The sequence below is a fragment of the Pseudomonas sp. NPDC087346 genome (assembly GCF_044744235.1).
Taxonomy (GTDB): Bacteria; Pseudomonadota; Gammaproteobacteria; order Pseudomonadales; family Pseudomonadaceae; genus Aquipseudomonas.
Map to the genome: position 1 here is coordinate 118,136 of NZ_JBIUXX010000001.1, position 57,671 is coordinate 175,806.

The 57,671-nt window shown below is 58.8% G+C and carries 48 protein-coding genes and 1 pseudogene (2 of these 49 running past the window's edge); 11 read left to right on the plus strand and 38 right to left on the minus strand.

Annotated features, from left to right (window positions below; all coding sequences use genetic code 11):
* From ACIOZM_RS00515 to ACIOZM_RS00670, 32 genes and pseudogenes are all read right to left on the minus strand, one after another.
* Positions 1-488: the 5' portion of a LysR substrate-binding domain-containing protein gene (locus ACIOZM_RS00515; RefSeq protein WP_401208166.1), read on the minus strand. It extends 487 nt beyond the left edge of the window; the window shows 488 of its 975 coding nt (coding positions 1-488); its start codon is at positions 486-488; its stop codon lies beyond the left edge, outside the window.
* Positions 481-1,461, minus strand: coding sequence for a LysR family transcriptional regulator (locus ACIOZM_RS00520; RefSeq protein WP_401208168.1), 981 nt, complete (start codon positions 1,459-1,461; stop codon positions 481-483). The genes ACIOZM_RS00515 and ACIOZM_RS00520 overlap by 8 nt, the downstream gene beginning before the upstream one ends.
* A 215-nt stretch (positions 1,462-1,676) precedes the next feature.
* Positions 1,677-2,420, minus strand: coding sequence for an SDR family NAD(P)-dependent oxidoreductase (locus ACIOZM_RS00525; RefSeq protein WP_401208171.1), 744 nt, complete (start codon positions 2,418-2,420; stop codon positions 1,677-1,679).
* A gap of 75 nt (positions 2,421-2,495) precedes the next feature.
* Positions 2,496-3,371, minus strand: a complete 876-nt coding sequence (locus ACIOZM_RS00530) for an SMP-30/gluconolactonase/LRE family protein (protein ID WP_401208174.1) — start codon at positions 3,369-3,371, stop codon at positions 2,496-2,498.
* A 75-nt stretch (positions 3,372-3,446) separates the two neighbouring features.
* On the minus strand, positions 3,447-3,938 hold the full coding sequence (locus tag ACIOZM_RS00535; protein ID WP_401208177.1) for a VOC family protein: 492 nt from the start codon (positions 3,936-3,938) through the stop codon (positions 3,447-3,449).
* A 19-nt stretch (positions 3,939-3,957) separates the two neighbouring features.
* Complete coding sequence (locus tag ACIOZM_RS00540) at positions 3,958-4,314, minus strand: DUF4286 family protein (RefSeq protein ID WP_017337777.1); 357 nt, start codon at positions 4,312-4,314, stop codon at positions 3,958-3,960.
* A gap of 123 nt (positions 4,315-4,437) precedes the next feature.
* A complete protein-coding gene (locus ACIOZM_RS00545) occupies positions 4,438-4,962 on the minus strand; it encodes a nuclear transport factor 2 family protein (RefSeq protein ID WP_017337776.1) in 525 nt (174 codons plus the stop codon).
* A 46-nt stretch (positions 4,963-5,008) separates the two neighbouring features.
* Complete coding sequence (locus tag ACIOZM_RS00550) at positions 5,009-5,482, minus strand: VOC family protein (RefSeq protein ID WP_401208181.1); 474 nt, start codon at positions 5,480-5,482, stop codon at positions 5,009-5,011.
* 44 nt (positions 5,483-5,526) lie between these two features.
* Complete coding sequence (locus ACIOZM_RS00555; RefSeq protein WP_401208184.1) at positions 5,527-8,001, minus strand: RND family transporter; 2,475 nt, start codon at positions 7,999-8,001, stop codon at positions 5,527-5,529.
* Between the two features lie 50 nt (positions 8,002-8,051).
* Positions 8,052-9,164, minus strand: coding sequence for a WD40/YVTN/BNR-like repeat-containing protein (locus ACIOZM_RS00560; RefSeq protein WP_401208187.1), 1,113 nt, complete (start codon positions 9,162-9,164; stop codon positions 8,052-8,054).
* 44 nt (positions 9,165-9,208) lie between these two features.
* Positions 9,209-10,576, minus strand: a complete 1,368-nt coding sequence (locus tag ACIOZM_RS00565) for a DUF1329 domain-containing protein (protein ID WP_401208190.1) — start codon at positions 10,574-10,576, stop codon at positions 9,209-9,211.
* Between the two features lie 12 nt (positions 10,577-10,588).
* Positions 10,589-12,232, minus strand: coding sequence for a DUF1302 domain-containing protein (locus tag ACIOZM_RS00570; protein WP_401208193.1), 1,644 nt, complete (start codon positions 12,230-12,232; stop codon positions 10,589-10,591).
* 643 nt (positions 12,233-12,875) lie between these two features.
* Positions 12,876-13,763: a LysR family transcriptional regulator gene (locus ACIOZM_RS00575; RefSeq protein ID WP_401208196.1), complete on the minus strand. Its 888-nt coding sequence runs from the start codon at positions 13,761-13,763 to the stop codon at positions 12,876-12,878.
* 16 nt (positions 13,764-13,779) lie between these two features.
* Entirely contained in the window at positions 13,780-14,394 is a 615-nt protein-coding gene (locus ACIOZM_RS00580; protein ID WP_401208199.1) for a glutathione S-transferase family protein, read from the minus strand.
* Between the two features lie 41 nt (positions 14,395-14,435).
* Positions 14,436-15,368 (minus strand): fumarylacetoacetate hydrolase family protein, encoded by a 933-nt coding sequence (locus ACIOZM_RS00585; RefSeq protein ID WP_401208201.1) that lies wholly within the window; start codon positions 15,366-15,368, stop codon positions 14,436-14,438.
* On the minus strand, positions 15,365-16,336 hold the full coding sequence (locus ACIOZM_RS00590; RefSeq protein ID WP_401208203.1) for a flavin reductase: 972 nt from the start codon (positions 16,334-16,336) through the stop codon (positions 15,365-15,367). The genes ACIOZM_RS00585 and ACIOZM_RS00590 overlap by 4 nt, the downstream gene beginning before the upstream one ends.
* 73 nt (positions 16,337-16,409) lie before the next feature.
* Complete coding sequence (locus tag ACIOZM_RS00595; RefSeq protein WP_134421489.1) at positions 16,410-17,429, minus strand: VOC family protein; 1,020 nt, start codon at positions 17,427-17,429, stop codon at positions 16,410-16,412.
* Positions 17,430-17,450: 21 nt separating this feature from the next.
* A complete protein-coding gene (locus tag ACIOZM_RS00600) occupies positions 17,451-17,987 on the minus strand; it encodes a carboxymuconolactone decarboxylase family protein (RefSeq protein WP_401208206.1) in 537 nt (178 codons plus the stop codon).
* Between the two features lie 73 nt (positions 17,988-18,060).
* Entirely contained in the window at positions 18,061-19,581 is a 1,521-nt protein-coding gene (locus tag ACIOZM_RS00605; RefSeq protein WP_401208209.1) for a 4-hydroxyphenylacetate 3-hydroxylase family protein, read from the minus strand.
* A 162-nt stretch (positions 19,582-19,743) separates the two neighbouring features.
* Positions 19,744-20,598, minus strand: a complete 855-nt coding sequence (locus tag ACIOZM_RS00610; RefSeq protein WP_401208211.1) for an HpcH/HpaI aldolase/citrate lyase family protein — start codon at positions 20,596-20,598, stop codon at positions 19,744-19,746.
* Positions 20,598-21,791, minus strand: coding sequence for a CaiB/BaiF CoA transferase family protein (locus ACIOZM_RS00615; RefSeq protein WP_401208214.1), 1,194 nt, complete (start codon positions 21,789-21,791; stop codon positions 20,598-20,600). The genes ACIOZM_RS00610 and ACIOZM_RS00615 overlap by 1 nt, the downstream gene beginning before the upstream one ends.
* Before the next feature lie 10 nt (positions 21,792-21,801).
* Positions 21,802-22,962, minus strand: a complete 1,161-nt coding sequence (locus tag ACIOZM_RS00620) for an acyl-CoA dehydrogenase family protein (protein ID WP_033037529.1) — start codon at positions 22,960-22,962, stop codon at positions 21,802-21,804.
* A 97-nt stretch (positions 22,963-23,059) separates the two neighbouring features.
* A complete protein-coding gene (locus ACIOZM_RS00625; protein WP_401208217.1) occupies positions 23,060-23,917 on the minus strand; it encodes a MaoC family dehydratase N-terminal domain-containing protein in 858 nt (285 codons plus the stop codon).
* A 14-nt stretch (positions 23,918-23,931) separates the two neighbouring features.
* Positions 23,932-25,692: a dihydrolipoyl dehydrogenase gene (gene lpdA / locus ACIOZM_RS00630; RefSeq protein ID WP_401208220.1), complete on the minus strand. Its 1,761-nt coding sequence runs from the start codon at positions 25,690-25,692 to the stop codon at positions 23,932-23,934.
* 10 nt (positions 25,693-25,702) lie between these two features.
* Complete coding sequence (locus tag ACIOZM_RS00635) at positions 25,703-26,989, minus strand: dihydrolipoyllysine-residue acetyltransferase (RefSeq protein WP_401208222.1); 1,287 nt, start codon at positions 26,987-26,989, stop codon at positions 25,703-25,705.
* 85 nt (positions 26,990-27,074) lie between these two features.
* Positions 27,075-29,765, minus strand: coding sequence for an alpha-ketoglutarate dehydrogenase (gene mdeB, locus ACIOZM_RS00640; protein WP_401208225.1), 2,691 nt, complete (start codon positions 29,763-29,765; stop codon positions 27,075-27,077).
* A 90-nt stretch (positions 29,766-29,855) separates the two neighbouring features.
* Positions 29,856-30,725: a methyl-accepting chemotaxis protein gene (locus ACIOZM_RS00645; RefSeq protein WP_401208618.1), complete on the minus strand. Its 870-nt coding sequence runs from the start codon at positions 30,723-30,725 to the stop codon at positions 29,856-29,858.
* Positions 30,720-31,790: pseudogene (locus ACIOZM_RS00650) on the minus strand (HAMP domain-containing protein); the annotation flags it as partial. The pseudogene ACIOZM_RS00650 and the gene ACIOZM_RS00645, both read right to left, overlap by 6 nt.
* A 275-nt stretch (positions 31,791-32,065) precedes the next feature.
* On the minus strand, positions 32,066-32,956 hold the full coding sequence (locus ACIOZM_RS00655) for an SDR family oxidoreductase (RefSeq protein WP_401208228.1): 891 nt from the start codon (positions 32,954-32,956) through the stop codon (positions 32,066-32,068).
* A gap of 104 nt (positions 32,957-33,060) precedes the next feature.
* A complete protein-coding gene (locus ACIOZM_RS00660; RefSeq protein ID WP_401208230.1) occupies positions 33,061-34,800 on the minus strand; it encodes a CocE/NonD family hydrolase in 1,740 nt (579 codons plus the stop codon).
* A 64-nt stretch (positions 34,801-34,864) separates the two neighbouring features.
* A complete protein-coding gene (locus ACIOZM_RS00665) occupies positions 34,865-36,334 on the minus strand; it encodes a carbohydrate porin (protein ID WP_401208232.1) in 1,470 nt (489 codons plus the stop codon).
* 91 nt (positions 36,335-36,425) lie between these two features.
* Positions 36,426-37,604, minus strand: coding sequence for an MFS transporter (locus ACIOZM_RS00670; RefSeq protein WP_401208235.1), 1,179 nt, complete (start codon positions 37,602-37,604; stop codon positions 36,426-36,428).
* Between the two features lie 251 nt (positions 37,605-37,855).
* Between ACIOZM_RS00670 and ACIOZM_RS00675 the strand changes: the two genes are divergently transcribed.
* Both ACIOZM_RS00675 and ACIOZM_RS00680 read left to right on the plus strand, forming a co-directional pair.
* Positions 37,856-38,626, plus strand: coding sequence for a class I SAM-dependent methyltransferase (locus tag ACIOZM_RS00675; RefSeq protein ID WP_401208238.1), 771 nt, complete (start codon positions 37,856-37,858; stop codon positions 38,624-38,626).
* A 102-nt stretch (positions 38,627-38,728) separates the two neighbouring features.
* Positions 38,729-39,862 (plus strand): aminotransferase class V-fold PLP-dependent enzyme, encoded by a 1,134-nt coding sequence (locus ACIOZM_RS00680; protein ID WP_401208240.1) that lies wholly within the window; start codon positions 38,729-38,731, stop codon positions 39,860-39,862.
* A 330-nt stretch (positions 39,863-40,192) separates the two neighbouring features.
* Here the strand turns inward: ACIOZM_RS00680 and ACIOZM_RS00685 are convergent, their stop codons facing one another.
* The gene (locus tag ACIOZM_RS00685) at positions 40,193-40,819 is read right to left on the minus strand and encodes a glutathione S-transferase family protein (RefSeq protein WP_401208243.1); all 627 of its coding nucleotides are present in this window, start codon (positions 40,817-40,819) and stop codon (positions 40,193-40,195) included.
* A gap of 109 nt (positions 40,820-40,928) precedes the next feature.
* Positions 40,929-41,828, minus strand: a complete 900-nt coding sequence (locus tag ACIOZM_RS00690) for a LysR family transcriptional regulator (protein ID WP_401208245.1) — start codon at positions 41,826-41,828, stop codon at positions 40,929-40,931.
* Positions 41,829-41,949: 121 nt separating this feature from the next.
* On the opposite strand from ACIOZM_RS00690, the gene ACIOZM_RS00695 reads away from it, so the two are divergent.
* The 7 genes from ACIOZM_RS00695 (at position 41,950) to ACIOZM_RS00725 (ending at position 51,992) form a co-directional block, all read left to right on the plus strand.
* Positions 41,950-42,558: an FMN-dependent NADH-azoreductase gene (locus tag ACIOZM_RS00695; RefSeq protein WP_401208247.1), complete on the plus strand. Its 609-nt coding sequence runs from the start codon at positions 41,950-41,952 to the stop codon at positions 42,556-42,558.
* A gap of 44 nt (positions 42,559-42,602) precedes the next feature.
* Positions 42,603-43,190 carry an NADPH-dependent F420 reductase gene (locus tag ACIOZM_RS00700; RefSeq protein ID WP_401208250.1) on the plus strand — a complete coding sequence of 196 codons (588 nt, stop codon included), beginning with the start codon at positions 42,603-42,605 and terminating at the stop codon, positions 43,188-43,190.
* A gap of 315 nt (positions 43,191-43,505) precedes the next feature.
* A complete protein-coding gene (locus ACIOZM_RS00705; RefSeq protein ID WP_401208253.1) occupies positions 43,506-44,048 on the plus strand; it encodes a DUF3833 domain-containing protein in 543 nt (180 codons plus the stop codon).
* A gap of 40 nt (positions 44,049-44,088) precedes the next feature.
* A complete protein-coding gene (locus ACIOZM_RS00710) occupies positions 44,089-45,627 on the plus strand; it encodes a cryptochrome/photolyase family protein (RefSeq protein WP_401208255.1) in 1,539 nt (512 codons plus the stop codon).
* Between the two features lie 175 nt (positions 45,628-45,802).
* Complete coding sequence (locus ACIOZM_RS00715; RefSeq protein WP_401208257.1) at positions 45,803-47,983, plus strand: ATP-binding protein; 2,181 nt, start codon at positions 45,803-45,805, stop codon at positions 47,981-47,983.
* Between the two features lie 211 nt (positions 47,984-48,194).
* Entirely contained in the window at positions 48,195-50,600 is a 2,406-nt protein-coding gene (locus ACIOZM_RS00720; protein WP_401208260.1) for a glucose/quinate/shikimate family membrane-bound PQQ-dependent dehydrogenase, read from the plus strand.
* A 93-nt stretch (positions 50,601-50,693) separates the two neighbouring features.
* On the plus strand, positions 50,694-51,992 hold the full coding sequence (locus ACIOZM_RS00725) for a carbohydrate porin (protein ID WP_401208263.1): 1,299 nt from the start codon (positions 50,694-50,696) through the stop codon (positions 51,990-51,992).
* Positions 51,993-52,036: 44 nt separating this feature from the next.
* On the opposite strand, the gene ACIOZM_RS00730 is transcribed toward ACIOZM_RS00725, so the two are convergent.
* The 3 genes from ACIOZM_RS00730 to ACIOZM_RS00740 form a co-directional block, all read right to left on the minus strand.
* Positions 52,037-52,696, minus strand: coding sequence for a dTMP kinase (locus ACIOZM_RS00730; RefSeq protein WP_401208266.1), 660 nt, complete (start codon positions 52,694-52,696; stop codon positions 52,037-52,039).
* Between the two features lie 99 nt (positions 52,697-52,795).
* Complete coding sequence (locus tag ACIOZM_RS00735) at positions 52,796-53,980, minus strand: DUF2252 domain-containing protein (RefSeq protein WP_401208268.1); 1,185 nt, start codon at positions 53,978-53,980, stop codon at positions 52,796-52,798.
* 54 nt (positions 53,981-54,034) lie between these two features.
* Positions 54,035-54,634 (minus strand): TetR/AcrR family transcriptional regulator, encoded by a 600-nt coding sequence (locus ACIOZM_RS00740; protein ID WP_401208270.1) that lies wholly within the window; start codon positions 54,632-54,634, stop codon positions 54,035-54,037.
* 203 nt (positions 54,635-54,837) lie between these two features.
* On the opposite strand from ACIOZM_RS00740, the gene ACIOZM_RS00745 reads away from it, so the two are divergent.
* Complete coding sequence (locus ACIOZM_RS00745) at positions 54,838-55,515, plus strand: type 1 glutamine amidotransferase domain-containing protein (RefSeq protein WP_401208273.1); 678 nt, start codon at positions 54,838-54,840, stop codon at positions 55,513-55,515.
* Positions 55,516-55,640: 125 nt separating this feature from the next.
* A complete protein-coding gene (locus tag ACIOZM_RS00750) occupies positions 55,641-56,765 on the plus strand; it encodes an alkene reductase (protein ID WP_401208276.1) in 1,125 nt (374 codons plus the stop codon).
* Positions 56,766-56,820: 55 nt separating this feature from the next.
* On the opposite strand, the gene ACIOZM_RS00755 is transcribed toward ACIOZM_RS00750, so the two are convergent.
* On the minus strand, positions 56,821-57,671 hold the 3' portion of the coding sequence (locus ACIOZM_RS00755) for an ATP-binding protein (RefSeq protein WP_401208278.1). It continues 481 nt past the right edge of the window; 851 of the gene's 1,332 nt are visible here — the last part of the coding sequence; its start codon lies off the right edge, out of view; the stop codon is at positions 56,821-56,823.

Consider the following 57,671-nt stretch of genomic DNA (forward strand, 5'->3'; position numbering starts at 1 on the left):
GTCGTGGACAGATCCGCCGGTGGCTGCGAAATCGATGGGATGATCGCAAAGTCGAGTTCGCCGGCCCGCACCATGTCGATCAGCATGTTACTCGGGGCGTCGATCACCGCGATTGAGGCATTGGGATTCTGCGACATCAGACGCAAATAGGCCGGCGCGAGCTGATAGGTCGCCAGTGTCGGTGTTACCCCGAAGCGAACTTCGCCGGGCAGGCCCTGCTCGAATGTATCCAGCGACCGCAGTGCCCTGGAATTGGCCGCCACCACTTCCAGACAATGCTGATAAAAGGAGGTGCCCGCAGCGGTAGGCTCTACACCTTTCAGTCGGTCAAACAGCTGCACGCCGAGCATTTCTTCGATCTGTTTGATGTGCTGGGATATGCCCGACTGAGTGGCGAACTCACGTGCTGCCGCCGCCGTGAATGATCGCGTCTCGTACACCGCCACGAACATTTGCATTTCCCGCAAACCGGGTAGCGAGTCATTCATGGCGCGATACCTCTTTGAAGTCTGCGTTTGACGACTGCTCGCCATGGGCGATACGGATCGGTATCGCGTTGATGTCTTCGGTAGCCTTCTTCAAAAACTCGATGAAGTTCTGGGCAATCATCGACAAGGGTTTGCGCGCCGGCTCTACCAGCAGCATTTCGTCCCAGAGAATCGGATCGGCCAGCGGGTTAAGCGTAAAACGCTTGCGCCGCAGATCGTCGGCGATAAACAGGCCAGAAATAATCGCCGCCCAGTGGCTGGAGCGCACCAGATCCATGGCGCCCAGCATGGACTCGAACCAGTTGAGGCGCTGCACGACTTGCACCTTGTGATCGATCAGGTACTGCTCCAGCAGCGGTCGTCGTCCGATCGGCAGCACCAGGTGCAAGTCCTTGATGTCGCTCAGACGCACCGGTTCGCAGTGCGGCAAGCCTGAGTCAGGTGAGGACACCAGAAACGCCGGTGTTCTGGTGAACAACGATGTACTCAGCCCGACCGCCCCGCCACCGCCGTCGTAAGACATGCGTTGCGTGATGGCGAAATCCAGCATGCCACGACGCACTGCGGTCGCAATCACGCTGCCTGCGCCTTCGGTAAGGTGCACGGAAACGTTGGGGTAAGCGGCTTCAAAAGCCAGCAGTGCGCGGCTGAATACCGAACGCGTCATGGTCGGGATCATGCCTATACGCAGCGAACCGTCCGACGGCTCTGCGCGATGACCGACTGCGTTGCAGGCGCTTTCGTGCTGACGTAGCAACTGCACACATTGCTGGTAATAGGCATGCCCGGCGGGCGTGGGAATAATCGTGCGGTCGCGGGCGAACAGCCGCACGCCCAATTGATTTTCCAACTGCCGAACATGCGCAGACACGCCGGACTGTCCCAGCCCTTCGCGGCTGGCAGCAACGGTGAAGGAGCCTTCCTCGTACACGGCAACAAACATGCGGATGTGCATCAGCTTGGGGAGCATCATGCGCGGAATCGTCTCTTATTATGCTTGCTGATCACCGCCAGCAATTTATAGGTGGCTCGTACTCTATCCATATCGGGAATGGCTTGCCAGCCCTGATCCAACCTCGATGAACAGGCGCAAAATCACAGGCTCCGGACAGGCGAAAAAAGGGGTTAACGAGGGAGACGACGGCAAGACTATGCTTGCCGATCGTCCATGAACCGAAAGATGACGGTTCAGCAGGTTTTCATCATGCCGCCATCGACAGCCAGCACCTGTCCCGTCACGAACTGTGCGTCCTCGCTGGTCAAAAACAGCATTGGCCCGACAATGTCGTTGGGCACCGCCATTCTCTTGAAGGCCTGTAAATTGACAATGCTATCGCGTACGACGTCGGGTATATGGCTGGTGCCGGGTGTCGCGGTCAGTGCGGGCGCGAGCGTATTGACGGTAATGAAGTCCTTGCCCAGATCATTCGCCAGTCCTCGGGTGAAGCCAATGATGCCCATCTTGCTTGCCATGTAATGACTGACGCCAACAGCGTTGGTGACAATCGATGTCGAAGAGACGTTGACGATGCGCCCCCAGCCATTAATACGCATCATCGGCACGAAGACTTTTGCGCTCAAAAACATACTGTCGAGATTGATCTCAAAAGTGCGCCGCCAGGTTTTGAATTCCAATTCATCAAAGTGCACATTGGGGTAGATCCCGGCGTTGTTGACCAGAATATCGCAGCGACCATAGTGGTTTTTGACGACCTCGCCGGCAGCGATCCAGTCGGCTTCCTGGCTGACATCACAATGAATGGCAATAGCTTGGCCGCCCGCCTCCTCAATCCGCTCGCGGGTTTGCGAAAGATCGGCGATGTCCAGCAGTGCCAGAGCGGCGCCACGTTGTGCCAGCTGAATCGCCAGTTCCTGGCCAATGCCCTTGGCAGCGCCCGAAACAACTGCGACGCGATTTTTATGGGTTCGCACGGTGTCTACCCCAAAGGTTAAAGGTTGTCGTTGCCCCGCCGCGCGCCACTATCGAGTAGCGCGGCAAGGTCAGGGTTAGCCACCAAAGCGCGGCTCTGGCAGCCCTTGCACCCCTAAACCACGCACGGCGAAAAGACTCCCGCGCATCATGTTGTCACCTGGATAGCGTGGCAACGGCGGCTTGGCCATCGAAGTGACAAACAACGTGTCCATGTCAGGCCCGCCAAAGTTGACGCTGGTGACTTTCTTTACCGGCATTTCGATGACCCGATCGAGGCTGCCGTCCGGCGCAAAGCGGCACAACTTTCCGGCGTAGACCTGAGCATTCCAAAGGTAGCCTTCGGAATCGACAGTCGAGCCGTCAGTGGCTGTCGCCTCGGTAAAGCCTGCTTTGGTGAAGGTGCGACGGTTGGCAATGCCGCCGGTTTCGAGGTCATAGTCATACGCCCAGATTTCACCGGAAAAAGTATCGGAGAAATAGAACGTCGAACCGTCGGGGCTCCAGCATGGCCCGTTGGAAATCGCGAAACCTGAATCGAGCGTATGCACCGACAGATCCGGGTCGATACGAAACAGCGTGCCATCGGCAAAGCCCTCGCGGGTGTCCATGCTGCCGACGATGAAACGCCCACGCGCGTCAACCTTGCCATCGTTCAAGCGGTTATGCGGCTTGCCAGCCTCGGGATTGACGATCAGCTGTGTCTCGCCCGTGTCGAAGTCGAGGAAGTGAAACCCCGAACCCAGCGCCACAATGGCGCCGCCATTACGACGCAGCGCCATCGATCCGATGGTGTCGGGCATTTCCCACGTACGCACCTCGCGCCCGTCAGCGGTGCAGCGATAAACGCGACCGCCGACCACGTCGATCCAGTACAGGCGCTGCTCCTGCACATCCCATACAGGGCCCTCACCGATGGTGGTTTTTACGTCCACCAGAACATCGATCTGCATGTTATCTCCTGGATTTTCCTGAACTGGAATGAGGCGATCCGACCCAAGCTGAACCGCGATATTGAACGGGGCTGCTTAAGCTTTTGGTGGTTCGGCAATGGTGATGAACACGCCGTAAGGGTCTTTGAAGCTGAACCAGGTCATGGTCAGGTTTTGCCCAGGCTTGCGGATGATGATGTCTTTGGGCGCGCAAACCACTTCGACACCTTCGTACGCGCTGATCTTTTCAAAGGCTTCGCGAGTGTTTTCAACCAGCAGTGCGAGACGGGTAATCCCGACCTGATTCATCAAGTCGTAAGGGCCATCGCCGATGATCGTTGCTGGTTTGGTGTACTCGATCAGGTTGATTTCGGTGGCGTGCTTGGCATCGGCACCTGCGGTGAGGATGTGATGGGCGTAAATGCTGATCTCATCTTCGGCGAAACCCAGCAGCGGGCCATCCGCTTCATCGGTTCTGGTTTCAAAGGTCGAAACAAAACCCAGTACATCGCGGTAGAACTTGAGAGCCTGATCAACGTCGGGGACGGTGATGCAAACGTGAAGCAGTTTTTTAACCAGTGCGTTCATGACTTTTACCGCCCTTTAATTAGCCGTTCCAGGTGTTAGTGAGGTCGTAACGCGTTGCCCATTGAACGTCATACACCTTGTCGCCCCAGGTCTTTGTCTTGTCTTCACCGGCTTCAATGCGCGACGGACTCTTCATCCAGTCTTCGAATTTTTCCTGGCTGTCGAATTCATAAATCGTCAGGTACGTCGGGCACGGCTGGGTGGTTACGCCGACGTGATAGGTCTCCTCGGCCAGTTTGAAGCGGCTGACTTTTCTCACGCAGTCGCCCTGCATCAACATCGGTACGTGCACGTCGTCGTACCAAACATTGAACTTGTCTTCGTCTTCCGCTGAGCAATTGATGCCCACTGTCCAGATAACGCTCTGGTCATTCATGATTAGTTCCCAATATAAAAAGTTGCTCTTCGCCAGAGCCCCACAATGGAATTTCGGGCAATAGAAACCCCAGACCACTTCCGTCAAACAATCGGAAGTGGATCCGTCGTTGCTATTAACTGATTACTTTTTGGCGATGGCTTCGAAGAACCGGACCTTGCCTTCTTCGCGATGACTGCGCAGCGTGTGGGTGGTCATCACCGGATGCTGTTCGTACGCGGGTTCAGGCACATTCGGGTTGCCTGTCCAGGAAATCAGCCGGCACACACGATTGCTGATGCGCCAGCCTTTGTCGGTGCGCACCAGAATATCGTCGTACCAGCCACGGCCAACCCAGTCAGGGCCACCCACTGCCGAATCACGGGACAGCAGCCAGTCACCGTAGGTCAGCGCGTAGGCTGTGTCGCCCTCCACGTGTACGCAGGAACCGGTCATGGTGTGCATGTGATTGGTCAGTGTTTCGTGAAAGTCCTTGAAGGCGAACTTCAGCGCACCGACCGACTTCCAGACGGCGCCGGCCGGCCCGAAATCAGCGTGGGCATCCTCGGTAAACACCTCGTCCAGCAAGTCCCAGGCGTGAGCGTCCAACGCGACGCCATACAGGTTGATGACATCAATAATTTCGGACTTGTCTTGTGTGACACTCATTTAAATTCTCCGATTTTTTCCGAGTAATAAATTCTACAAACACGGATTACTTGCAGTACTCAATCACTTCCAGAACGTTGTCGAACGGATCTTTGAACGTGAGGATCTTGAATTTACCGCCGGTTGGCGCGATCACCACTTGTGGCTCGCAGAGAAAAACGATGTCGCCGCGTGCCTTGAGCTTCTCATGAATGGCATCGGTGTCGTCTACACCAAACGCCATACGGTTGATGCCAGCGTGGTTCAGCGGCGCAGAAGTGTTTTTGTTGACCACGGTTTTTGGCTCGACGAATTCGATCAGGTCGATAACCGTGGCGTTGTCCTTGTCTTTGCCGACGAGGTGATCGGCATGGATTTCAATGATCTGGTTCGGGAAACCAAGGATTTCACCGGGTGCCCTTTCGTGTCGCAGTTTGCCGATGGACTCAAGGCCGAGCACGCCGCAGTAAAACTCAAGTGCAGCATCGATATCAGCAACGGTGATGCACACGTGAAACAGGCGATTGATATAGCGATCCATGGTGTTTCCTTATTGTTGGTGGTTTGAAAAGTCAGGTTGATGGGTTACGGCAGGCATCTTTCGAATACCGGCTTCTCGGGTTTGGTTGCGGATAAGGGTGCTGAGATCGCTGGCGGCGGTGTTTGATCGGTGACCTCGACGACGGCGCCGACGCGTGCGCCGGGCAGGAGAAAGCGCGCCAGTGCCGGGATCAGTACCAGAGCGCCAAGCATGTTCCACAAGAACATGAACGCAAGCAGCAGGCCCATATCGGCCTGGAACTTGATGCTGGAGAAATGCCAGGTCGCGACCGCTGCCGCCAGCGTGATACCGGTCAGCAATACCACCCGGCCAGTGAACTGCAGCGCCGTGGCGTAGGCTTGTTTCAACGTGGCTCCGGCACGCATTTGCGCAAGCGTCACGCTCAACACATACAGCGCGTAATCCACGCCGATGCCGACGCCAAGGGCGATCACCGGCAAGGTCGCCACTTTGACGCCCATGCCCAGCGCGACCATCAACGCTTCGGCGAGAATCGAGGTGAGCATCAGCGGCAGCATCGCGACCAGCACCGCTCGCCATGAGCGGAACGTCACAAAGCACAGCAGCGCCACGGCCCCGTACACCATGAACAACATCTGGTACCAGGCCTTGTGAACCACGATGTTGGTGGTCGCGTCGATCCCGGCGGAACCGGCCGCCAACAGGAAGGTGGCGTCCTTGTCATTGTTTTTGGCGGCGAAGCTTTCGACCAGGTCGACCACTTGCTGCAGGGTCTCGGCGCGGTGATCACGCAGGTAGGCGTACACCGTCAGCAGGTTGCATTCTTCGTTGTACAGCTCACGCGGTGCCCGGGCGGTGATAGTGTTGAGCATGCTTTGATTGCTCGACAGGTCGTACCACAGCGGACTGCCCTCGTTCATGCCGACCATCAGGCGCCGTTGCAGACGCGCAATCGACTGGGTGGATTCGACACCGGGAAGATCCATCAACGCCCATTCCAGTTGGTCGACCCGACGCAACACGTCGTACTGGCTGCAGTTGCCTTCGGAAGTCTTGACCATGATCGCGAAGAGATCATTGCTCGCGCCATAGTTAGTGGTCAGGTAGCTGACGTCGCGGTTGTAGCGCGAATCGGCTTGCAGCTCAGGAGCGCCAGGGTCGAGATCGCCGACCTTCAGTTGCGTGCCGACGGCCACGCCGACCACCGCGAGCACCGCCGCCGTGACGATCGCTGCCGTTGCACGACGGCCTTCGGTAAAGCGCACCAGCCAGATAAAGAACGCACTGCTCTCCCCGGCGGCGGTCGCCGATTCCCGGCGCACGGCGCGTTCGGCGGCTTTACGGCTGACACCGACGTAGCTCAACAACACCGGCAGCAGGATCAGGTTGGAAATCACCAGCACCAGCACGCCGAGGCTGGCGGCGATGGCCAGTTCGCGGATCACCGGAATGTCGATCATCAGCAGCACCGCGAAGCCAACGGCGTCCGCCAACAGAGCAGTCAGGCCCGCAAGGAACAGGCGGCGAAAGGTGAAACGTGCTGCGACATAGCGGTGCGTGCCACGACCGATGTCCTGCAGGATGCCGTTCATTTTCTGCGCGCCATGGCTGATGCCGATGGCGAAGATCAGAAACGGCACCAACATCGAGTACGGGTTCAGCGAGTAACCCAACAACGGCAGCAGCCCGAGTTGCCAGAGCACGCCGGTTACCGATGTGATCACCACCAGTGCGGTGCTGATCGCATCGCGGTTGTACAGGAACACCATTGCCGCGCAGATGATCAGTGCGATGAAGAAGAAGCCGATCACCTCCTGCATGCCATCCATGAGGTCGCCGGACAGCTTGGCAAACCCGGTGATGTGAATGGCCACCTCGTCACTGCTGTACTTGGCGCGCAATTGCTCCAGCTGCTTGGACAGCGCCGCGTAGTCCAGCGGTTTGCCGGCCGCGTCATGTTCCAGCAGCGGCACTTGAATCACCGTCGAGCCGCCATTGACCGCGACCAACTGGCCGATTTCGCCCGAGCGCTGCACGTTCATGCGCAACTCTTCGATCTTCGCCGGCGAGCCGTCGTAGTGCGCAGGGATCACCTGACCACCGTCCAGACCGTCTTCGGTCACCGCGGTCCAGCGCACGTTCGGCGTCCACAGCGATTTCATGAACGCGCGATCCACGCCCTGCAGGATGAACACGTCATCGTTGACCTGACGCAGCGTTTCCAGATAGTGCGCGTTGTAGATGTCGCCCTTGCGAGCCTCCACCGCGATGCGCACCGAGTTACCCAGGCCCGTCAGCTCTTTTTTGTGCTCCAGATAATTGGTGATGTACGGGTGGCCGGTCGGAATGGTCTTTTCGAAGCTGGCATTGAGCTTCAGGCTCAGCGCGCTGAAGCCCAACAGGACGGTGACCAGCACGCACAAACACAGCACCAGGATGCGATGGTTGAACACGGCGCGTTCGAGCGCATTGCCCGAGCGCGGATCAAAGTCTTCGAGCCGGCAAGCACCGGTCTCAGCAGGTTTCACTGTGGTCATGTCATTGGACTCTTATAAGGCGCGTCGAGTGAGCGTGCAGGTGGATGTCGTCAACCAAGCCGGGAGACTCCACCCATGCTGGTGGCCACCAGCCCACCGTCTGCGGCTTCGACCAGCGAGGTCAGCGGCAAGCGTCGCGGCAGTTGCTGTTCGGCAAAATGGACACCACCGTCGTGACTTCCAAGCACTCGCCCGCCCTGTGCCAACAGCATCACTCGGCCATCGCGCAGTTCAACGCTGGACAGAATCGTCAACGGCGCTGCCAGTTCGATAGCGTTCACGGTTGTACTCCCCGAGTCGATGCGGCACGCAGCCCCCAACAGCCCGGCGAAGACAAAACTCCCACCCCGCGTGGCCGTTGCGGTGAACAGGGTGCGTTCGGAAGGTGCCGCCAATGCCGTGAAGCTTGCGCCATCGTCGTCGCTACGCATCAGCACGCCCTGCTCGCCCGCCACCACCCAGGTCTTGGCGTGATGGGCAATCGTATACAGATGCATGCTCATGGGATTGGCCAGACGTTCGCGGCAAGGCGTCCAGGTCTTGCCGCCATCATCGGTGCTGGCGGCGAGGCCGAAGGCACCCACCACCATCCCGTGCAACGCATCGGCAAAACAGATCGACAGCAGTGGTTTGTCTGCACCGTCATCCACCAGACGCTGGGCCTGCTGGACGCGGTGTTCGCGATCGGCATTGGTATCGGGCAACGCCTGTGCCTGAACGAGACTGGCCTGTGCCAGGGCGATTCCATCGGTCTGAATGGACCAGTTCTCGCCACCGTCAGAGGTATGCAACACAACGCCACTGTGGCCAGCGATCCAGCCCTGACGGGCATCGACAAAACTCGCTGATGTCAGCGTCACACTCACCGGCACGCGGGCCTGGCGCCAATGTCGGCCGCCATCGTCGGACAGCACCACCATGCCGCGTTCGCCCACCGCCACCAAGCGGTCACCGGCCACCACTACGCGAGTCAGCACAGCCTGTGCTGCTCGTGGGGTCATGGTCGCCGGTTGGCCGAGCAGCCCAGGCATGGCTGCCGAAGCGAACGCTACCGTGGTAGAGGCCAGAGTCGGGGCCAACAACACTTGCAAACCCAGACCCAACCCCACCAGCAACAGCCCGCGACGGGATACGTCGACGCCTTCATTGTTATTGTTATTCATACCGGTCATCTCATCAGGTTCATCGTTCAAGCCAGATACAGTCTTTAGCGCACGCCCTCTCCAGACAGGGACTCAGGCGTGAAGATGCGGTCTGGCAACGTGGCCTTCAGGTCGACTTGTTTGTCACGCGGGAAATAGGCCGAGGCGAAGTAGCCGCCGCCGATCAGGTCGTACGACATATAGCCGGCGACGATGGTGCCGGGACCTGCCGGGAACACGGTTGGCAAGTTGTACGTCACCTTCCACAGTTGCCCCTGGGCATCCCAACGTTCGCCGGCGACTGCGATCCAGGTGTCTTCATCCAGATACACGCGCAAGCGCGGAATCACATGGCGTTGACCGGCCTTGAGCGTGCCCTCCACCACCCACACCCGATGCTGCTCGAAACGCACGAAGTCCGGGTTGACGGTCTTTTCAGACATCAGCTTGTCGAGCGACGGCGCCTGGTGATAGCTGTTGGTGTTGTACGGCACGTACATTTCTTTTTTGCCGACCAGCTTCCAGTCGTAACGTCCGATGGACGAGGAATAGACCTCGACTTCGTCGAAATTGAGGATGCCACCCGCCACCGGGCTCGGTACGTCGCAGCAGGTCAGCGGCAGACGACGGACGCGACGCTGGCCGGTCAGGTAGACCCAGGTTTTCGACTCGATGTCGTTGATGTTGACGCGTTGCAGCAGGATCTCACCGGCACGGATTGGCGGGCCGGATGTGTCAACCCGAACGACCTTGAAGTTGGAACCTGCGGCGTGCCATTTGTCCAGGTTGCTGTTCGGGTCGTAGTAAGGGAACGAGCTCTTGGCGATGTTCTGCGAGACCGGAATTACTTTGCCTTCCGGGGTCACGCGAGCGAGGCTGGGCGCTGTCTGGTAGCCGGGAGTCGTCCATCGCAGCAAGTGGTTCCAGATCGCTTCTTCACCATTCTTCGGAATCGGGAACGGGATGCCGCCGTAGACACCTTTCGGGAAAGGACCGAGTTCGCCGGACGGATCCATCGTCGCCCGAGTGGCGTTAGCGAAGGTGTTGTCGTAAACCCACTGCGGTGCCGCTGCGGTGCGCCGGGTCGGGAACACCTGAACGTTGAAGCTCGGGAACTGCTTCAAAAGGCCCAGGGTGCCCTCTGTCAGCTTGTCTTTGTACTGATCAGCATTCTGCGCGGTGATGGTCAGCAGCGGCTTATCCTTGGAAAACAGATCCGGAATCGCCGCTGAGTTGTACGCGTTGTCGACCGGATAGCCCCCTTCCCAAGGTGGAATCGTCCCGTCCTTGTTACCGGCACGCTCGGCGCCCAGCGGCGTCAGCGTGGTTTTCAGCTTGGCGGCTTCATCTGCCGAAACAGCGGCCTGGACAACCGGCGCCGTCAGCACGGCGCACGCCAGAGCCAGCAAGGTCATGCGATTGAAAATAGTCATTATTGTTTTCCCTTAGAAGGTGCGACGCAGCGAGACTGAGACGAAATCACGATCTTTCAAGGTTTGCGCGAAGGTGTACGTACCGTTGACGCTTGGGTCGGTCGAGGCATACGTGGCCGTGTTTTCGCCGCCGTAGTAATGGGTGTACGCCATCGTGAAATCCCACACCGTCAGGTAGTTGCCGGCCAGCGTGAAGGTCATGTCGCCGCCATTGTTCGGGCCCATGATCACCACGGGTGACTTGCCATGGTTGTAGCCAACCGTGAAGGATGGCGTGATATCCAGGCCGTCCAACACATTACGCTGAGGTATGGCATACAAGGCCCGCACCGCGGCTGCACGGCGATCCAGACCAGGATCCATCGCACTGCAATTGCTGGTGCAACTGGTCAGTTGGTTGTAGGCCACTTCCATGCTTAACGAGGGTTCGTCGGACATGAAGTTGCGTGGCATGCTCCAGATCATCGACACGTTGGCATGAGCCGAATTGCCGATGGCATAAAGCGCATGGTTGTTATTATCCGCCCCGGACGTACCCGCTTCCTGCGGCAGGCTGGTCAGCGGCGTGTCGCGACGCACGGAAAGCTCACCGGCAAAGTTAACCGTGTCCACGGTCGTGGTGGCACTGACACCGAACGCCTTGATGTCCTCGGGATACACCAATTGGTACGTCCCGAATCCCGCACCAGGAACGGCAGTGCGCTGAGTACGGGAATACACCACTGGGGTTTTGGCGTGGTAGCGGATCGCGTAGGCACCGAACTCCCAGTCGCCCAACTGTGTGCGCAAACCAAGACCGAACTGACCGTTATCCTTAGCCTTGATGTCTTGACCACGCGACAAGCCAACGCCCGGTAAACCCGGCGCAAAACGAATACGCTCGCCACCATCACCGATGAAGTCGTTGCCCGAAAAATAACTGCCAGCCGCTGGCAAGCGGGTAGCCTCCCAATCGTATTGGTAGTAACCCATCAGGGTCAGCGCTGGCGAGAACTGGATCTGGCCCGAGAACTGGCCCACCGGCCGGATGATTTCTTTAGTGGTCGAACCGGGTACCGAGGAGGCCTTGACCGCATCCACCGGAGACTGGGTGCCGGCGATGGCGTTGGAACCGAAGAACAGGCTCTCGCCCCACAGTACGGTGTGTTGGCCCAATCGACCACTGACTCGTGCGTCGCCGACATCGGTGCCACCAAACACGAAGGCATCGAGAATCTCGGCCTGGCGACCGTGCAGATCGCGGGTGTCGTGGGTGAAATGGTCACTCGGTACCGACAACGAGTTGTTGGTTGCAGGCGAGTTGTTATCGTTTTTCTGGTTATAAACGTCGTCGTACCAAGCCGCACCGCTCACACGCAGACCGTAATCGTCGTGAATGACCAGATCCATCTCGGACAACACATCGAGGCGGTTGGAAATCAGCCGGCCTTTCTTGAAGTTACGGTCACCATCGTCAGCGTTGAGCGCCGACGGTCCCTTGCCGCCACCAGGCGTGGCAGGAACGTTTTGAGTCAGCGTGTCGTCCTGATCCTTGAGACGCATCCCGGCAGAGTATTTGAATGTGTTGTCCCAGCGCAGTTTGATGTCAGGGTTACCCACATCAATCGGTGCGGCCAACGTCGAGCCTGCCGCCATCAGGCTGGTGGCAACCAGCATGGAGCGAAGACTCTGGCGATACAAAACGTCGTGCGGCACTGCAAATCTTATTTTTATTATTTGCATTTTTGCTACCTAGAGGGATTGTGTGACGCATGAACTCCGGTTGCTGATCTGCCCGATTACATGAACGTTGGCCAGTCACAGCGACCCACAAGAAAAACCTCCCATGAAGTTGTGGTACCGGTTGAATTCATGCACGGACAAATCATGTGCAGGCAACACAGAGTCTGGGTTTGAGATGGTTTTATTGTTCTCAGACCTGACGGTGTTTCTGTGTTGGCCCGAGTATATGCAGGCCCTTTTCGGCCTGAACAATGATAAAACCCGCTACACCGCAGCCAGAAAACTGATGGTGCAATGAAGGCGCGGATTCGTTAGGGGAAGGCACAAAAAGGCACGGCCGCGAGCGCCGTAAAGGCGCGAATACAAGAGGGAAAGACGCAGGAAATCTGTTCGGAATCTGGCAGGGATGGCAGGGATGGCAGGGATGGCAGAAATTGTGGCGAGGGGATTTATCCCCGTCCGGCTGCGAAGCAGTCGCGAAATCAGACCCCGCGATTTATTTGGGAAACCGCATTCGCAGGGTTCAGGTCTGCGTCGCAGACCAGCTGGGATAAATCCCCTCACCACAGGGTTCGCGTTAGATGTTGTCGGTAGTCAGGTGCAGCGCCATTTTGTCGAACAGCAGCTTCACCCGCGTCAGTTCCAGTCGCGCCGTTGGCACCATGACTTTTACCCAGCGCTCCACCAGCGGAAATTGCTCCAGCACCGGCACCAACTCTCCCGCTGTCAGAGCATCGGCAACGATCGGCAAGGCCAGTTGCACAATCCCCTGACCATCGCGGGCGGCGGCGCACAGATAGCCTTCATCATTGGTGATGAGCACCGGACGCACGTCCACTTCTATCCGGCCTTCTGGAGAATTGAACGCCCAAATCGAACCGGCAAGGGAAAACGACAGACAGGGGTGATCGACCAGGTCGCGAGGATGCAACAGCGCTTCACATCGCGCCAGGTACGCCGGCGCCGCACACATCACCCGGGGAAAGGGCCGGATGACCTGCTCGACCACATCCGAGTAGGCCATCTGATCCATGCCGACCGAGATATCGAAGCCCTCCTCCACCGGATTACCGCCCCGATCAGACGCAACAATCTCCAGTTGCACCATCGGATGCTCAGCACGGTAACGGGTAAACAGATCGCCAAGGCCCTGGCGGATCAGCACCGCCGGAGCTTTGATTCTGATCGGGCCTTCGATGGCGCCGGGGCTCAGGATCGCGCCACTGGCCATGTCGCTGTAAGCGCGCAGCAACTGCCGGGCGTGAGTCAGGTAGCTTTGCCCGGTGTCAGTCAGGGTCAAACGGCGGGTCGAGCGATCGAAGAAGGTGGTTTTGAAATCCCATTCGAGCTCGTCAACCCGCTTCATGATGACCGAGGGTGAGGTGTACAAGGTGCGCGCAGCGGCTGAGAAGTTACCGGTGTCGGCGGTGACGACGAAAGCCTTCAGCTTCAACAGCATGTCCATGGTCGAGCGCTCAATATCAAGTAATGAGTTCGGACTCGATCGCACGACGGATTTCAACGTTCGCCCACAGACGATCGTGGTGCGCCTGACAACTTTGCGCCAACTTTCCGATGCCGTTGACCACGCACCAATGCTCCAGATAGAAGAGCGCGAAATCGGCGATGGTCATTTTTTCGAAGAGCCAGTCTTTGCCGTTGATCTGTCGTTCTGCCCGGTCGAGCCCGGCCTGGAATATCTTCAGACCTTGCGCTTTCACGGCCGCATGATCTGCTTCACTCGGCGCAAACTTCTCTGGCCGGCGAGCGCGAGTGTAGCCTTGCATGTGCACGGTAGATACCAAATATTCAGTCATTTCCAGCACACGAATCTCGCCTTCGATGTCCGTCGGGATCAGCTCTCGCTCGGGGTTCATCCGGGCGAGATAGAGTGCGATCACCGGGAATTCGGTGAGCAGCGAACCATCGTCGCGAATCAGTGCGGGGACTTTGCCCTTGGGGTTGATCTGCGTATACGCCTCGAACTCTGGCGTGCCCGCGCGCGCTGCTTTTTCGATCTCGAACGGCTTGCCGATTTCAGCAAGCAAGGCATGGATGCCGATCTGGCAGGCGCCGGGCAAAAAAAACAGCTTCATAAAATATTCCTTATTGTGAGGTCGGCGTGGCAACGCGGTGACTAGACGATGAACGTTTCGAGGACGCCGATACCGTCGACGCCCGCCTCCACCCGGTCACCCGGTTTGAGGTACCACTCACGCGGATCGGGCTTGTGGTGCAAGGCCACGCCTTCTGGCGTACCGGTGCTGATCAAATCGCCGGGCACCAGACCGAAACGGGACCAGAACGCGACCATTTCGGCGAAACCGAAAATCAGATCGCGACAGTCGGAGTGCTGGCGCAACTCGCCGTTGACCTTCAGCCACAGCACCAGGGCTTTGGGGTCAGGGACTTCGTCGGCGGTCAGAATGTAGGGGCCGATCGGGCCAAACCCCGGAAAGTTCTTGCCGAGCATGATCATGCCGTTCTGCATCTCGCGCAGTTGCCATTCCCGTGCCGACAGGTCATTGAAAATCGTGTAGCCGAAAATGGCGCTGGCCGGATCGATGTCGCGTCGCGCGTCGATCGCCTTGCCGATGACCAGCGCGATCTCGACTTCGTAGTCGAAATCGAGCACATCGTCGGGTTGCTTCACCTGACTTTTATGCGGCACCAGTGTGCGCCCGAGTTTGATGAAACCGGTCGGGAAATCGCTGTGCAGTTTGCTCGCGTTGTCGGCATTGCCCTTCATCGACTCCAGCTTGTGCCGGCCAAAATTACGCCCGGCGCAGAAGATCGATTTCTCTGGCACCGGCGTCAGCCATCCTACGGTATTGGGGTCATCCATCCACCGCGGGTCCTGACGATCCGCCGCCCAGCGGAGCAACTCTCGGGTGGCGTCCATCGCCGTTGCGCCGCCTTCGATCAGAGCCATCACCGATGTTGGCGTGGCGGGACCACCCCGAACAGCAGCCGCTTTGGCGACATCTACAAGATATTCTCGACCCGAAGCGACAGTGACGATGCCGAGCCGTTCGGGTCCTGCGGCTGATTGGTAGCGTGCGATCTTCATGCGTCGAGCCTGGCCAGAAGGTGCTTGAGTAATTGCACCTCACTCGGGTCGAGCTTGCCCTGCACATCGGCTTCGCTCGACTTGCGGATGGCGATCAGCTCCAGCACCGCGTGACGGCCATCGGCAGTCAACCTGACGGCAATACGGCCGTCACTGGCGTCCACCTCCTCCAACAAGCCACGTGCGATGAGCTGTTGCACGATCGCAGCAGAAATGCCCTGACCGCGCACCTTCTCGCTGCGCGCAACGATTTCCGGCATGCACAAGCCGTCTTCACGACCGATGATGCTCAACACCGCATACTCCTCGGCCGTCCACTGCCGCGATTCAAGCTTTTCAATCACGCTCTGGCGCGTGCGCAAGTAAGCATTCGACACCTGATACAGCAGATCATCGGAAGAAAGGTTGCTGAATTCATCTGCCGATTCAACGGAGGCGACGGCTTGCTTTGGCAGCAACATGCCGTAGCGGCCGCCATGGAACACCAGTGGCTTGCGCGCCGAATGGCCGAAATCGACAATCTCGCCGACAAAAATGACGTGATCGCCGCCCTCGTACTGATAGGCGAGCTTGCAGGTGAAACGCGCCATGCAGTCCGGCAACAACGGCACGCCGTCCGGGCCGCGATCCAGCACAAGTCCTTCGAAACGGTCAATGCCTTTACTCGCAAAGCGCGACGACAACGCTTCCTGGTCTGCGGAGAGGATATGCACGGCGAAATGCCCGTTGTTGCGGAAGGCATCCATGTTCAACGAGGTGCGCGCCAGGCTCCAAAGCACCATCGGCGGATCCAGCGACACCGAAGAAAAACTGTTCGCGGTCAAACCGATGTCGACGCCGTCAGGCCCGGCCGTGGTGACAATCGTCACGCCCGTGGCAAACGAGCCAAAAGCGTCACGCAGCGCACGGCTGTCGAAGCTCGGCCCGGCTTTGGAAGGATCTGTTTGAGTTGCTGTGTGTGTCGTCATGGTGAATGCCTCCAGTCTTCTTGTTATCGAAACCGCCACGCTGCGAAGGGCCACCGAAGTGGCCCCTGCTGCGCTATTTGGCGGCTCTGACGCGGGCCTTGTCCGCCAGATACGTCTCAAGGGTGACCAACGGGCCGCGCTCGTGATCGAGCTGTTTGGTCGCAATGCCGCTGAACGCGGTGGTCTCGTTAAACCAGCATTCCTGCGGCGGCATGCCCCAACGCAGCGCCAGGCCGGGCTTGCGCACGTCCCACGCAACAGGCTCGACCTCGATATCGATCAACAGATAGTGATCACAGAACAACTCGACCCGATGGCCATCCGGATCGCGCAGGTACACGAACAACACGCCGGCCGGGCCGTGTCGACCGGGGCCGCGCTCAACGACATCGCCCATGCCCAGATTGCCGGCGATATCGCAGGCGCGCAGGATGCTGTGGGAGTCAGATACGGTGTAAGCAAAGTGGTGCAGACGCGGCCCCGGGTTTTCCAGAAACACGATGTCCTGGGTGCCCGGTTTGCGGAACATGAAAGTCGCAATCAACTTCTCGTCCAGCGCCATGTATTCGGAGATGCGGAAACCCATCTCTGCGTAGAAATCGGTCTGCTCCTGCACGTTCGGCACTTGAATCTGGTAGTGGTCGAAGCGCATCGCCGCGCCACCCTTGAAGTCCTGAAATTGCGTGTACACGCGCGGCGTCGTGGTCATCGTGGCGCAAAGCTGCACCGGGGTGCCGGCCGGGTCGTTGACCAGCAGCGTGCGGCCCTGATGCGGCACTTCGATCCAGCGGGCCGGCAGGCCTTTGGATTTATAGAAATGCGCGGCCTTGTCCAGCTCTTCTTCGGTGTACACCCGGAAGCCGATGGCTTCAGCAGAGTGCTCACCGTCGTGGCGCTTGATCACCAGACTGTGGTGACAAACCTCTTCCAGGCCTCGGAAATACAGGGTGTCGGCATCGCGTTCGGTCAGCACCAGGCCAATGACCTGTTCGTAAAAATCGCGACTGGCTTCCAGGTCACGCGAAGTGATGACGGCGTGACTTGAGCGGGTGATATTAAACGGTGGGTAATAGACCGGTGTTGGCAATGGCATGTCAATTCTCCTGATGTCTTTTCAGAGCCGAGTGAAATCGGCCTCGTTGCTCAACTCGAGGGGGCCAGTCAACCGACCGGTCATGTTGTACCAACCAATATTGAACAGCAGCGCCACGCTCTGCTTTTGCCCCAGGCCCAAGTAAACGTCTTCCCAGACCTTGTCGCTGACCTGCGCCGGCGCGCGGGTTGCGTCCCGGGCCAGGCGCAGCACGGCCTTCTCCAGATCGGAGAACAGCGCGCTCTTTTCAAAGTCCCACAGCGCTTGCATCTGTTCCTTTGGCACGCCTTCCTTGAGGGCCCGATTCCAATGCGGATCGTGTTCGTAATGGGTGCCCATGGTCTGGCACGCCATGACGATGGCCATCTCACGCAGTTTCGGATCGATGCCACAGCCGTTGCGCACCGCGTCGGCCATGGGAATGAAAACCTCGAGAATCTCCGGGCAAGTCGCCAGGGTGCGAAAGATCTGCGCATTCGGCGCGTGGCCACGCTTGGCGCGCAGCAGCGCAAAGGCTTCGGGTTCTTCGTCGGGGGTGGGCAGCTGGATACGAGGCATACAAAACTCCGCACATTATTATTTTGCTGGCTTGCCGCAGCATCGTTATCGCTGAGGCTACGGCAGGTTTCGCTTATTGGCCGTTGATGCGCTGATCCCATTCGCTATTGCGATCAAGGAACGCCCACACACGGTCTTGCGCCTCACGAGCACCGGGATAGCGTTCGCCACGCATTTGCGCGTTGCGCCATGGATCGCCCGAGAAAAACTTTTCGTACAGGTTCTGGCGCCCCGCGAACGACGAACAGGACGCGTCCCAGGCCAGCCGCAACAGTTGCATTTTGCGTTCGGCGGGGATATCCGCCCCGGCGCAATAACGTTCGATGGCCGGGCCGTTTTCGCTGTAGAGATCCTCGACCGTTGGCGCCACCACCACGTTGCCAGCACCGAGCAACTGGAGGATTTCCAGCGCCCGCGCATGCATCGCCGGGTATTGCGCGCGCACCACATTCAGCGGCTGCTCGTACGGCACAACGGTGCCACCGGGGCCCGGCACGCAGTCGATTTCAGCGACGCGAATCATCGCGCGCAGGGTTTCGACATAAGCGACCAATTCCGACAGTTGCACCATGACGTTGGGGAAACGGCTGTGGTTCACTTCAGTCAGGTTGTAGGCGATGCCCAGCAGGAACTCCATCTTCGCCAGCGACCGCGTGGCGGACTGGTGCGAACCGTGCGGGCCGGATGGCGACTTCATCGCCGATTCAACCGCTTTGATGCTGCGATACATGAACACCCGTTCCCACGGGATAAACGCCTCTTCGAACCACAGCACGGCGTCCATTTCGTCCATGCGTCCGGTCAGCGGGTCGTTGGCGAACCGGCCCTTCGCTGGCAACGAAGGACGGCAAATCATCCTCATCCCGGGGGTATCGATAGGTGCCGCGAAACCCACCGCGTAGGCTTCAGCATCTGCCACCAGCGGGAATTTCGCCGCCGCCGGCATGATCAGCACTTCGTTGGCCAACGGGCCGAGGGTGGCCACCGAACGCGCGCCGGACACGAAGATGCCGGCATCGGATTCGCGCACCACACGCATGACCATGTCGCCCGGCTGCTCGAACATTTGCAGGCGCTTGTCGATGTCCGGCGACACCAGCGAGTGAGTCAGCGCAAGGTCGTTTTCGCGGATGAACTCATGGTATTTGAGAATGTTCTGACCGAATTGCTCACCGCCGGCAGCGAACAGTTCGTGCGCAGAGGCGTGCGCGCTGACCATGACGTTAAGGAAGTCCGGTGTGCGGCCCATCATGCCGCCGACCGCGTCCATCCAGGTCTTCATCATTTCCCGGCGCAGACGCAGATCGTCAGCCGAACGCGGCAACATGAACGAGCGACCGACGCGCGCACCGGAGGTCGGTGATTCGAAGGTCATCTTGTCCTGCAGGGCGGGATCGCACTGGATGTCATACAGATCAGCGATGGATTGAATCGCGCCACGGAAACGGCGATCCACCGTCACGTCCTTGATGCGCTCGCCATCAATCCACACGGAGCGACCGTCTTGCAGCGAGGCGATGTAATCGGCCCCGTTGCGTACTCCGTTGCGGGCTCCACTCATGGCCATCGGTTTTTTGTTTGCGTTATTTTCCATGGGTCATGCTCCTGCATTTGAAACATTTGGCCTGCGGTGGGACTACCCGGCGCAAGGCGAACTCGGCTGCGGTTGCCACACCTCGATAGTATTGAGCTGGGCCGCTTTTAAGAATTTGTGAATGGGCCGAAGTGTTGTTCCGAAATAGAAAAGAACGACGCTTCAGGTAGCGAGACCAAACTCCGCCGCCAAGGCAAGAATGTTCCGCGCCCGCGCCATCACCGGCGCATCGATCATCCGGCCGTCGAGCACCACCACCCCGCCGCCGGCCGCGTCACCGAGCTGGCAAACGGCTTGCGCCCATTCAATGTCCTGCGCCGAGGGCGTGAAGGCCGTAGCGGATTCCGTGACCTGGCTCGGATGAATCAATAACTGGCCAGTGAACCCGTGCCGCCGCGCACGAGCGGCGTACCGGGCCAGACCTGGTTGATCACCGATGGCGGTGAACACGCCATCGACCGGCGCAGGCAATCTCGCCCTTTTGCTCGCAAGCACGAGCATGGCGCGCCAAGGCAGAAACACCAGTTCTTCGGGGTCTGATTCGTCGGGGATCAGATCGAGTTCGACGGCCAGATCCAGCTTGCCGAACATCAACCGCGCGCAACCCGGCGCACTGGCGATATGCGCCAGGGCGTCAATGCCTTGCACGGTCTCGATGATGCACAACTGCGGTTTGCCGGTGACATGGTGGGCGTGCTGCACCTGCGCCGCATTGTCGGCTTTTGGCAGCATCACGGCAGCGATGCCGGTGTGCCGGCAGGACGCCAGATCATGCTCATGCCACAGCGTGTCGGCGGCATTGATGCGCACCGTCACACGCTCATCGGGATGCTCATCCAGCCAGGCCAACAGGGCCAGGCGCGCCGTCGGTTTGTCGACCGGTGCCACCGCGTCCTCAATATCGTCCACAACGACGTCGGTGCCGCTGGCCAGCGCTTTGCCAATGCGTTCCGGACGGTTCGCCGGTACGAACAGAAAGGTGCGCGCCCGAGCCAGATTCAATTGTCGAATCGCCATCACACTACCTTCCTGTCGCGCAGTTCATCGGCGCGGTCGGCATAACCCAGTTCACGAAGAATCGCCGCGGTATGTTCCCCGAGTGCCGGCACCGGCCCCATGCGCGCGGGATGCTCACCGCCCATGCCCGGTGGTTGCAGGGCGGGTATCGGGCCTGCGGGCGTGTTCACGGTGGTCCAGCGCTGACGCGCGGCGAGTTGCGGATGGTTCCAGATGTCGTTCATGGTGCTGACGTTGGCATTGGCGATGTCGGCGGCATCGAGGCGAGTCATCACTTCATCAGCGCTAAGGCTCGCGAAGTTCTGCTCGATCAAATTGCTCAAGACTTCGCGGTTGGCGGTGCGCAGCGCGTTGCTGGCAAACCGCGCATCCGTGGCAAGTGCGGCGTCGCCCAGTAACTTGTCGCAGAACACCGCCCACTCTCGCTCGTTCTGCAGGCCGAGCATGACGGTACGGCCATCACCGGCGCAGAACGGCCCGTAGGGGTAAATCGTCGCGTGGGAAGCACCGGTACGGCGCGGCGGCTCCTGCCCTTCGTAGGCGTAGTACATCGGGAAGCCCATCCACTCGACCATCGCATCAATCATCGCGATCTCGATGCGCCGGCCACGACCGGTTTTGCCGCGTTCGATCAGCGCCGCGAGGATATTGGTGTAGGCGTACATGCCCGCCGCAATGTCGGCGATGGAAATACCGGCCTTGACCTGTTCTTCCGGTGTACCTGTGATAGACAGGAAGCCGGCTTCGCTCTGAATCAGCAAGTCGTAAGCCTTTTTCTCGGTGTACGGTCCGCCCTCGCCGTATCCCGAAATGTCACAGACGATCAGCTTCGGGTTTTTCTCAGCCAGTGCTTCGTATGAAAGCCCCAATCGGGCAGCCGCGCCCGGCGCAAGGTTCTGCACCAATACATCGGCTTCGGCCAGAAGCTTCATCAGAATCTCCTGTGCCTCGGGTTGTTTCAGGTCGAGCGCAAGGCTCTCTTTCGAGCGGTTGACCCAGACAAAATGCGAGGCCAAGCCATCGACGCGCGCGTCATAGGCGCGGGCGAAATCGCCGCTGCCCGGACGCTCGACCTTGATCACCCGAGCGCCCTGATCAGCCAGATGACGCGTGGCCAAAGGTGCTGCGATGGCGTGTTCGAGCGAGACCACCGTGATCCCTTCTAGCGCAAGTACCGGTTGGGTAGAAGCCATAATGGAGTCCTCAGAAAGAACGCGGCAGCCCGAGCAAGTGCTCAGCGACGTAGGAATAGATCAGGTTGGTGGAGATCGGCGCGACCTGGTACAGCCGGGTCTCGCGGAACTTGCGCTCAATGTCGTATTCATTGGCGAAGCCGAACCCGCCGTGGGTTTGCAGGCAAACGTTGGCGGCTTCCCACGACGCTTTGGCGGCGAGGTACTTGGCCATGTTGGCCTGGGCGCCACAGGGTTGATGTGCGTCGAACAGCTGGCAGGCCTTGAAACGCATCAGGTTGGCGGCTTCGATCTCGATGAAGGCGTCGGCAATCGGGAATTGCACGCCTTGGTTTTGCCCGATGGGACGGTCGAACACCACGCGTTCGTTGGCGTATTTGACCGCGCGTTCCATGAACCAGTAACCGTCGCCGATGCATTCAGCGGCGATCAAGGTGCGCTCGGCATTAAGCCCGTCGAGGATGTATTTGAAACCCTTGCCCTCCTCGCCAATCAGGTTTTCCTCAGGGATCTCCAGGCTGTCGAAGAACAGCTCGTTGGTCTCGTGATTGACCATGTTAGGGATTGGCTGCACGGTCAGGCCCTTGCCGATAGCGTCTTTGAGGTCGACGATGAAAATCGACATGCCTTCAGACTTGCGCTTCACCTCGGTCAGCGGCGTGGTGCGTGCGAGCAGAATCATCAGGTCGGAGTGCTGCACCCGCGAGATCCACACTTTTTGCCCGTTGACCACGTAGCGGCCGTCTTTCTTCACCGCGTTGGTCTTGATCTTGGTGGTGTCGGTGCCCGTGGTTGGCTCGGTGACCGCCATCGACTGGATGCGCAACTCGCCGGCGGCAATCTTGGGCAGGTACTTTTCTTTCTGCGCGGTGCTGCCGTTACGCAGCAGCGTGCTCATGTTGTACATCTGGCCATGGACCGCGCCGGAGTTACCGCCAGAACGGTTGATCTCTTCCATGATCACCGACGCCTCAGTCAACCCCAGACCCGAGCCGCCGTATTCTTCCGGGATCATCGCCGACAGCCAGCCCGCGCTGATCAGTGCATCGACAAAGGCCTCCGGGTAGGCCCGCTGTTCGTCGATCTTGCGGTGGTATTCGTCTGGAAACTCACTGCACAGAGCGCGGACGGCGTCGCGGATTTCCTGGTGTTCATCGGGGGCGTAGAGCATGGTCATGTCGGTTTCCTGTCTTGTTTGTAGGGATCGCGGCGCAGCAGTGCCCTTGGCGCTTCTGCACAGCGGCACCTTTTTTGAAAACGCTTGGGTATTAGTCGAACGTGACTTCAGCTTTCATCGTCGAGCGCCTGTTGCAGTCGGTCCAAAGATCGGCGCTGCCCGGGCCGGTGAGCTGGCCGCACACTGCAAAGTCCGCCGTGTCGAACAGCGGGCCGATCGCGCGGAAAGCGAAGCGTCGTATGCGCTTGTCCGGGTGCGCCGCGCGAAACGCTTCGAGCAACAATGTCGCGGCCAGCGGGCCCTGCACGACGAGGCCCGGATAGCCTTCTTCCCCGGTGGCGTAGGGCTTGTCGTAGTGAATGCGATGGCCGTTGAACGTCAGTGCCGAATAACGAAACAGCAATACCGGGTCGGGATGTATCAGCCGGCGGAATTCGCCAAGGCGCTCCGTCGCTTCGCCGGCAAGGGGCGCTCCTTGAGGCGCTGGCTGGCGGTAGACAATGTCCTGTTCCTCCACCACACACACACCACGCTCACCAGAAACCTTGTGCTCGACGGTGACAAACAGCAGCTCGCCATTGCGGCCGGATTTGCGCTCGCAGCGCAGGATGCGCGAAACCCGGGTGACGGCTTCACCGACGCGCAGCGGTTGCTCGAAGCTCAAACGCCCGCCGGCCCACATACGGTTGGGCAGGTTCACTGGCGGGAGGAAACCACCGCGTTGCGGATGCCCGTCGACGCCAATTTCGCTGTGTCGGGCATTTGGCGAGAAGTACACCCAGTGCCACAAGGGCGGTAACTCGGCGCCGACTTGAACTGAATCGGAATCAAGGTCCAGCGTCGCAGCCAGCGCCTGTGCCGTGCGTTGATCGATGCAGTCACTACACAGCTCCTCGCGGCCCACCCAGTGGGTCAAGTCCGCCAGGGTTGCCTCATTGCAGGCATTCATGGTCATTCCCTCCTTCACGCGTCTTTGCGACGTGCCGCAGGCAGGTCGGTGCAAGTGCCATTGGCCACTTCTGCGGCCATCCCCACCGTTTCACCCAGTGTCGGATGGGGATGGATGGTCTTGCCGATGTCCTCTGCGTTGGCGCCCATTTCGATAGCCAGGCATACCTCGCTGATCAGGTCGCCCGCACCGGTGCCGACAATGCCTCCACCGACCAGTCGATGCGTTTCTGCATCGAACAAAAGCTTGGTGAAACCTTCGTCGCGACCATTGGCAATCGCGCGTCCGGACGCGGCCCACGGGAAAACCGCAGCCTCGACTTTGATGCCTTTGTCTTTGGCTTCTTGCTGAGTCAGGCCGGCCCAGGCCACTTCCGGGTTGGTGTAGGCAACGCCGGGAATCTGCAACGCCTCAAAACGGCTGCGCGCCAGTTCTGCGTTGTTCAGGGCTTCACCTGCCGCGACTTCAGCGGCGACATGACCTTCGTGAACGGCTTTGTGGGCCAGCATCGGTTGGCCGACGATGTCGCCAATCGCGAAGATGTGCGGCACGTTGGTGCGCAGTTGCTTATCGACGGGGATGAAACCGCGTTCATTGATAGTGACACCGGCCTTCTCGGCATCGAGCTGGTTGCCATTGGGTTTACGACCGACCGCGACCAACACCAGGTCGTAGCACTGGGGTTCAGCGGGTGCTTTTTCACCCTCAAAGGTCACCCAGATGCCCTGCTCGCTGGCCTCGGCTTTCACCGTGCGGGTGTTCAACATCAGGTGATCGAAACGATGGCTGTTGTGCTTTTCCCAGACTTTGACCAGATCGCGATCCGGGCCTTGCATCAAGCCGTCCAGCATCTCGACCACATCGATACGCGCACCCAGCGCCGAATAAACCGTGGCCATTTCCAGACCGATAATCCCGCCGCCCACCACCAGCATGCGTTTGGGCACAGCTCTGAGCTCCAGCGCACCGGTGGAGTCAACGACGCGCGGATCCTGCGGCATAAACGGCAACTTGACGGCCTGACTGCCAGCGGCAATCACACATTGCTTGAAGCGAATCACCTGTTTCTCGCCCGTGTGCTCCTGGCCGGAACCGGAACACAGAGCGACCTCGATACGGTGCGAATCGAGGAACCGGCCAACGCCGCGCACGACCTCGACACTGCGCCCCTTGGCCATGCCGGCGAGGCCACCCGTGAGCTTGTGGACCACCGATTCTTTGTGCGCGCGCAGCTTGTCGATATCAACCTGCCGGGCACCGAAGTCAATGCCCAGTGACGCCAGATGCGGGACTTCCTCCATGACCGAGGCGATATGCAGCAGCGCTTTGGAAGGGATGCAACCGACGTTCAGGCACACACCGCCCAATGCGGCGTAGCGCTCGACAATCATGGTTTTGCGGCCCAGATCGGCCGAGCGGAATGCAGCGGAGTAACCACCGGGACCGCCGCCGAGCACCAGTACGTCGCACTGCAACTCAGCGCTGCCGCCGGTTGCAGCCGCTGCTGGCGTTGGCGTTGGTTGAATGGCCGACTCATTCGACTCCAGCGTCAACAACACCGCGCCTTCGCCGACCTTCTCGCCAACCTTGACCCTTATTTCCTTGACCACACCGGCGGCAGACGACGGTACATCCATCGTCGCCTTGTCGGATTCCAGCGTGCAGATCGCGTCATTGACTGCTACCACATCGCCAACCTTGACCAGTATTTCAATCACCGGCATGGCGGCGGCATCGCCGATACCGGGCATCTTCACTTCAATAATCTGACTCATGGCCATTTCCTCACAGCGTAATTCGACGGAAATCTGCCAACAGAGCCGCCAGATGCTGGAGGAAGCGTGCTGCCGCCGCACCATCGACAACGCGGTGATCCCATGACAACGCCATGGGCAGAATCAGTCGCGGCGCGAAGGCGTTGCCATCCCACACAGGTCTGATTTGCGCGCGGGTGACACCGAGGATCGCCACTTCCGGCGCATTGATAATCGGCGTAAAACCGGTGCCGCCAATGCCTCCCAGGCTGGAAACGGTGAAGGTTCCGCCGCTCATGTCCGCGGGGCCCAACTTGCCGTCCCGGGCTTTGCGCGCCAGTTCGGCGCATTCCGTGGCGATCTGGCCAATACCTTTTTGATCGGCATCGCGAATGACCGGCACCACCAGACCGTTCGGCGTGTCAGCGGCAAAACCGATGTGGAAGTACTGCTTGAGAATCAGGATCGGCTCGCCGTCTTCGTTGCCCAGCGAACTGTTGAACGACGGGAAGGCTTTCAAGGTGGCGACCGCGGCCTTGATCAAAAACGCGAGCAGGGTGTACTTGATCGCGTCCTTGCCGCCTTCCAGATTGAGCTGCACGCGAAATGCTTCCAGCGCGGTAATGTCGGCTTCTTCGTTGTTGGTGACGTGGGGGATCATCACCCAGTTGCGGGCGAGATTTGCGCCGGAGATCTTTTTGATACGCGACATCGCGACCTTCTCGACCGTGCCGAATTTAGCAAAATCGATGTCCGGCCACGGCAGTAGATTGAGTCCACCGGTTTGATCGGGACGCGGCGCGGAACTGTCCGAACGCAGCAGAGCGTCCTTGACGAAACGCTCGATATCTTCACGAAGCAGTCGCCCGCCCTTGCCGGTGGCAATCGCACGGCTGACGTCCACGCCCAGCTTGCGCGCATAGCTGCGCACTGACGGACTGGCGTGGGGTTTTGGGCCGGAAATACTCACCGAAGGCGCAGGCGCTTTGGCGGCGGCCGGCTGCGGAGGAATGTCGACGATGGATTGGGCCACGACCGGGCTAATGACGGGCGTTTGCGCAACCGGCGCTTCATCAATCGCCATTTGCAACGTGAGGATCGAACTGCCCTTGGAAACGCGATCGCCTTCCTTGATCGTCACCGCCACAACGGTGCCGGCACCAGGGCTCGGCACGTCCATCGAGGCCTTGTCCGATTCCAGCGTCAGCAGTGGGTCATCGAACGCTACTTTATCGCCCGGTTTGACCAATACCTCGATCACCGGCAGGTCTTTGAAGTCCCCGATGTCAGGGACATGAATTTCTCTGATTTCACTCATGACGTACGGTCGCCCAGAAATAGATCCGTTGCGCGCTCACGCAACGGAGGGAGCGCTCATTGAGCGCGTGCGAAGAGAAAACCGCTTAGCGTGTCCACGGCGCCGGGCTATCACCTTTCAGGCCATAGCGTTCAACGGCCTCGGCCAGCACCTGACGCGGCAAGCTGCCGTCACGCACCAGACCGTCCAGTGCAGCCAGCACCACTTGATGCCGATCGACTTCGAAGAAGCTGCGCAACGCGGCACGGGTATCGCTGCGGCCAAAGCCGTCGGTGCCCAGGGCGATGAAGCGTGCTTCGACGTAACTGGCGATCAGTTGCGGCCAAGCGCGCACATAATCGGAGGCGACAATCACCGGCGCGTTGCCAGTCAGCGAGGCGCAGAGATGGCTGATTTGCTCAGGCTCAGTGGGATTCAGACGATTACGTCGTTCCACTTCCCGCGCTTCACGAGCCAGTTCGCTGAAACTGGTGACGCTGAACACCTCGCTGGACACCTGCCAGTCAACTGCCAGCAGCTCAGACGCCGCGATCACCTCGCGCAAAATAGTCCCGGAGCCCAGCAACCGCACGGTTCCACGCGACGCCGGGGCATGCGTCACGGCATAGCGGTACATGCCGCGAATGATTTGATCTTCCACACCGGGCGGCAAAGAAGGCTGGGCGTAGTTCTCGTTCATCACGGTGATGTAATAGAACTCATCGACATCGCGTTCCATCATCTGGCGCATGCCATGGTCGACAATCACCGCTAGCTCACCGGCGAACGCCGGGTCATAGGCGCGGCAGTTGGGAACGGTCGCTGCCACCACATGGCTGCTGCCATCCTGGTGTTGCAGCCCTTCCCCGCCCAGCGTCGTGCGCCCGGCGGTGGCGCCGAGCAAAAAGCCACGAGCGCGTTGATCGGCCGCTGCCCAAATCAGATCGCCGACGCGCTGGAAACCGAACATCGAGTAATAGATGTAGAACGGCAGCATCGGTTTGCCGTGCGCGCTGTAAGACGTCGCGGCAGCGACCCACGACGACAATGCACCGGCTTCGGTGATGCCCTCCTCCAGTAGCTGGCCGTCACGGGCTTCACGGTAATAGAGCATCGAACCGGCATCTTCTGGCTCGTAAAGTTGCCCAAGCGGCGAGTAGATACCGATCTGGCGGAACAGGTTGGCCATGCCAAAGGTGCGCGCTTCATCGGCAACGATCGGGACGACGCGCGGCCCGAGTTCTTTGTCTTTGAGCAAACCGCCCAGCATGCGCACCACGGCCATGGTGGTAGACATTTCCTTGCCGTCGGCTTCGAAGGCGAAACGTGCGTAGTCAGCCAACGCCGGGATGGCGACGTGCTCGCTGCCCTTCTGCCGCGCCGGCATATAGCCGCCCAACGAAACTCGGCGTTCACGCAGATAACGCATTTCCTGACTGTCTTCGGCCGGGCGATAGAAGCGCAGTTGTGCGACATCATCGTCCGAGAGTGGCAGCGCGAAACGGTCACGGAACGCCTTCAGCGCATCGATATCGAGCTTCTTGGCCTGGTGCGAAGTCATCCGTGATTCGCCGGCGCCGCCCATGCCGTAACCTTTTTTGGTTTTGGCGAGGATCACGGTTGGCCGGCCCTTGTGCGCTTTGGCTGCGGCGAACGCTGCGTGCAGCTTGCGGAAATCGTGACCGCCGCGCTTCAGCGCATCGATTTCGGCATCGGACATGTGCGAGACCAATTCCTTGATCTCTGGATCCTGCTGGAAAAAGTGCAGCAAGTTGTAGGCGCCGTCCTTGGAACCGAGCGTCTGATATTGACCGTCGACGGTCTGGGCAAAGCGTTGCAACAAGGCGTTGTTGGTGTCCCGGGAAAACAACGGGTCCCAGTCCGAGCCCCAAATGACTTTGACTACATTCCAGCCGGCGCCCGTGAACAACGCTTCGAGTTCTTGAATGACCTGACCGTTGCCACGCACCGGTCCGTCCAGACGCTGCAAGTTGCAGTTGACGATAAAGGTCAGGTTGTCGAGTTTTTCCCGCGCCGCGAGCGTGAGCCCGGCGATCGATTCGGGCTCGTCCATCTCACCGTCACCAAACACGCCCCACACATGACGGTCGGCGGTTTCGGCCAGATTGCGGTGTTCGAGATAGCGCATGTAGCGCGCTTGATAAACCGCACTGATCGGACCAATGCCCATCGACCCGGTCGGGAACTGCCAGAAGTCCGGCATCAACCAAGGATGTGGGTAGGAACTCAAGCCGTTGCCGCCGACTTCCTGTCGATAGTTGGCCAGTTGTTCCTCGGATAGCCTGCCTTCCAGGAACGCCCGGGCGTAGACCCCCGGTGCCGAGTGCGGCTGATAAAACACCAGATCGCCGCCGTGACTTTCGTCGCGGGCACGGAAAAAATGGTTGAAACCGACCTCGAAGATTTCTGCGGCGGACGCATAACTTGCGATATGCCCACCCAGATCCCCGTAGGCCTGATTGGCGCGCACCACCATGGCCAATGCATTCCAGCGAATGATCGACGTGATCCGTTCCTCGACAGCAAGGTCCCCCGGGTAGGGACCCTGCCGTTCAATCGGAATTGTGTTCCGATACGCCGAGTACGGGTGCACATGCGAGGTAATGCCAAGTGCTCTTGCGTGTTGCTCTAACTGTTTGAGCAGAAACTGGCCGCGCTCGGAGCCGCCATCGCGCACGACGGCTTCCAGCGACTCAAGCCACTCCTGCGTTTCATCCCGGTCGCTATCCAGTGAAGCCAACGACCCAGGGATCGAATTTTCATTTAGCGAACTCATATCTGCCTCCACTCTTGTTGTTGTTTGCTTAGAGATGAACCGACAGAACGTGCCGCCGTACTCAGCCTCATGACTGCAAATGAACCTGTTTCAAGACACCGTGCGAAACCCACCAACGGCTGCGTTGAGCGCGCCGCCCACCTGTTCCAGGCCGCGCACCGAAGCGTCGAGCAAGCCGCTGGCAGCAGTGCTTTGTTCAGACACCGCACGCACCCGTTGCATGCTTTCACCGACCTGCTCGGCCACGGCGCTCTGCTGTTCGGCCGCCGCCGCGATCTGCTGACTCATCTGCTCGACCGTCGACACCGCCGCCGCGATTTCATGCAGCGCTTGTGACGCTTGCGCGGCGAGCACCACGCTTTCACTGGTCAGCGCTTGACTGCCCTGCAAGCGACTGGCGGCGTGTTCAGCGACGATTCGCAACTGTTGAATGATGGCGGCGATGTCGTCAGTGGAGGTTTGCGTGCGCCGGGCCAGGTTGCGTACCTCGTCTGCGACCACAGCAAAACCACGACCGTTTTCGCCGGCCCGTGCTGCTTCAATCGCTGCATTGAGGGCGAGCAGATTGGTCTGCCCGGCCAGGGCACTGATCACATCGAGCACCTTGCCGATCGCTGCGCTCTCGTTGAGTAGCGAGCCCATGGCGTCGGAACAACCGCTCATTTCTTCGGCCAGGTGACCGATCTTGCTGGTCGCCTGATGCACCAGTGCTTCACCTTTGCGCGCCTGATCATTGGCCTGTTCGACGGCATGGCGGGTCTGACTGGCATTGCGCGCAACGTCCTGGGCCGTTGCGGCCATCTGTTGCATCGCGGTGGCCGCCAGTTCGGTTTCTTCACGCTGCGAGTCGACGCCTTGACGCGTGCGCTCGGTGACCTGCGCCAGACTGTCGGCGGCGTGGTTCAATTGCCCGACGCCCTGGCCAATCCGGCCAATCAGCCCCCGTAAACTTTCCAGCATGACGCCGACGCTGCCGAGCAACTGGCCCAGCTCATCACGGCGTCCTGCGGAATCGATCTGTGCACTTAGATCGCCCGACGCTACGCGGCGGGTCAGCTCAACTGCTTGGCGCAGTGGTTGCAGGATCAAGTGACGAATCAACACACTCGCGCCGACGCCAAGGGCGAGCGCCAACAGCACCATTCCCGCCAACAGCCGCGATACCCGCTGCCCCATCGCCTGCGAGGCTTGAACCTGTGCGGCGCGAACTTCGCTGAGCAATTGACTGACTTTGTCAGCGGCGCCGTTCATTGCCGTCTGGCTGTCGCTGGTTTGCTCACGGCTCGCGGCGTAACCATTGAACGCGGCGCGGTATTCATCCAGCGCTGTACGGGCCTGAGTCAGCGATTCGCGCTCGGAGCCTTCGAGGCGCAGTTCGAGGTTTTCCATGTAAGAACGCAGTTCAATGACCCGCGCCTCCCAGGCGTTGTGCTCTTCGGTGCTGCCTTGCAGGGTGAAATAGAGTTCGCTGTCACGCAGGTTCGCCAGTTTGTCGCGCAGCGTGGAGGCTTGTTCCAGTTGCAGCATGCGTACCGCGTCCGCCGGCTGAGCGCGCGAAGCCAGCAGGTTGACCGCGTCGAGTTGATCGAGCATTACCACGGTGAAACGTTCACCCACCACTTGAGCCAGTTGCTGCATGCGCAGGCGAGCCTCGCGGGCATCGCGCTGGGCCTGGGCATACCGTTCGAACTGGGCGAGATAATCGTGGGTGGCTTCTTTGGAGGCGCCCTGCCCCTTGTCCATTTGCGATTTTTCCAGCAACGCCACCAGCTCGGCGGTAAGCCCGGCGACCTTGTTGGCTTCGTCCTCGGCGAGGTTCAGACCGAACGCCTTGACCGCGACCTGGGCTTGCAGAATCAACGATTCAACGGCGGCGACATCGTTCATCTTCCTGGCGCGGGTTTCGAGTACGTTGAAAGCGTAAAACGCTGTCGCTGCTACGGCCAATGTGGACAACAACACCAAGCCAAAACCCAGCCACAGCTTGCTGCCAACCGACAGATTGCCGAGTGCGCGGCCCATCATCGGAACGCACCTTGGCACGCTGGCGAGGCAAATCCGAAGCCGAACGGAAACGGCGGAGAACACCAAGGCAAACTGAGCATATGAGGGCTTCTTGTTGTTGTTTTTTTGGATTCAGAGGCGCTGCATTTCTAACGTTTGGAGCCTATCGCGTAGGCGTGCGGCTCGGCCAATGGCCAATAAAGATGGGAGTCAGTTGAAACGCTAATAGCCTTGGATTTACACGTGAGCCGTCGCATTGCACGAGCGGCTCAGGGAATAGAAATACGCTCGGAGCTTCAATCGGAAAGGGTTTTCAGGCCTTCCTTGAAACTCGCGTATTCCCTGCGGACAAACGCTTCGAACGTCGTCGGCGCGCGGCCCAGCAGAAAGGACAGCACATTGGAATTACCGACGAAGTCGTGGTTGCTGTAATACCTGGCGATCGCCAGGTTCATCCGCAACATATGCGCAAGCGCTTCGGGCTCAAGATTACCGAAACGTTCACGGACAAACACCTCGACGTCGAAGCGCTCGACCTTGATCTCGCGACCCACCACTTGCGAAGCAACCGCACCAATCTCATGCGCGGTGAAACGGCCGGGGCCGACCAACTCGTAGGTTGCCCCGCCGTGACGCTCGCGGTCAGACAGCACCAACGCAACCACGTCGGTAAAGTCTTCCAGATCGACCATCGACTGGCGTCTGTCCAGCGACCACGCCAAGCGGAACACGCCTTCCTCGAACACCGCTTTCAATCGTGTAGGCAGCATGTAATTGGCGGGTTGCAGAATGGTGTATTCGAGCCCGGAAGACAGCAGATGTTCTTCAATGTCACGCTTGATTTCGTGCTGGATCAAGTCGCTGGCGATCGCGTGCAGCACAGAGCTGAACACGAAGTGCTCGACACCCTCTGCTCTGGCGGCATCAATCATGGCGAACCCCATCGCGCGCTCGTCGTGATGCAGTGTCGGGCCGATGTGATACACGCTTTTGACGCCCTTCATGGCCTGGGCAATAAACGCCGGATCGGCGAGATCGCCTACCAGCACTTGGTGTACGCCGAGCTTATGCAGTTGCTCGGCGGAGGATTCGGATCTGACGCAAGCCCTTATTGGATGGCCGGACGCGAGCAGTTTGGGCACCAGCCGTTTGCCCTGGTTACCGTTGGCCGAGGTGATAAGAATCAATGGATTTATCTCCTGAAAGGAAACCATGGCGCGATCGATACAAGCTTTTCAACGCCACAGGTGAAGTGCGCCCTGCCCTTTGAAGAGCACGGCGCACACCAGGATCAACTGAGTTTGACGGGGAGTTGCAGATAGGAGGCGTGTTCACCGCCGGTGTGGATCACGTGTTCGCCGCTGTTGGCGCCGGTGTACTCGGCGATGCCGGGCATCATCGTACCCATCAGGTTGCGCGAGCTGATGACAAAGCGCAGCTGTTCGCCGGGGTAGAACTTGATGCCGAGCGGCAACAGGTCGATCTCGACATCGACGATCTCGCCCGGAGCGAGCTTCTCCACACGATCAAAGCTGTGGGCCGGTACGTCTACGCTTGAAAGCGCTTTATCCAGATGCCGCGCCGAGACACGCAAGCGGCCGTCCGAGCCTTTGTAGCGAAGAATGGTCGCGCCGTGATCGGTGAGATCGTGAATCATCGCGCTGTGATTCGGCGTGGTGAACTGCTGCAGTGGCGTGCCATAGGCATCGAGTTTCTGCACCAGCACAAACAGGTCCATGTCGTCGGCGCCTTTGGCTTCTACCCAAAGGTGCGCTTTGGGGTAGCCGACCAGCTCGGTGACCTGATCGAAACGGGTGATAAACGAGACTGCATTCGGATTGTTGGAAACGCCATAGGAGACCGCGACATCGGCTGCCGGTGCTTCGCAGGTCAGCGTGCGTGAGCGACCGTCAAGGTAGAACCTGGTCGATACCGCGCCTTGAGGTGGGAACTCTTCAGCCGCGACGTTAACCTGGTCGCCGCCTTTGAAGTCGTGCACGGCATAACGCACGCGAGGGGTGGATTCCCAGTCGTTAGCCTGGCCTTTGAGGTAACGGTCGAAGAAGCGCCGCAGGTCATCGACGTTCGCTTCGTCGTAGTAATCCGGCCACTCTTGAGTGTTGTGGATGCGCAGCCATTTGTCCTGCGAAGCAATCCGTCGCCACCCGCGGAACGTACCGGCGGTGTGTAGCGTGTTGGAATAGCTGGCGACGATGTACGCCGGCACATTGATGCGCGAAAAATCGGGGATTTTGTTCTCCCACAGCTCGTTCATCAGCGGGTAGCGCGCGGCTTCAGCGAGGATGTCTTCTTTCTGGTTCTTGCCGAAGAAACTGCCTTTCTGCAACATCCCGGCGAAGGCGAGATCAGGCATGCCGCCACGCAGCACCAGGTCACGGTACACGTCACTGACGCCTTCCCACGGATTGATGGCTTTTAATGCCGCAGGCTGCTCGGCAGCGGTAAACCATTGGGAAACGGCCAGGTACGAGGTGCCGCTCATGCCGACATTGCCGCTGCACCACGGCTGCTCCGCGAGCCAGTTGATCAGGTCGTGGCAATCGCGACCGTCCTGACGGTCCCAAAGCACGCTGTTGCCTTCGGAATCAACGCAGCCGCGAATGTCCGGGTTGCAGATCGCGTAACCGTTGGCGCACCAATACGCAGGATCCGGCGCTTCGAACTTGGCCAGCCCGGACACGATGTTGTTGTTCAAACCGACCAGACCAAACACGCCCATCACACTGACGGAGGTGCCCTGCCCTTTGCCGTAAGGACTCCACGCAACAATCACCGGCACTTTTTCGCTACCGGCCGGGCGGAACACGTCGACGTAAATCGTCACACCATCGCGCAACTGCACCGCGACGTCCTTCTCGAACACGATGTCGACGGGGATCGGGCGAAACTGCGGGGCGATTTGAAAGCCTTTTTCCAGCGTGCGCGTGCCCGGCTCGAAAGCGGTCAATAAGCCCGTTCGGGCAGGTGGCAGTGGCGTGGAAGGTGTGTAGATTTTTTGCGTATCACTCATGGTGAGACTCCCTTTTCTGTCGCCGGTATCCACCGGGGCAATTAGTGCTTGGGTCAATCAAGGTTCAGAAAAACAGCGTGAAACTGGCTTGCAGGTTGAGGGCGTCTTTGACGTCCGGACTGAATGCCGGATGTTCGACGTAACTCAGCCCCGCACGAACATAGGTGCCGGCGGCAACGCGCATGTTGTAGGCGAGCGTTGTCGATTTCGAGTCGTCGGCATTGGACACATGAAAGGTATCGAGCTTTTTGTTGGCGTCATCGCTGTAGCTGGTGTAGCCGTACTCCAGCATGACCATGTCGAATGGACGCGAGTCCAACGGCCCTTTTGCAAACACGCGCAAGCCGTAATACAGGTCAAACAGGTTGCGATCTTCAGGCGCGGTCATCCAGGTAAACCCGGCGTACAGGCCACGGGAAGCGATGGCGCTGTCGAATTGATAAAACTGGTAGTCGCCCAGCACGTAGCCCGCGTAGTTGTCATCACTGCGCTCGTTGCTGAGGAACTGCGTGTATTGCGAGGTGTTATGGATGTAACCGGCTCGCAGCCACGCGTACGGTGTACCCGGCGCAGACGCGCGTTTGTAGCCGAGCTCATCGATGTACAGCGCGCCGGCGTGATCGACGTGCAGATCGAGCTCGCCAGCATGACGGTCGATTTCCGGCCCCATACCATCAGGACTGATAGAGCGTTGAACGCCGAATTTGTTATAGAAGTTGCCGTAATTCAATGTGACGTTGGCTGCAGGGCTGGACACCGGCGCGTGGCTCAAACCCACTTGAAACGGGATCACCGCTTGTAAACCCTGAGTGCCGCCCACCAAGGTTCCGCCGGTAAACGGGCCGATAAATTCCAGATCGTTGGGAAGCACGCCGATTTTGAATTCGACGGTTTTATCCCATAGGCTCTGGTAGTAGGCGATGCGCGTGAAGCTGAATTTCGATGATGGATTCACTTCATCCCAGCTGGAGTAATAGCTGCCGACGCCAAAAATAAACTGCCCATTATCGAGACCGACCCGCCCCAGATCGTAGGTGAATCCGACCAGGAGATTTGAGGAATACGTCGGGCGCTCACCGCTATAAGCTTGCGGTTTATGACGGTCGTGATCGAGGTAGTTATTGGCGAAGGTGGTCATGTTCAACATGTTGAAACCGATGCCGTGATCAGCCAGATCACTGCGAAAGCCGCCGGCGTCACCGAGGATGCTTTCCGACGGTGGCGGCAGCTCAGTCAATTGACCGTGTTCAACCAGTGCATCGATCTTCGCGAACTGCTTTTTGCGTTCGATGATGTGGCCCAGCAGTTGGCTGTCGGGCAAGGCTTTTTGGGTAGCCGCCTGATCGAGGCTTTTCGCCGGTTGCTTCAATTCCGGGGCAACCTGCCCTACAACGTTTTGCGGTGTTGGGTTTGTTTCGGCACGAGCATTCAGAGAGTGAGCCGCCCAGATTGCCAACAGTGCCGCCAGCGTCACGCGGAGAAATTCAGGCGCATGCTTACGGACTCGGTTCGTCCCGTTTTGATGGGGCCGCATACAATTTCCTTTTATTCTTATTTTAGGTAGTCATTAGCGTTACAGCCGGCCACGGCGCAGGCACGCACCGTGGCCGTATTGCTTGTTTTTACTAGGTGGCTTCAGGCGCGATCACCCGCTGTGGTTGACCGGGCGACTTGGCAGACAGGCACAACAAACCAAACGCCGCGACCGGAAGTATCGGAAACAGCACCAGAGCTGTGCGGTACGAGCCGCTTTTATCGAACACCATGCCCAACACGAACGGGCCGATAATGGCGCCCAGCAAAGTCACTGAAAAGGCGCTGCCAAAGATCCGCGCATACGCCAATTTGCCAAAACGGCGGGAAATCAGATAACCGAGAATGTCGATCTCGGCGCCCTGGGTCGCGCCAATCAGGAAACTGGCGGCCAGCGCCCAGTGCAGCCCGTCCAGCAGCATCAGAAAGCCAACCAACTGGCAGGTGAGGAAAATCCCCGCCACGGTTCGGGTGTGCAGATGATCGAGCAAGGCACCGCCAAACAGTCGCCCGAACAACGATCCGGCAGAACCCGCCGCAACAATGCCGGCAATCTGATTGGCGGATGCGCCCCAATCCGAGAGCATCGCCGGCAAGTGCACGCTGGCCCCCACGACGCCAAACAGCACCAGTACAAAGGCCAACGAATACAGCCAGAAATCACGGGTGGCCATGGCCTCCCGCAATGTCATGCCGATCACCTCAAGCTGACTTTTTTCAGCGCGGCGTTCGGCCTCCGGGATCGGCCCGTTGTTGTCACGAACAAACACTGCGAGATTGACCAGACCAATCGCCAGCGCAGTCGCCCCGGCCACCAGAAACGCCTCGCGCCAGCCGTTCAATACGATGTTTTGCGAAATCAGATACGAGAATGCGCCGGTGCCGACCGCAAGGCCCGACGACGTGATCGCAAAGGCTAGCCCCAAGTGTTTATCGAACCAGCGCTGGGTCAAAAACAGGAAGGCCGGATAACTCGCCAGATTGCCGAACGCCACACTCATCGCCGTGATCGCAACGAACGCGGGGAGCGAGTGAATAAGCGACAGGCACATGTAGCTGCCGCATCCCAGCACCGTACCGACCAGCGCGACACGGCGCGCGCCAAAGCGGTCAACGAGGAAGCCAGCCAGTGGCATCACCAGCGCATTGCAGATCGACGCGATAGAAATGATGATCGCAAAATCGGTACGTGACCAAGCGAACTCGGCGGTCACCGCCTTCATGAACAGGCCCAGCGGAATCAGCAGAATGGCCGGCGACGCAATGCTCATTCCGAGAAAACACCCAACAAGTACTGACCAACGTTTCATCTCTTGTGTCCTTATTATTGTAATGGCACACGCGCTGGAGCTTTAGGTCGACGACGTAACGTATCCGGCTTTTTCAGGAGCCTACGTCCAGTCGTGATTTATATCAACAGCAGTTGAGATAAATGGCAAGTGAAAGGATGGACGGAGTGCGGGGATGTTCAAACACTCTGCATAATGAGTGTCTCGATCATCCACCTAGAGGGTCTCTGGAAATGGCAATTGTTCATAAAGCTGCTCAGGCAGGTTTCTCAACAGACGCCAAAACCTATACGCAGGGGCGCCCGGACTATCCAGTCGAAGTACAAACATGGTTTAGAGACGCGCTGAACATCAGCCCTGGATCGACAGTTATCGACTTAGGCTCCGGAACCGGCAAACTCACTCGCTTACTGGACTCTATGGGTGTTGATGTCATTGCCGTCGAACCGGTTGAGTCCATGCGAGTCGAGTTCGCCAAGCATTTGCCGGGCACCCGGATTCTGGAAGGAATGGCCGAATCTATTCCACTCGAGGCTGGAGCGGCGCAGGCGCTTATTTGTGCTCAGGCGTTTCACTGGTTTGCAAATGAAACGGCGCTTAGTGAGATTCACCGAGTACTCACACCGGGCGGGCGGCTTGGACTTATCTGGAACGTGCGCGATGAGTCAGTCGACTGGGTGGCCGCCATCACTGAAATCATCACTCCCTACGAAGGCGATACCCCGCGTTTTCATACCGGTGACTGGCGGCGACCGTTCAACAACGGCCGCTTCTCGGAGCCCGATTTGACCTGCTTTAATTACACCCATTCAGGCAGCGGCAAGTCTGTGATCCTTGATCGTTTCCTCTCAGTCAGCTTCATCGCGGCACTCCCTGCTGGAGAGAAAAAGATAGTAGCTGATCAACTAATGAATTTGATTCAGACCCATCCGGCGCTACGCGGGCGCGAAACTATCGAGTTCCCTTATCAGACCCACGCTTATTCATGTCGCCGTCTGGATTGAATCGATTCGTTCAGATTCAACCCCCATTTGTGCGGCCTTGTCATTTGCCAACGCTTAAGGCAGGGTCGATACCACTGACATCTCTGCCAAAGGAGTTACGCCATGTCGAAGCTATATCCCAGTATCGATCCCGAGGGGTTGATCGAGTACTCAGTGGTCTACACGGACCGCTCGCTGAACCACATGTCGCAGTCCTTTCAAGCAGTGATGAAGAACATTTCCCAGACCCTGAAACAGGTCTATAACGCCGAGGCGGTTGCAGTGGTACCGGGCAGCGGCACATTTGGCATGGAGGCGGTGGCGCGACAGTTTGCGACCGGCCAGCAATGCCTGGTAATACGCAACGGCTGGTTCAGTTATCGCTGGAGCCAGATCCTTGAGATGGGCAACATCCCGGCGGCCACTACGGTGCTGAAAGCCCGACCGGTCGTTAGCGGTCACCAGGCGGCCTATGCCCCTCCTCCGTTGGACGAAGTGCTGGCAGCCATCGCGGCGCACAAGCCGCAGATTGTCTTCGCCCCCCACGTTGAAACCTCATCCGGAATTATCCTGCCCGACGAGTACCTGCGGGCCGTCGGCGACGCCGTGCATGCGGTGGGTGGTCTGTTTGTGCTGGACTGCATCGCTTCGGGCGCGCTTTGGGTTGATATGCACAAATGCGCGGTCGACCTGCTGATCAGCGCACCGCAGAAAGGCTGGAGCGCCTCCCCTTGCTGCGCGCTGGTGATGTTCAGCACTTTGGCCATCGAACGCATCGAGCACACGCAAAGCAGCAGCTTTGCCTGCGACCTGAAAAAGTGGCTGCAGATCATGCAGGCCTACGAACAAGGCGGACACGCCTACCATGCGACCATGCCCAGCGATTCCCTTGCGCGGTTTAACGACGTGATGAAAGAGACGCAAGCCTACGGTTTCGACAAGGTGCGCGGCGAACAGCAGGCTCTGGGCGATCGGGTGCGCGCCATGTTGACCGGTAAAGGCTTTAAAAGCGTAGCCGCTGCTGGCTTTCAGGCTCCTGGTGTCGTGGTGAGCTACACCGATGATGCCGACATCAAAAACGGTAAGAAATTTGCCAGCCAAGGCCTGCAGATCGCTGCCGGCGTGCCATTGCAATGCGATGAATCTGCCGACTTCCAGACCTTTCGCATCGGGCTGTTCGGGCTGGAAAAACTGCACAATATCGAGCGCACGGTCAGCACGCTTGAGCAGGCGCTGGATGAGGTGATCGTTAAGTAAGCCTTTTCTTGCCCGCAGCACATACCGGAAGAGTTCAAGAAACACATCCTGCACGTTCAGTTGCGGCAACAAATGCAATGAAGCAGAAACCTGGAACCCCTATCAAAACATGGGCTCCATCCTCCTAACCGGTCAGCGACGGAAAATACGATTTATCAAGATCAATGCAGCTGCACCAATTGCGATCGCGGCGACGGGTTTTTCTTTAACGAGCGCAGATACGTTGTCCAGTGCATCTGTAGCGAAGGCCATAACACTGGGTTACGGCCTTCGCTGTTTTTCGGTGTAGAGCATGCGCCCATCTGTGCAGCGGCGATGGACTTGGCCTCGTTAACCGACCTCATGTTCCAGCTTCAGCGCTCGCTTCCAGCTGTCCAGCGCGGTGAGACGCTGCAGATAGGCCGCCAGATGCGGATACTTCGCGCCTGCCCCCAACTGCTCGACAACGGTAATGGCGACAAATGCGAGCATGAAGTCTGCTCCAGACAACTTTTCACCGACGATAAAGGTCTTGTCCGCGAGCACGCGATCAAGAAAGCCCAGCACCTTGTCAAATTCGGTCTGGGTGTAGCCGCCGAGAAATTTCAGCTCAGTCCCGGCATTGGCCTCGATCTGGGTGAATATCTTGAGCAGCACCGGCACCATGGCCGAGCTTTCCGCAAAGTGAATCCATTGCAGGTATTGAAGATAATCCGGCGAACTGAACGCAGGCTCCAGTTCCGGTGCGAAACGGCGGATCAGGTATTCAACCATAGCCCCCGACTCAACCAGCACCTGGCCCTCGAACTCAATCACTGGCGACTTCCCTAGCGGGTGGATGTCTTTGAGTGAGTCGGGCGCGAGGTGTGTGGCCGGATCACGCTGATAACGAATCAGCGTGTAAGGCTGACCGATCTCTTCCAGTAGCCAGAGGATACGCAGGGAGCGTGAAGCGTTGAGGTGATGAAGTCTGATCATGATAGGTCTCGGTATTTAGTGGCTTGTCCCCTAGTGCCCGAACCCTTGCGGGGTTCTTGCCGTGCTTGAGGGGGCACGCATCTCTGGTTAATTCATTGAAGCAGGAGCATCAGCCAATCGGCGTGATTTTTATCCGATCAATCAACCACCGCCCGGCTGGCCCGGGCAACGTGCTGGTCGCGTGAACCGCAGAAATATCGATCTTGAACCCCTCCCTGGGAATGCTCTCAACGTCCAGCATTACCAAGGTGCCCGCCGCTAAGTCATGCTTGACCATATGCAACGGCATACTGCCCCACCCCACGCCATCCTTGAGAAAAGCGTATTTGGTCGAGAGGTCGGCCAAGCGCCAGGTCAGTGGCGACATCACACCATAGTCTTGGCCTGCCAACATTTCCGAGCGATCAGTCAGTACCAGTTGAATGTGTCTGGCCAATTCCCGCTTGGGAATCTTCCCGCTCAACCGCGACAGCGGATGATCGATGGCGGCGACCATCACCAGCGAAAAGTCTGCGATGCGCTCGCTGGATAAGGTTGGGAAATTGATGGGCAGCGATGCAAGGATGCCCAGACTGCATCGGCCATCCAATATCGGCTGATAGCCAGCGCCGAGGCCTTCGACGAATATTTTCAGACGCGTCAGCGGGAAGCGCTCGGCAAACTCTTTGACCACCGCCGTAATCGCCGAGGTGGGAAAGAACACATCCACCACCACCGACAATTCCGGCTCAAGCCCGGAAGCCATGAGCTTGGCGCGCGCCTTCAGGGTGTCCACGCCAGAGACGATGTTGCGCGCATCCGTGAGCAACAGTGCTCCTTGCGGCGTCAGTTTCGGGAAACGTCCGGAGCGGTCGAACAGCACGACGCCGATCTGATCCTCCAGACCGCTGACCCAGCCACTCACCGCCGACTGCACTCTGTTGAGTTTTCTGGCCGCCGCCGAAAAGCTACCTTCGTCCACCGCGGCGATGAAGGTTCTGAGCTGATCAAGTGATACGCCGTCGAGCATTGCGCCTCCATTCCATCTCAAATATAGATACTGCCTATCTCAATATACCGTCTTTTCAGATGTACCGAAGAAGCTCATCTTCTCTTGGACGCTTTAATCCACACGACAAGGTGACTTAACCATGCAAATTCTCCATCTCGATTCCAGCATTTTGGGGGCAGCTTCTGTCAGCCGCATCCTGTCTTCCAACATCGTCGCGCGCCTGGTGGATCTGCACCCTGGAAGTACCGTGGTCTACCGGGATCTCGCCCGCGATCCCGCCTTGCACCTTTCCAGTGAACATTTAGCGGCCTGGCAAGGCGCCGGAGCCAAAGCCGGTTTGCTGACGGAGGATCTCTTCAAGGGCAGCGCTTATCTGGAAGAACTGCAGGAGTCGCAGATCGTTGTCATCGGTACGCCAATGTACAACCTCACGATCCCCACCCCACTCAAGGCTTGGATCGACCGCATCGCGCTGGTCGGCAAAACCTTTCACTACACCGCCAATGGCCCTGAAGGCTTGCTGAAAAACAAGCAGGCCTACATCGCCTCCTCTCGCGGTGGCCTGTATTCACCGGGAAATCCCGCTGCCCCTCTGGAGCATCAGGAAAGCTATCTGATCGGCCTGCTGGGTTTCCTCGGCATCAAGCATCCGACGGTAATCCGTGCTGAAGGCTTGGCCATTAGTGCGCAGGCCAAGGATGCAGCGATCAATCAAGCACTTGAAGACATTGCTGCCATCAATGCGTGATCACGAACTGTCCTTAAACTTTCATCGCTCTTGAGGTGTACAAAATGACTTACTCCATCATTGGTTCCGGCAAAGTGGGCAGCGCCCTCGCCCGCCAATTTGCTCGAAACGGCATTCCTGTCGGGATTGCCAACACCCGAGGCCCACTCAGCCTTGCAGCCCTCACCAACGAACTGGGCGACAGCATCGTTGCGCAGTCCCTTGAAGAGGCATTCAGCGCCGACATTGTGATTCTGGCCATCCCTTTCAGCGCTCATCGGGATATCGCAGGGAAGATCGCAAACTGGAACGATAAAATCGTCATCGATGCGATGAATACTTATGGTGTGCCACTTGAAGAGCTGGGCGGCCGAGCCTCGACTGATGTCGTCGCCAGCGCGTTCGCAGGCGCCAAGGTGGTTAAAACCTTCAATCAACTGCCCGCGGCACTGCTAGCCAAAGACCCTGTGCAGGATGGCGGACGGCGAGTGATGTTTGTATGGGGCCGAGATCAAGATGCCAACACGATCATTACTAAACTGGTCGATCAGTTGGGCTTCGCCCCGATATCGCTTGGTACGATCGATGAAGGCGGCAAACTGTTGGGATTGGGCGGTCCGCTGATTCTTCAAAACATCGTCAAACATCAATAGTCAGACGGCTGAACCAAAAGCAGACCGCCCAATTCGGGCGGTTTTTTTATCGATACAACAAGACGCCCTCGTTTCCACACAAAAACATTGCTGACTCATTGTCAGGTGGTTTTTTTCAGCCTATTTTGAATAAAACCTATACAGGATTCTTTCATCGGTACAACAATTGGCGAATGGATCGCACCTGAGATCGGTCGGCGAAGTTGATTTCTGACCTTCGGCAGGCACTGTAAATCTGTACAAACAAATCCACCCGTACAAGAAAATATTTCCCATCTGTCCCCCCTCACACCTGTGCAATCAGGGAGAAAGGCAATGACCCGACTCGTGCTTTTGCTGGTTCTGCTACTCAGTGTTGCGAGCTGTGGCAGCGTGGATGTCACCCACTATGCGGATCAGCAACCAGCATTAGATCTGGAGCGCTTTTTCAGCAAGCCCGTCAAAGCCTGGGGCATGTTTCAGAAGCGCTCCGGGGAAGTGGCCAAGCGCTTCGAGGTCAACATCGTCAGCCGGCGTGAAGGTAATAACCTGATTCTCGATGAGCGCTTCCTGTACAGCGACGGTACTCGCCAACGCCGCGTCTGGACCCTGACGCCCGAGGGTCAGGGACGCTGGAGCGGTCGCGCGGATGATGTGGTGGGTGTTGCCAAGGGACAGGTCGCTGGCAATGCGCTGCACTGGCGTTATCGCCTGAATCTTCCGGTTGACGGTTCAACCTATGAAATGAGCATGGACGACTGGATGTACCAGATGGACGAGGACACGTTGATCAACCGCACCAGCATGTCCAAGCTGGGTGTTGAAGTCGGCCAGGTGACCTTGTTCTTCCGTCGCCAAGGCGCGGGAGAAAACCAGTGAACAGCTCGCTCACCCCGCCCTATCCTTCAGACCGCATTGAATGAACAAGAACCGTCGGTTGTGCCTGGTGCTGGGCGACCAGCTTTCCTTCGACCTCGCTTCATTGCAGGCGCTCGATGCCGAGCGCGACACCGTGTTGCTGGTCGAGGTCATGGAGGAAGCCAGCCATGTGCCCCACCATCCGCAAAAGATCGCCCTGATCTTCAGTGCCATGCGCCATTTCGCCAAAGCCCTGCAAGACCGGGGGTGGCGCGTCGAGTACGTCACTCTGGATGACCAGCACAACAGCGGCTCGGTGCCGGGGGAATTACACCGCTGGCAATCGAGGTTGTCTGCCGAGGAGGTGCACGTCACCGAGTGCGGGGACTGGCGGCTGGAGCAGGCGATCAGTGACTGTGGTTTGCCCATCCACTGGCACGTCGACACACGCTTTCTTTGCAGTCGCACAGAGTTCGTCGCATGGGCGGCTGGCAAAAAACAGCTGCGCATGGAGTTCTTCTACCGCGAGATGCGGCGCAAAAGTCGGTTGCTACTCAATGGCGACGGCACACCGGTGGGCGGCGCGTGGAATTACGATGCGGAGAATCGCAAGGCACTGCCCAAAGGGGTCAAAGCCCCCTACCCGGCCCGCTTCAGCAACGACGCCATCACTCGTGAAGTGCTTGCGTTGGTGAAGACGCGATTCAGCCATCATTACGGCGCGCTCGACGACTTCAACTACCCGGTCACCCACGCCGACGCGCAGGCGCTATGGGAGTATTTTCTGGATTATGGCCTTGCAGGATTCGGCGACTATCAGGACGCCATGGCCAGTGATGAACCGTTCCTGTTTCATGCGCGCATCAGCGCCGCGCTGAACATTGGTCTGCTGGATTTGCGGCAGCTGTGCAGCGACGTGGAGTCGGCTTATTGGTCCGGAAGGATTGCGCTAAATGCTGCTGAAGGATTCATTCGCCAACTGATCGGCTGGCGTGAATATGTGCGAGGTGTTTACTGGCTGAAAATGCCGGACTACGCATTGGGCAATTCATTCGGCAACAGTCGGCCACTGCCCGAGTTCTACTGGACGGGCGCTACGCAGATGAACTGCATGCGCCAGGCCATCGGGCAAAGTTTGCAGCACGCTTACGCGCACCATATTCAGCGGCTGATGATCACCGGTAATTTTGCCCTGCTCGCCGGCATCGCACCGAGCCAGATCTGTGAGTGGTATCTGGCGATCTACATGGACGCCTTCGACTGGGTCGAGTTGCCCAACACTCTGGGCATGGTCATGCACGCCGACGGCGGTTATCTCGGTTCAAAGCCCTATTGCGCCAGTGGCCAATACATCAATCGCATGTCCGACTACTGCCGTGGCTGCGCCTACAAGGTCAGCGAAAGTACGACGGACAATGCCTGCCCATTCAATTCGTTGTACTGGCATTTTCTGATGCGTCACGGTGATCTGCTGCGCGGCAATCAGCGCATGGCGATGATGTACAAGAACCTCGACCGCATGCCGCACGCCAAGCAGCAAGCGCTGTGGCAACGCGGGCAGAACCTGTTGGCCCGCCTCGATAACGGCGAGTCGGTTTGAAAATGAACGCTCGTGTGGAACGGTCGTGCGGCGGCGGTGCAACTTAACTACGACGCGGCCTGTCAACGGATGAACGATGGTCGAGTAGCCTACGAGCGCAACTTGCACTGCTCCTGCTGTGCCTGCTTGCTGCTCTATAAAGCCAGAACCTGAAAAATCCAACAAAGCAGGTCACATGGATACCCTCAAACACCTTAGTCGCGAAGCGCTTGAATCAGAGGTAAGGCGATTGCAGGCGGCGCTTCAGAGCACTCCGATCGACGCGCAGGACGTTGACGCTGAGCGAGACATGGCGGCGCAACTGCATGCCAGTCGAGCCGCGCTCGCGCGTAGTGAGGCACGCTTCAGCACCATTCTGGAAACCATCGAATCGGCGTTTGCCATCGTCAAAGTCAAATTCGACGCCGACGATAAACCTGTCGACTACTACTTCGTCGAAGCCAACCCGGCGTTCGAACGCCAGTGCGGGGTCAACTTGCGCGGCAAATGGGTGACCGAGTTCGCGCCCAATCTGGAAAGCTTCTGGTTCGAAACCTACGGCCACGTGGCCAAGACCGGGGAACCGGCGAACTTCGAAAATTACGCCAATACCTTTGAGCGCTGGTTCGACGTCCGAGCGGTGCGTGTCGGGGACCCGGTCGACCGGCAGATTGCGATCCTGTTCAACGACGTCACCGAGCGGCGCGACGCCCAGGAGCGCTTGCGTGCCAGCGAAGCGGTTGCGCGAGAAAACGTCGAGCGTGTGCAACTGGCGCTCGCAGCCGGCGCCATTATCGGCACCTGGCACTGGGACCTGCCCACCAACCGTTTTGCCGTCGACGAAGCGTTCGCTCGGGTGTTCGACCTAGATCCGGCGCTGGGCCGCGAAGGACTCAGCCTTGAACAAGTGATGGTGACCGTGCATCCCGACGACCAGGACGGGTTGACCACGGCGATCAACGAAGCCATTGGCCGCGGTGGCGCCTACTCCCACCAGTACCGTGTTCGCCGTGCGGACGGTAAATACCAGTGGATCGAGGCCAACGGACGTGTTGAATGCGCTGATGATAGAACCCCGCTGCGCTTCCCCGGCGTACTGATCGATGTCGAGGAGCGGCGCAATGTCGAAGCGGAGCGTGACCGGGCCATCGCCGCGTTGCGCGCACTCAACGATACGCTGGAGCAGCGGGTGTCATCGCGTACTGCGGAGTTGATGCAAGCCGAGGAAAAACTGCGTCAGTCGCAGAAGATGGAGGCCGTCGGACAGTTGACCGGCGGCCTCGCGCATGACTTCAACAATCTTTTGGCCGGCATTTCCGGCGCCCTGGAGTTGATGGGTGCACGTATCAGCCAGGGCCGTTTGAATGAGGTCGACAAGTACATGGTGACCGCACAGGGCGCGGTCAAGCGTGCAGCAGCCTTGACCCATCGCCTTCTGGCGTTCTCCAGGCGCCAGACCCTCGATCCAAGACCCACCGATGTCAACACGCTGATGACCGGCATGATCGAACTGATCCAGCGTACGGTCGGCCCCAGCATTCTCCTCGAAACGCTCGGCGCGCCCGGACTCTGGCCAACGCTGGTCGATGCCAGCCAGTTGGAGAATGCCCTGCTCAATCTGTGCATCAACGCTCGCGACGCAATGCCCGACGGCGGACGCATCACCATCGAGACAGCCAACCGTACGCTGGACTCCGAGACTGCCCGCGCCTTGGACATGCCCGAAGGCCAATACCTGTGTCTGTGCGTGACTGATACCGGCACCGGCATGACAGCCGATGTCATCTCCAAGGCCTTCGACCCGTTCTTTACTACCAAGCCGCTGGGTCAGGGCACGGGGCTGGGGCTGTCGATGATCTACGGTTTCGCCCAGCAGTCCGGCGGCCAGGTGCGCGTGCATTCGCAGGTCGGCCGGGGCACCGAGATGTGCATCTACCTGCCTCGTTACCATGGCGAACCCGTGCAGAATTACGATGACCGTCACATGGTACCGGCAGCATTGCCCAAGACTGGCGAAACGATTCTGGTGGTGGACGACGAACCCACGGTGCGTGCGTTGTTGACCGACGTACTCGGCGATCTCGGCTACACCTTGATTGAGGCGGCCGACAGCCTGGTCGGGCTGAAGTTATTGCGATCGGACGTACACATCGATCTGCTGATTACCGACGTCGGTTTGCCGGGCGGTATGAACGGTCGACAACTGGCCGATGCGGGCCGGGAAATCCGCCAGAATCTAAAGACACTGTTCATTACCGGGTATGCGGAAAACGCGGTAATTGGTGCCGGTCAGCTTGGCCCTGACATGCAAGTGCTGACCAAGCCCTTTGCCGTCGATACGCTGGTGGCGCGGGTCAGTGACCTTTTGTCGGAATGATTTGAATAGAGAGCTGTCAAAAATCACATTTTTCCTGACAAAAAAGCGCTTTTTACCACCGTTTCGAAATGCCTTCCAAGGCTTGGAACAGCTCTCCTCCCCCTTGAAACGGGTGATTGAGCAAAGGTCTAAGCTTCAATCTGAATTAGTGATTTAACTAGGTAGTTACCTAACTATATAATGCCTCCCTCATTTCAACGGGACATTCAACGTGAAGCAGAGTCAACGCCTCTCGGGCATATCAAGATTCATTCTGGTCGGACTGGGCGTGATCATCGCCCTGCTCGGCTTGGCGCTTGCTGCTGGCGGCGTGAAATTGGTCAGCCTGGGAGGGTCGTGGTACTTCCTGGTCGGTGGGCTGGTGATGGCCGTTTCCGGTCTGCTGATTGCTCGCTACAAGCCGGCCGGTGCGTGGTTGTTCGCCGCGTTCCTGGTAGGCACGGCGATTTGGGCGGTGAGCGATGCAGGTTTGGTCTTCTGGCCGGTGTTCTCGCGTCTTTTCATGTTCAGTGCGGTTGGCCTGGCGGTGACGCTGGTCTATCCGTTGCTCAAGCGTGCCAGCGGTGGCGTGCCTGGCCGTGGTGCTTACGGCGTTGCTGCGGTGTTGGCGGTTGGCTTGGCCGTCGCGGCCGGCAACATGTTTGTCGCCCACCCGACCGTTGCTGCAACGGGTACCGGTCCTGGCTTGACGCCGGTCGAGCCGGCCGATGCGCAAAAAGACTGGGCCCACTACGGCAATACCGAAGGTGGCAGCCGCTTCGCTGCGCTGGATCAGATCAATCGCAGCAACGTCGACAAGTTGAAAGTCGCGTGGACGTATCACACCGGTGACGTCGCGGAAAGCGATGGCAACGGCGCCGAAGACCAGCTCACCCCGCTGCAAATCGGCAACAAAGTATTCATCTGTACCCCGCACAACAACCTGATCGCACTGGATGCCGACACCGGCAAGGAACTCTGGAAAAACTCGATCAATGCCCAGTCGAAAGTCTGGCAGCGTTGCCGTGGCATGGCCTATTTCGACGCTACGAAAAGCATCGCTCAGCCGAGCAACTCATCCATTATCGAAGCCAAACCTGCGCCGGCAGCCAATTGCGAGCGCCGTTTGCTGACCAACACCATCGACGCGCGTCTGATTGCGGTCGATGCTGACACCGGCGAGTTCTGCCAGGGTTTCGGCAACAACGGTCAGGTCGATCTGAAAGCCGGTTTGGGTAACGTCCCGGACAGCTACTACCAATTGTCTTCCGCGCCGTTGATGGCCGGTACGACGGTGGTGGTTGGCGGTCGCGTAGCCGACAACGTTCAGACCGACATGCCGGGCGGCGTGATTCGCGGTTTCGACGTGATCACCGGCACCATGCGTTGGGCTTTCGACCCGGGCAACCCGCAGGATCGCAATGCACCAGCCGATGGCAGCACCTACGTGCGCAGCACGCCGAACAGCTGGGCACCAATGTCCTATGACCCGGCGACCAACACCGTATTCCTGCCGATGGGCAGCTCGTCCACCGACATTTATGGTGTCGAGCGCAGCAAACTCGATCACACCTACGGCGCCTCGATCCTGGCGCTGGACGCCACCAGCGGCGAAGAACGCTGGGTATTCCAGACCGTTCACAACGATCTCTGGGACTTCGACCTGCCGATGCAGCCGAGCCTGATCGACTTCACCAAGGACGGCAAAAGCGTTCCGGCGCTGGTCATCGGTACCAAGGCCGGGCAGATTTACGTGCTCGATCGTGCCACCGGCAAACCGCTGACCGAGGTTAAAGAAGTACCGGTCAAAGCGGCGAACATTCCTAACGAACCGTATTCGCCAACCCAGCCGAAATCGCTGGGCATGCCGCAGATCGGTGCTCAGCACCTGACCGAATCCGACATGTGGGGCGCAACCCCTTACGACCAGTTGCTGTGCCGCATCGACTTCAAAGGAATGCGCTACGACGGCCTCTACACCGCGCCGGGCACCGACAAATCGTTGAGCTTCCCGGGTTCGCTGGGCGGCATGAACTGGGGCAGCATTTCCACTGACCCTGTGCACGGTTTTATCTTCGTCAACGACATGCGTCTGGGCTTGTGGATTCAAATGATCCCGTCGCAAAACAAAGCTCAGGCGGCTTCCGGTGGCGAATCACTGAACACCGGTATGGGCGCCGTTCCACTGAAAGGCACGCCTTACGCCGTGAACAAAAACCGCTTCCTGTCGGTGGCCGGCATTCCGTGCCAGGCGCCACCGTTCGGCACACTGACCGCCATCGACATGAAGACGCAGAAAGTCGCCTGGCAGGTTCCGGTCGGCACTGTTGAAGACACCGGTCCGCTGGGCATTCGCATGCACCTGCCGATCAAGATCGGCCTGCCAACCCTCGGCGGTACGCTGTCGACGCAAGGTGGCTTGATCTTTATCGCCGGGACTCAGGACTTCTACCTGCGCGCGTTCAACAGCGGCAACGGTGAAGAGATCTGGAAAGCACGTCTGCCGGTCGGCAGTCAGGGCGGTCCGATGACTTATGTGTCGCCGAAAACCGGCAAGCAATACGTCGTTATCACCGCCGGTGGCGCCCGTCAGTCGACGGATCGCGGCGACTACGTGATGGCTTACGCCTTGCCGTAAGCCGCTTCATCCCTTCATTGCAGTTGTGCGCGGCACCTTCGGGTGCCGCGCCGTTTTCTGTGTCTCGCTCAAGATTTCAGCAGGAAGATTCACATGTCATTGGCTGTTCGCATTTCTCACTCTGGCGTGATTACCGGTGTGCTGTTCGGTCTCACTTGCAGCACTGCCCTGCCCGCCCTTGCCGATTCGGATTCAAACCTGTTCACCCGCAACACCCTGACCGGCGATTGGGGCGGACTGCGCCATCAACTTGATGACGACGGTATCAAGTTCACTGGTGACTACAGCGGTGAAACCGCCTACAACGCCGACGGCGGCTTGCACCGTTCGACCCGTTACTCGCAAAACATCAAGCTCGGAGCGCAATTCGACCTGAGCAAACTGTATGGCGTGGACAACGCAGGCAAGATTCAGCTGACGATCAACGACCGTCGCGGCAATAGCGCCTCAGACGATCTGGTCGGCAACCGTCTGCCGATTCAGGAAAACTACGGTGGTCTCTACACCCGCCTGACCGAACTGAGTTACGAGCGCACGCTGTTCACCCCGGCGCTGAACGTCAAACTCGGTTACATGGCCATGGGCAACGACCTCGGTGGCCTCGACAGCGGCATCCTCTGCAACTTCATGAACGCCGGTTTCTGCGGGCATCCGCTGAACATGTCCGGCGGCAGCGGCTGGACCAACTACCCCAATGCGCGGTTGGGTGTGCGGGTGAAATACGACCTGTCGTCAGCCTGGCAATTGCGCGTGGCCGCGTTCAACGTTGATCCGGAAAGCAACGGCAACTCCAGCCGCGCCTGGCACCTGGACCCCAAACACACGACCGGCACCGTGGTGCCAATCGAGTTGGTGTACAAGCACGCGGGCACCCTGCCGGGCGAATACAAGCTCGGTTACTACTACGACAGCTCCGACGTAAAACGCATCGGCAGCGACAAAGACGTGTCAGGTCGCGGCGGCCATTATCTGCTGATCGATCAGGCCGTCTGGAGCTCTGCGACTTCCGAGGGCCGCAGCCTGCACGCCTTCGGCCAATACTCGGCTGCCAGTGAGGCGGCTTCGCCATTCACCAAGTGGTACGGCACTGGCGTGGTTTTGTATAAACCGTTCGAAGGTCGTCCACGCGACACCCTTGCGTTGGGCTACGGCCGCGCCGTGCCCAACCCACGCAGTCGCGATGTGCAGCAAGATGCGGCGCTGGCCAATGGCACGCCGCTTTCCAATCTGGACAGCGCCGAACAATTGATCGAACTCGGCTACGGCTATCAAGCCACGCCATGGCTGACCTTGCGGCCGAACCTGCAATACATCATCGAACCGGGAGCGTTTTCCGGGCAGGACATCGACAATGCGCTGGTGGTGGGATTGCAAGTAAAAGCATCGCTCTGACGCTGACGAAAGTCAGTATCAGCATGACCTGCCCGGTTCATTTTTTAGAGCGGGTGGGTCATGTCGAGTAACGGGTTCAATTTCGCCTGAGGGCATTCAAGGACGCGATAAATCTCTGCAACCACCTGCATTGTGGCGTCTTCGACCGTACCTTCGTTACGGCATAAAACCCAGGCGTGTTCGGCAACCGCTCGTTCGAACGCCTGGGTACAAGCGACGTGCTCTTCCAGTTGATGGATCACCGTGCTGCTCAGCCCGCGCTGGCGAGCCGCTGCCCTCGCCCATGAAATCTCCGGATCGGTGACCACCCCGACATGCAGGTCCGGTACTCGCACGTTTCGATCGAGGTTCAACTGCAGGATTTCTGCAAACGGCACTAACCGGCGAAACGCGGCTTCAGAGGGGTACCAGCGATCGATGAGGATGATGCTGTCGGATGGCTGTCTGGTCAGCACATGTTCGGAAATCCAGGTGCGACTATCCGCAAAGCGCCCGCAAACTTCCAGCTCAAGATCCCGATCAGGATTTCTCGCAAGTTTGTTGACCAGGGCCATGGTTTCACCCCTGAAGGGATCGCTTTTTTTCTCGCAAAGGCGAATCACCTTTTTGTTGTCGGCCCTTAGTGCTTTGGTGACGGCTTCCAACAGCGTGGTTTTGCCGGTTCCCTTGGGCCCATCCAGTGAAACAAACAGCGGACGATTCATTCTTCACTTAATGATAGATAGATGGTTTTGCGGCTGTTCCTCCACTCGAATGAACAGCCATTGATGGACACTTTAACCTGATTTACCGAGCCGCTCGGCTCAGTGCTGCAACGCATACCGGCGACAGTGCTCCAGATAGCCTCGTTCATGGTTACCGACCAACTGCACGACACTCGTCCAAAGCCAGGACGGTGCGTCGAGTGTCTTCGACCGGCGCGTTTGCAACTCGCCAATCCATTCTGCTCGCGTGGACAAATCCATCTGCCGCGCATGGGCATGCCCGACAACCCGCGCCAGGTATCCGGCCGCCAGCATCGCGTCGCGTTGGCTCAATTGATCCAGTTCCAGTTTCATGTCTTGTGGCAGCAACTCGCGAACAAAAAAACCGTGATCGAGCATTCGGGTTGCAATCATCCGGTTGCCCAGGCCCGGTGAGAGAAAACGCGCTCCCTCCACCACCCGTTTACCGTTGTCTCGAGGCATCGCGGCTCTGGCTGCGCGCGGTGCGGCGGCACCCACGGCTTCCTTGATATCGAGCAGGCAATATTCCTGATCGTCGCCATCACCCACGCCCAGAAGTACGGCATAACGCTGTAATCCAAGCGAACTGCAGCCTTTGACCCAATACGCCGAATCAAGCATTTTCACTCGATCGTCTTTTGACCGGCCCTTCAATGAAGTCACCAGCGTATGGATTTCCGGCGTGGCGCAAAGCGTCTTCAGTGCTGCGCGCTCGTCGCGCGACAGCGCCCAGAATTGTTTGCCCAGTGGGATGGTCGGTTTGGTGTTCTCAATGCGCTCTTCAGCCAAATGCTTCCAGGTGCGCCGTACCGCACTGCGCATGCCGGCTTTGACTTGGGCCGGTCGGGACGGCTCTTCGTCAAGATCGCCTTCAAACGCTTGCTCGTAGCCGCGCATCATCTCCTCAAGCATTCGGGCAGTCGCCACGCCGGGTAAGTCAGAGCCCCGGGCCGCCGTGGCGAGCGACAGCGCCAGTCGCACCAGATCATGCGCAGGATTGCCGATGACGGTTTGATCAAGATCCCGAATATGAATATCGATCCGCCCTTTCAAATCGCCCGTCGGCCCGAGATTCCCGGCGTGGCAATCGCCACAGATCCACACCGCCGGCCCCTTTGGCAGGCTACGCCCGGGCTGGCTGTGCAGCCATTCATAAAACTGCACCGTGCTGCCGCGTACATAGGCGTGGGCGGATCGGGCCATTTTCAGATTGCGAAGTTGCGAGAGCGGTTCAAGACGTGCGGATGGCCGAGGGGTTTTCATGGAAGCTTCTTATCGGGAATGTGAGCTGTTGACCCCTCGCCACGCTCAAATGTTTCAAAGTATTACAGAGTTGCTGCCCAGTAATTGCCTGGTCATCGCCATCGATGTTTCCAGCGATTGCCCCGTGCGCTGCAACTTGTTCAGCAAACTCGCGCCCAACCAGAGTTGGTAAAGGGTTTCCGCCATTTGCCGGGCATCGACCTGGGGCAAGGTTTTGTCGCCCTGGCCCTGTTCGATACAGGTAGCGATACGCGACACCACTTGCTCCGCACCATCGCGCAATGTCAGGCGCATCGACTCCGACAGATCGGCGACCTCGGCGCTCAATTTCACCACCAGACACTCGTCGCCGTGACCCTCAAGGGTGCAGCGGTTTTGCCAGCCCTGCCAGTAATCCATCAGCCGCTCATAGGCGCTCAGCCCCGGCAGCGTCAGGCGTCGCTCCATGTCGGCGAGATAGCCGACGAAGTAGTCTTCGAGCAAGGCCTGGCCGTAAGCCTCTTTGGATTTGAAGTAGTGATAGAACGAGCCTTTTGGCACGCCAGCGGTTTGCAGGATTTCGTTCAGGCCAACGCTGGTGAAGCCCTTTTCGGCCATCATCCGGTGGCCGGTATCGAGCAAATGTTGGCGGGTATCGTCGTAGGTCGGTTTCATGGGGCGCAAGTACTAGACCAGTCGTATATTTCGGAGGACTGAGAGTTTGCCACAGCAGCCCTCGAAAAAACCAAGGTTAAAAAATTACTAGACGACTGGTCTAATTGGTAACTATGCTGTGTCCCGTCAACCTTTCCCCCCGGTGCCGACGATGTGCGAATCCATCGCCCATCCATGACACCTGACCAAATCCAGGGTGCTCTATGAAAATCTTGATGGTTCTGACTTCACACGATCAACTCGGTAACACCGGCAAGAAAACCGGTTTCTGGCTCGAAGAATTCGCTGCGCCCTACTACGCCTTCAAGGACGCCGGTGCTGACGTCACGCTGGTTTCGCCGGCCGGTGGTCAGCCACCGCTCGATCCAAAAAGTGATGAGCCCGGTGCGCAAACCGCCGAGACCGATCGCTTCCGTAATGACCCGGCCGCCCAGAAGTTACTGGCCAACACCGGTCTTTTGAGTGACGTCAGCGCGGATGATTTCGATGCTGTGTTCTATCCAGGTGGCCACGGCCCGCTGTGGGATCTGGCTGAAGACAAGCAGTCGATTGCCCTGATCGAAGCGTTCGACCGCGCCAACAAACCGCATGGTTTTGTCTGCCATGCGCCGGGTGTGTTGCGCCACGTCCTGGCTGCTGACGGCAAGCCGCTGATTCAGCATCGCCAAGTCACCGGTTTCACCAATGCCGAAGAAGCTGCGGTCGGTCTGACCGATGTGGTGCCGTTCCTGATTGAAGACGAATTCCAACGCCTTGGCGCGTTCTACTCGAAAGTCGGCGACTGGCAGGTTCATGTGGTGGTCGACGGGCAACTGGTTACCGGCCAGAACCCTGCCAGCTCCGCCACCGTCGCCGAAAAACTGCTGAAAATGCTCGGCTGATTCACCTCCCTTCCCTTGGCTATAAATCCGAACACCGTGAGTGTCTTGCACGGTGTTCTTTTTTTCGCCCGGCTAATAGTCGACTGGTCTAATTAGTCGCGAGATTTACGCAAAAAGGCATTCCCATGACCAACAGCAGTTTCTTCAAGCCAGCCACACTGGGGCATCACACCCTGAAAAACCGTATCGTCCTGCCACCGCTCACCCGCCAGCGCAGCACGCAACCGGGCAACATCGCCAATGAATTGATGGCCGAGTATTACCAGCAACGCGCCGGTGCCGGCCTGATCGTTACCGAAGGCACGCAAATCGAACCCCGTGGCCAGGGTTATGCCTGGACCCCGGGCATTCATACGCCTGAGCAAATCGCCGGATGGCGCAAAGTCACTGAAGCCGTGCATGCCAAACAAGGCGTGATCTTCGCCCAGCTCTGGCATGTGGGCCGGGTGTCGCACACCGCGTTGCAACCGAACGGCGGCGCTCCGGTGTCGGCTTCAGCGATTGCCACTGACCGCGTCAGCGTATTCATCGAAACCACACCGGGTGCCGGTGAACTGGTGACGCCATCCGCTCCGCGCGCGCTGAGCAGCGATGAAGTCCAGGAACTGGTTCAGCTCTACATCCAAGCGGCACGCAATGCGATGGAAGCAGGCTTCGACGGGATCGAACTGCACTGCGCCAACGGCTATCTGGTCAACCAGTTCATCTCCGCGCACAGCAATCAACGCGACGACCAATACGGCGGCTCGCTGCACAATCGTCTGCGTTTTCTGCGGGAAGTGGTGTCGGGTGTGGCCGAGTGCATCGGCAAAGAAAAGGTCGGAGTGCGTTTCGCGCCGCTGTTCACCACCACCGATGAAGCGCGGACCTATCTGGGCATGGTCGAGGAAGATCCGCACACCACTTACATCGAAGCGATCAAAGTGCTCGAAGACGTCGGCATTGCCTACTTGTCGATTGCTGAAGCGGATTGGGATGATGCGCCAGCGATGCCGGAAGATTTCCGCCGTGCGGTGCGCAACACCTTCAGCGGCGCAATTATCTACGCCGGGCGTTACAACGCCGCATCAGGTGCGCAGTTGCTCGATTCCGGTCTGGCAGATTTCGTTGCCTTCGGACGCCCGTTCATGGCCAACCCGGATCTGCCGGCGCGAATTGCCAACGACTGGCCACTGAATTCGCTCAACCCGGCCACCGTCTATGGCGGTACCGGCGAAGGCTATGTCGATTACCCGTTCCACGGCGAATAACCTGTAAAGCACGTGCACTGACAGCGATTAATCACCCTGCCAGTGCACCGCGCGACTAACGTCCCGGCAATTCGACCCGTGCCACCAACCCTGGCCCTTTGCGGTTGCTCAACGTCAGTTCCCCGCCCTGCTCGCGCACAATCGCCCGCGCTGACGAAAGCCCCAGTCCAACGCCGCCAGTGTCACGATTACGCGAGCCTTCCAGACGGAAGAACGGATCGAATACCCGCTCCAGCGCATCTTCGGGGATCCCCGGCCCATCGTCGCTGACCTCGATGCAAATCTCCTCCTCGCCAACCATCAGGTCGATGCGTGGACGCTGCGCATATTTCTCCGCGTTCTCCAGCAGATTGACCACCACACGCTTGATGCCCAATGGCCGGCCGACATACACCAGATGCGCCGGGCCGTTGAAGTCGATGTCGATGTTCTGGTCGCGGTAGTCATCGATGATGGTTTGCAGCAACTCCGACAGATCAAACGCGGTCGGCTGCTCGCGCTGGGTGTCTTCGCGGAAAAACGTCAGCGCCGAGTTGATCATCGACTGCATTTCTTCGATGTCGCGGATCAGTTTCTGCTGATGATCCAGATCCTCCATGAACTCGCTGCGCAAACGCATGCGGGTCAACGGTGCGCGCAAGTCGTGGGAGATCGCCGCGAGCATGTGCGTGCGCTCACCAATGAAGTGCTGGATCTGCGCCTGCATGACGTTGAAAGCGATGATCGCCTGGCGTATCTCCTCCGGGCCTTCGATTTTGATCGGAGGTGCGCGCAGATCGCCGCCGAAACGCCGCGCGGCACTGGCGAAACGCTGCAACGGATTGGCCAGTTGGCGCGTGGCGATCCAGGCAACCAGCAGCGTTGCGATCAGCCCGAGGAAAATAATCACCGCGATCCGCGTGCCAA

Bases quoted from the DNA above. Each gene is read 5' to 3' on its own strand.
- ACIOZM_RS00520 (WP_401208168.1), bottom strand. From the start codon at position 1,461: ATGATGCTCCCCAAGCTGATGCACATCCGCATGTTTGTTGCCGTGTAC.
- ACIOZM_RS00530 (WP_401208174.1), bottom strand. From the start codon at position 3,371: ATGCAGATCGATGTTCTGGTGGACGTAAAAACCACCATCGGTGAGGGC.
- ACIOZM_RS00535 (WP_401208177.1), bottom strand. From the start codon at position 3,938: ATGAACGCACTGGTTAAAAAACTGCTTCACGTTTGCATCACCGTCCCC.
- ACIOZM_RS00540 (WP_017337777.1), bottom strand. From the start codon at position 4,314: ATGAATGACCAGAGCGTTATCTGGACAGTGGGCATCAATTGCTCAGCG.
- ACIOZM_RS00545 (WP_017337776.1), bottom strand. From the start codon at position 4,962: ATGAGTGTCACACAAGACAAGTCCGAAATTATTGATGTCATCAACCTG.
- ACIOZM_RS00550 (WP_401208181.1), bottom strand. From the start codon at position 5,482: ATGGATCGCTATATCAATCGCCTGTTTCACGTGTGCATCACCGTTGCT.
- ACIOZM_RS00555 (WP_401208184.1), bottom strand. From the start codon at position 8,001: ATGACCACAGTGAAACCTGCTGAGACCGGTGCTTGCCGGCTCGAAGAC.
- ACIOZM_RS00560 (WP_401208187.1), bottom strand. From the start codon at position 9,164: ATGAATAACAATAACAATGAAGGCGTCGACGTATCCCGTCGCGGGCTG.
- ACIOZM_RS00565 (WP_401208190.1), bottom strand. From the start codon at position 10,576: ATGACTATTTTCAATCGCATGACCTTGCTGGCTCTGGCGTGCGCCGTG.
- ACIOZM_RS00570 (WP_401208193.1), bottom strand. From the start codon at position 12,232: ATGCTGGTTGCCACCAGCCTGATGGCGGCAGGCTCGACGTTGGCCGCA.
- ACIOZM_RS00575 (WP_401208196.1), bottom strand. From the start codon at position 13,763: ATGGACATGCTGTTGAAGCTGAAGGCTTTCGTCGTCACCGCCGACACC.
- ACIOZM_RS00580 (WP_401208199.1), bottom strand. From the start codon at position 14,394: ATGAAGCTGTTTTTTTTGCCCGGCGCCTGCCAGATCGGCATCCATGCC.
- ACIOZM_RS00585 (WP_401208201.1), bottom strand. From the start codon at position 15,368: ATGAAGATCGCACGCTACCAATCAGCCGCAGGACCCGAACGGCTCGGC.
- ACIOZM_RS00590 (WP_401208203.1), bottom strand. From the start codon at position 16,336: ATGACGACACACACAGCAACTCAAACAGATCCTTCCAAAGCCGGGCCG.
- ACIOZM_RS00595 (WP_134421489.1), bottom strand. From the start codon at position 17,429: ATGCCATTGCCAACACCGGTCTATTACCCACCGTTTAATATCACCCGC.
- ACIOZM_RS00600 (WP_401208206.1), bottom strand. From the start codon at position 17,987: ATGCCTCGTATCCAGCTGCCCACCCCCGACGAAGAACCCGAAGCCTTT.
- ACIOZM_RS00605 (WP_401208209.1), bottom strand. From the start codon at position 19,581: ATGGAAAATAACGCAAACAAAAAACCGATGGCCATGAGTGGAGCCCGC.
- ACIOZM_RS00610 (WP_401208211.1), bottom strand. From the start codon at position 20,598: ATGGCGATTCGACAATTGAATCTGGCTCGGGCGCGCACCTTTCTGTTC.
- ACIOZM_RS00615 (WP_401208214.1), bottom strand. From the start codon at position 21,791: ATGGCTTCTACCCAACCGGTACTTGCGCTAGAAGGGATCACGGTGGTC.
- ACIOZM_RS00620 (WP_033037529.1), bottom strand. From the start codon at position 22,962: ATGCTCTACGCCCCCGATGAACACCAGGAAATCCGCGACGCCGTCCGC.
- ACIOZM_RS00625 (WP_401208217.1), bottom strand. From the start codon at position 23,917: ATGAATGCCTGCAATGAGGCAACCCTGGCGGACTTGACCCACTGGGTG.
- lpdA (WP_401208220.1), bottom strand. From the start codon at position 25,692: ATGAGTCAGATTATTGAAGTGAAGATGCCCGGTATCGGCGATGCCGCC.
- ACIOZM_RS00635 (WP_401208222.1), bottom strand. From the start codon at position 26,989: ATGAGTGAAATCAGAGAAATTCATGTCCCTGACATCGGGGACTTCAAA.
- mdeB (WP_401208225.1), bottom strand. From the start codon at position 29,765: ATGAGTTCGCTAAATGAAAATTCGATCCCTGGGTCGTTGGCTTCACTG.
- ACIOZM_RS00645 (WP_401208618.1), bottom strand. From the start codon at position 30,725: ATGCTGGAAAGTTTACGGGGGCTGATTGGCCGGATTGGCCAGGGCGTC.
- ACIOZM_RS00660 (WP_401208230.1), bottom strand. From the start codon at position 34,800: ATGAGTGATACGCAAAAAATCTACACACCTTCCACGCCACTGCCACCT.
- ACIOZM_RS00665 (WP_401208232.1), bottom strand. From the start codon at position 36,334: ATGCGGCCCCATCAAAACGGGACGAACCGAGTCCGTAAGCATGCGCCT.
- ACIOZM_RS00670 (WP_401208235.1), bottom strand. From the start codon at position 37,604: ATGAGCATTGCGTCGCCGGCCATTCTGCTGATTCCGCTGGGCCTGTTC.
- ACIOZM_RS00675 (WP_401208238.1), top strand. From the start codon at position 37,856: ATGGCAATTGTTCATAAAGCTGCTCAGGCAGGTTTCTCAACAGACGCC.
- ACIOZM_RS00680 (WP_401208240.1), top strand. From the start codon at position 38,729: ATGTCGAAGCTATATCCCAGTATCGATCCCGAGGGGTTGATCGAGTAC.
- ACIOZM_RS00685 (WP_401208243.1), bottom strand. From the start codon at position 40,819: ATGATCAGACTTCATCACCTCAACGCTTCACGCTCCCTGCGTATCCTC.
- ACIOZM_RS00690 (WP_401208245.1), bottom strand. From the start codon at position 41,828: ATGCTCGACGGCGTATCACTTGATCAGCTCAGAACCTTCATCGCCGCG.
- ACIOZM_RS00695 (WP_401208247.1), top strand. From the start codon at position 41,950: ATGCAAATTCTCCATCTCGATTCCAGCATTTTGGGGGCAGCTTCTGTC.
- ACIOZM_RS00700 (WP_401208250.1), top strand. From the start codon at position 42,603: ATGACTTACTCCATCATTGGTTCCGGCAAAGTGGGCAGCGCCCTCGCC.
- ACIOZM_RS00705 (WP_401208253.1), top strand. From the start codon at position 43,506: ATGACCCGACTCGTGCTTTTGCTGGTTCTGCTACTCAGTGTTGCGAGC.
- ACIOZM_RS00710 (WP_401208255.1), top strand. From the start codon at position 44,089: ATGAACAAGAACCGTCGGTTGTGCCTGGTGCTGGGCGACCAGCTTTCC.
- ACIOZM_RS00715 (WP_401208257.1), top strand. From the start codon at position 45,803: ATGGATACCCTCAAACACCTTAGTCGCGAAGCGCTTGAATCAGAGGTA.
- ACIOZM_RS00725 (WP_401208263.1), top strand. From the start codon at position 50,694: ATGTCATTGGCTGTTCGCATTTCTCACTCTGGCGTGATTACCGGTGTG.
- ACIOZM_RS00730 (WP_401208266.1), bottom strand. From the start codon at position 52,696: ATGAATCGTCCGCTGTTTGTTTCACTGGATGGGCCCAAGGGAACCGGC.
- ACIOZM_RS00735 (WP_401208268.1), bottom strand. From the start codon at position 53,980: ATGAAAACCCCTCGGCCATCCGCACGTCTTGAACCGCTCTCGCAACTT.
- ACIOZM_RS00740 (WP_401208270.1), bottom strand. From the start codon at position 54,634: ATGAAACCGACCTACGACGATACCCGCCAACATTTGCTCGATACCGGC.
- ACIOZM_RS00745 (WP_401208273.1), top strand. From the start codon at position 54,838: ATGAAAATCTTGATGGTTCTGACTTCACACGATCAACTCGGTAACACC.
- ACIOZM_RS00750 (WP_401208276.1), top strand. From the start codon at position 55,641: ATGACCAACAGCAGTTTCTTCAAGCCAGCCACACTGGGGCATCACACC.